Source organism: uncultured Fibrella sp., from assembly GCF_964250085.1.
GTDB lineage: Bacteria > Bacteroidota > Bacteroidia > Cytophagales > Spirosomataceae > Fibrella.
Genome location: NZ_CAXUEC010000007.1, coordinates 1 through 57,263, shown reverse-complemented (window position 1 = coordinate 57,263; position 57,263 = coordinate 1). Strand labels below are relative to the sequence as shown.

The window sequence follows — 57,263 nt, the reverse complement described above, 5'->3', positions numbered from 1 at the left end:
GGCACAGATATAAATGATGCGTCGTAGAAGGAGCTAGCCCCACCCGTGTAGCCAAAGTAGGTTATACCTAATCCAGCGTAAAGGTCAACGTTTTCAGGAGTACTTAGCAGGTCATTGAAGTGATACGAAGCACGAGGTCCAATATCAAACCCGCCGTAGCCATCACCAAAGCTCCTGAATCCAGCAGCGCCGCCTACAGTGATATTTTTGGCAACGCCGAAATCAGCGGCAGCATTAAAAGAAAGAGCTGACCCGTAATAGAATCCTCCACCGCCAACGCCAATGCCTAGGTTTACAAATTTAGTGCCTTTATCGATGTCCATCTGGGCGAAGCTCTTGGTCGCCACTAGCGACAGGCTGAATAAAGCGACAATTGCGAAAAATTTTTTCATTGTGGAATTTCTTTTTTCGTGAAACTTGGGACAAATAAAGGCAGCTTTTCGGGATTGCGAAAAACAAATCAACAAATCAATTATTTACCGGTATGCTTTCGGGCATTTAAGTAACCCCGAATGACGGTGAACGTAGTAACGCCAAGGAAGAACAGGATGATCCAGTGTACGTAGTTAATGATCCACGGAAATTGGACACCAAAGTAGTAACCTCCTCCCACCAATACGCATGTCCACAGGGCACCGCCAACCACGTTGTAGATCATAAACCGGGCAATATTCATGTGGATAATGCCCGCCAGTAATGGCGCAAACGTGCGCACAACTGGTAGAAAACGGGCCACAATCAACGCCTGACTTCCGTAGCGCTCGAAGGTTTTACGGGTATTGGTGATGTATTCCTGCTTGAAAAACAGGGAGTCGGGCCGATTCTGGAGCTTCACCCCGAAAAAGTACCCCGTGCCATAGCCAAGCAAAGCACCGGCCACAGCAGCAGCAAAGATGCAGCCAAGCAGCAAACTCAGCGAGACAAGCAACACTTTGGTACCGGCAAAGACACCCGCCAGAAACAGTAGATAATCGCCCGGCAGAAAAAAGCCGAAGATGACTCCATTCTCAACAAACACAATTAGCGTGACAACCACCAACCCACCCGTGCGGATGATTTCCTCGGAGTTGAGCAGGTAGCGAAAAAAGTCAAGGATAGCGTCCATCTTGGGATGGAGTTAAGCGTTATGGAGTAAGGGGTAAGGGTTGGCTTACGCAAGTATACCACTGCGAAGGCCAACTCTTAACTCTTACTCCGTAACTCTTAACTCCCTTTACATATGTTCTGCCAGCTCGAGCCAGCGGTCGGATTTAGCGGCAACCTGCGCCTCAATTTCCTCGATCTCCTTTGCCCAGGCCGTCAATTGTTCGTGATGACCGCCACCGTTGAGCAAGCTAATGACCGCAGCTTTGCGTTGTTCGAGGGCCTCAATTTCGGACTCCAGCGACTCATATTCACGCTGTTCTTTAAAACTTAACTTTTTTTTCTGTCCAGAGGCCGCCGGTTTTGCCGCCGACAGGTCGACCGGAGCCAATTTGTGGCTTGCTGAGGCCGATTCTTTGGTAGCGATCGTGGCGGCGTTCTTTTTCGGCTGGGCGTCGCGCCACTCGCGGTAATCGGTATAATTGCCCGGATAATCACGCACCTTGCCTTGTCCTTCCAGCACAAATACGTGATCGACCAGGCGATCCATGAAGTACCGGTCGTGCGTTACGATGATCACGCAGCCGGGGAAATTGAGCAGAAAGTCTTCGAGCACGTTCAGCGTCGTGATGTCGAGGTCGTTGGTGGGTTCGTCGAGGATCAGGAAGTTGGGGTTCTGCACCAACACCAGTAGCAGTTGCAGCCGCCGCTTTTCGCCACCACTCAGTTTAGCCACAAAATCATACTGTTTCTGCCGGTCGAAGAGGAAATGGTGCAGCAGTTGGCTGGCCGTAATCGTGGTTCCATCAGCGAGTTTCATCACCTCGGCCACTTCCTGCACCACGTCGATCACGCGCTGGTTGTCGGCAATGTTCAGTTCACTCTGCGTGTAATACCCGAAATTCACCGTTCCTCCGGCCGTGATCTTGCCTGAATCGGGGCGCATTTCACCGATCAGCATATTGAGCAGCGTGGTTTTGCCCATCCCGTTTTTGCCAATCAACCCTACGCGATCCTGCCGTTTGAAGGTGTAGGTGAAATGATCGAGCAGAATTTTGTCGCCGAAGCGTTTGCTCAGGTTTTCTACCTCCAGAATCTTACTGCCCAGGCGTGATACGCGCAGGTTCAGGTCGAGTTCGCCATCGTTGCGGCGATTCTTTACTTTACCTTCCAGATCGTCAAAGGCATCTTCGCGGTATTTGGCTTTGGTGCCCCGCGCTTTCGGCTGGCGGCGCATCCATTCCAATTCGCGGCGGTAGGTATTCTTATTTTTCTCGAACTCAGCGGCATCAATGGCGATTCGCTCGGCTTTCTTTTCCAGAAAATAGGCGTAGTTGCCTTTGTAGCTGTACAGTTGACCCGCATCCATCTCCACAATCTGATTACACACCCGATCCAGGAAATACCGGTCGTGGGATACCATCAGGAGCGTACCGTTATTGGTGTTCAGGAAGCTTTCCAAGTATTCGATGGCTTCCAGATCAAGGTGGTTGGTAGGCTCATCGAGGATCAGCAGGTCGGGGTTTTGAATAAGTACCCGCGCCAGCGCCACCCGCTTGCGCTGACCGCCCGACAACGTACCTACGCGCTGCTCGACGTCCTGAATGCCCAGTTCGCCCAGAATCTGGCGAATCTGCGCTTCATAGTCCCAGGCTTCCAGTTTCTCCATCTGGTTCATAGCCTTTTCGAGCGCGTCATGGTTGTCGTGCAGGAGTGCCTTCTCATAGGCCCGTACAGCATCGAGTTGGGCACTTTCGCCCGCCAGCACCTCTTCCATGATGGTGAGCGCTTCGTTCAGATCGGGTTGCTGGTTGAGGTATCCGACGGTGATATCCTTCCGAACGCTGACCAGCCCGGCATCGGGTGGGGCGGCACCGGCCAGAATTTCCAGCAATGACGTTTTGCCCGAACCGTTGGCCCCAACAATCGCAATTTTATCGCCCCGACTGATGCCAAAATTAATGTTTCGGAACAACGTCCGGTCGCCGTAGGCTTTGGCAAGATTTTCGGCTGATAAGTAATTCATATATTATTTTAACCGCAGCAAGAAGGGGGTTAAACACAGGGGCATAGAGAAAACAGAGTTGGTTTTCTCCAAATCAGGTGCTCTGCGTTCTCTGTGCTTAACCTCCCTCTTTTTCGTAAAGACATAAAACAGAAAAAAGCCGACTCGGTGAAGAATCGGCTTTTTGTAAGTAGCTCGACCAGGATTCGAACCTAGACAGACAGAACCAAAATCTGATGTACTACCCTTATACTATCGAGCTATTTCGCAATTGCGAGTGCAAATATACGAAGTTGAACTATCTAAAATCAAGTCAAATCGCAAAAAAAATCATCACTCCATTACTTTGGGCACCTTGATAAACTGCTCGTCGTGGTCGGGAGCATTGGCCAATGCCTGATCGCGAGGCAGTTGATTAGCTACCGTATCCATGCGTAAAACGTTGTTAATTTCTTCCGACATGTGCATGAGCGGAGCCACACCAGCCGTATCGACCTCGTTGAGCTGCTCCATCCAGTCGAGTACACTATTCAGACTGTTCAGCAAGCCAGCCTCTTCGTCAGGGTTAACTTCCAAACGGGCCAGATGGGCTATTTTTTGTAAGGTTTCGGTATCAACTTTCATTAGAAAGGGCATTAATAGTCATTCGTTGCGCGTCATTCTGCAGTCACCTGGCGTCAATAACTAGGAATGACGCGCAGCAAATGACAACGAATGACTGAGTTCACTATCAATAATTTGGTAGGTACGTTCGCTAAGTTTGTCAGCATCAGCCTGCGTAAGTCCGATAGTAGATATTGGCTCATGGAAAACGACCCGGACCGGTTCCCAGTTCACCCGGAATGGCTTGCCATCGGGCAAAATGCGGTAGTTGTTTACCAGCGTTAGTGGCACAATGGGCACCTGCTGCTGAATCGCCATCGTGAAGGCTCCATCTTTGAACGGGTACACCATTTTGGGCGGATGCTCGGCCTTTATACCCCCTTCAGGAAAAATCACGATGCTTCGGCCCTGCGCCAGCGTACGCATACACTTGCCCAGCGAATAAGCCCGACTCTGCGCACTCGATCGATCCACCATGACGTGTAGTTTGGCATACATGTATCCGAAAAGCGGCAATTTCCGAACGCCGATTTTACCAATGAAAGCATACAGGCCCGGCACAATGACGCCCGTTACGGCAATATCGAAATACGAAAAGTGGTTAGCGCAGTAGACGTAGGCTTTGCCCGGTTCGGGGCGAAACCGCCAGTCGACGCGGATGGGCATGGCCATGAAGATGAAGGCCAGCATGCCCCATAGCCGAACGGCCCCATGTGCCAGTTGAAGCCCAAACTGGTTTTTGCTGCCAGCCAGCCAGCTACCCAGCAGAATAAACGGCAGCATGAGCAGGAAGAAGACCACAAACACCGACACGCACCAAATCGTGTAGAGCAGGCTGAACCAGGATTTTAGCACAAATTGGAGGAGTTAGGAGATGTCGAGACCTAATATTACTAAAATCCGCTTACTCAATTACCAATCGCTGTTCTACGTTGTAGCAAGCGAATGGCTGTTCTGTGGGCAGCCTCTCGCTGATTTGTCTTGCTGACGCTGGTTCCTTCGACAGGCTCAGCAAGACAAATCAGCAAAAGGCAACAACTTCTATTAGTGTTTAAAGTGCCGAACGCCGGTGGTTACCATCGCAATGCCATGCTGATTGCAGTACTCAATGCTGTCTTTGTCGCGGATAGAACCGCCGGGCTGCACCACCGCCGTGATGCCCGCCTGACCGGCAATTTCAACGCAATCGGGGAAAGGGAAGAACGCATCAGACGCCATTACGGCCCCATCGAGGCTGAAACCGAACGCATGCGCTTTCTCGATGGCCTGCTTCAACGCATCGACACGGCTGGTTTGACCAACGCCGCTAGCCAGCAGTACGTCTTCTTTGGCCAGAATAATCGTGTTTGATTTGGTGTGTTTACACACTTTCAGCGCAAACTCCAGGGCACGTACCTCGCTGTCGGTTGGGGCTTTTTCGGTAACCGTCGTGAACTGATCGGCGGTTTCAGTTACGTTGTCTTTGTCCTGCTCCAGTACGCCGTTCAGAATTGTTTTAACAAGCCTGGTGGGCAATTCAACGGGCTTCCGTTTCAGCAGAATGCGGTTTTTCTTCGATTTCAGTAGGTCCAACGCTTCGGGGGCGTAGTCGGGTGCGATCAGGATTTCCATGAACAGTTTGTTCAGTTCCTGCGCCGTGTCCAGATCGACAGGTACGTTGGTAATCACCACACCACCAAACGCCGAAACAGGGTCGCAGGCCAGTGCTTTGGCGTAGGCCTCTGCTGGCGTCGCCGCCGACGCAATACCGCAGGCGTTTGTGTGCTTGATGATCGCGTAAGTTGGGCCGCTGGTAGTAAACTCGTCGATCAGGCCAACGCAGGCATCAACGTCGACCAGGTTATTGAATGACAGTTCTTTACCGTGCAGCTTGTCGAAAATAGCGTCGAGATCACCGTGGAACGTCGCTTTCTGGTGTGGGTTTTCGCCGTAACGAAGTTCACTTTTTTTCTGAACGGCAGTTCCTGCGAAATACTGGTGAATAGCCGTGTCGTAATGCGACGTGGTTGCGAAGGCCTCCATCGCGTAGCGGCGGCGGGTTTCCAGGTCGGGCTGGCCATCTGTTTCGGTCAACACTTTCAGCAGGTCGGCGTACTGGTCGCGCGACGAGACGATCAGCGCATCCTGGAAGTTCTTGGCTCCGGCCCGGATCAGCGAAATACCGCCGATGTCGATTTTCTCGATAATGTCTTCAGCAGAAGCACCCGATGCTACGGTTTCTTCAAACGGATACAGATCAACCACCGTCAGGTCGATGGCGGGAATGTTGTGCTCCTGCGCCTGCGCCACATCGCCTTCATTGTCGCGACGGTAGAGAATACCGCCAAATACAGCCGGGTGCAGGGTTTTTACCCGACCACCGAAGATGGATGGGTAGCCAGTCAGCGACTCAACGGGAATAACGGGAATACCGAGTTGCTCGATAAACGTTTGAGTACCGCCCGTTGAGTAGAGCGTAACGCCCTGTTGGTGCAACAACCGGACAATGGGTTCGAGGCCGTCTTTGTAATAGACCGACAGTAACGCAGCAGAAATTTTCATTGATAATGTACGATGTAAAGGCTGCCAAGCGCAGTTGCCACTCAGCATTAGTGCCCTCAAAAGTACAATTCAAAATGCGAATGCCGGTAGCAGGGTGTAAATCGGACTCCTTTGGCCCATGTCGGGAAGTAACGTTACTTCCCGGTCAGTTGCTTGTTCAGCTTTTCAACAGCAGCAGCTAGATCCGACTCTTTCCCCGCACCTTTGGCAACCGAAGCCATCAGATCAACGACGCCGACTAGACGGGCCATTAGTGAACCCTTCTCTGGTGAATAGATTTCACCGCTGCGAACGTCTGAATCCGGCATCGTTGCTACGAAACGATATGTTACTCCGTCCACTCCCATAGGGAAAGCCATCACTGGTTTTTGCCCCTGAAAGGAGATATACTCGATTGGAGGGTACCGAGCATGGCTGATAGTTACAAACAGAAACTCGTTTAGCCGCTTCCCTAACTCCGGGCTAATTTCTGTCTTCTTTTCGATCAGCGTCAATGGTTCGGGCATACTGCGTATACTCCATATGCTCTTGCTACAAGTACGGAAAAACAGGTAGTATTCCAGATGGTCTTGTTCTAAAGCGACAAGATATTCAGGCGAAAACGAAGGGAAGACAATCACTCTAGCCATCGGCCGGTCTGACAAACCGGTGAGCAGGTTTTCGCGCAACAGTTTATAATACTCCTGTTCAGGGCCGTTTGTCGCGAAGAAGCCAATACTGGGCGTTAAGTGATCCTGTGCCAGTAATAGGTTAGTGGTCAGGCAAATGAGCACTAGTAGCGAGTAAACTTTCATAGTTGTTGGGATTAACGCAACATTCTCCGCAAACAAAGTAACCAAGATCGCTGATACTCCAATGAGACGCGTGTTCTGTACCATCAGTCGGCGTATAGGCAGTATCTTCGCAACGTACCTGACCCGCAAACCCGGTTCAGGTACGTTGTGCAGTAACCCACGTATACATTGAGCACGTTTAAAAAATTAGCCAGCGACACCGCCCTGTATGGCATAAGTACAATTGCAGCGCGGTCGATCAACTTTTTCCTGACGCCCATTCAGACCTACGCCTTTAAAAAAGTCGGTACGCTAGCCTCAAACGTGACGCTCTATGCCTGGATCGGCGTATTGCTCACCATCTATACGCTGGGGCTGGAAACGGCTTTCTTCCGGTTTGCTGCCAGGAATAAAGGCGGAGAGAATGAGGCAGAACGCATATTAGTTTTCAACCGAACGCTGACCATCGTGGCTACGATCAGCGTAGTTGCCACAGCCTTAATTCTGATTTTCGTTACCCCAATTACGCAGGCACTCGGGTACCCCGGTCAGGAGCGGTTCATTCAATGGACGGCGTTGCTGGTGGGTCTGGATTCGCTGATGGCTATTCCATTTGCACGGTTACGGGTCGAGGGAAAAGCCCGGCAGTTTGTGGTGGCTAAACTCATAAACATTGGCCTGAACGTAGCGCTGAACGTGTTTTTCATCGTCGTCTGCAAAGACATTACGGAAGGAGACTATCTGCCCGGTCTGCGCCCAATAGCTCAGTTCTTCTACCGCCCGGAAATCGGCCCCGGCTATATTCTGCTGGCCAATCTGCTGGCAAACGCCCTTTATTTTGTGGTACTCCGCCGGGCATTTCGTGGATTCCGGTTCACGTTTGAGTGGCCCGAGGCGAAGACGCTGGTTATTTACGCCTTCCCGATTATGCTGACAGGGCTGGCGGCTGTACTCAACAACCTTACCGATCGGCTTTTCCTGCGCCAGTTTCTGCCCGATGGCTTCTACCCAGGCCAGCCGTCTGACTGGGCACTGGATGTGTACGGTCAAAGCTTTAAACTGTCGGTGTTTATCAGTTTGGCGATCCAGTCGTTCAAATTTGCGGCAGAACCGTTCTTCTTCGGTCAGGCCGAAAACAAGAATGCCCCTGATCTGCTGGCACGGGTGACCAAGTGGTTCATCATCGTGTGCGTTGCCCTTTGGGTAGCCGTCAGCCTGAATATGGATTTGGCAGGGCTGTTGCTTAACCCCGAGCGACGCGTCGGTCTCACGGTCGTACCGATACTAATGCTGGGCAACTTGTTCCTGGGGATTTACTACAATATCTCGTTCTGGTTCAAGCTGTCGGACAAGACGAAATTCGGTACGCTGATTACGGCGGTTGGCCTGGCCGTTACGTTCGGGCTGAACTACCTGCTTATTCCGCAGATGGGCTACATGGGATGCGCCTGGGCGTTCCTGATTTCCAGCGTCGTGATGACGGTAATGTGCTACGTATTGGGCGAGAAATATTACCCCGTTCCTTACGATCTGCTTTCAGCAGCGGGTTACATTCTGGGTGGTGGACTGCTTATTTACCTGGCCTCGTTTATCCACATCAGCAACTTGTGGTTAGCTATTCCCTATCACCTGGCGTTGTTTGGCCTGTTCCTGGGCTGCATTGTCGTGGTCGAGTGGGGTACGTTCGGGCCGGTGGTGCGGAGAAGGTTGAAATCGGCGTAGAGACACAGCATTACGATATTGCTTCGCCAGGTACGTTGCTGACGCATAGCCCTTCGACAAGCTCAGGGTGACAGGAAACCCAAGAATGTGACTGACGAACTTGAGTAGGAGTGTCACTCTGAGCTTGTCGAAGAGCCACACGTCGGCAACGTACCTGGCGAAGCTATCTCAACCAACCGCCCACAAAAAAGAAACCCGGTCTCGTAAGACCGGGCCGCACGCATCTATATGTAACAGAGCCCTAGTAGCTCCGGACAGGAAGCATTAGAATAAATTCTTAATGTCGATGTTGCGATACTCGTGTTCTTCGTCGTTGAAAGGCAGATTCACAATCACCCGGCCATACTCATGCTCAGCTTCGATGTGTTCAGCATCGATGAAATCAGGAATATCGATCACTTTCAAAAACATAGGCACTGCCAACCGTTGACCAGCCGATTCGCTATCATGAACCAGCAGTGTATATAGCACTAATTTATTTCCTTCTACCAACACGTTGAATGAGTTGGCACTAACGCCGGGGGCCGAGAGGCGAATAACCAGCCGATCATCTTCCCGCTTCACTTTCATTTCCGTCAGGCTCGATCCGCCATACAGCGTATTCAGCAAATCGATTTGTCCGCCCGTTCCTTTAAACACATGATCTACCGTTCTCATAGTACGTGTTGTTTACTGTTCAATGCTTTATAGACAAAAGCTGTGCCTGATGGTTTAAAGGCAGTTATTCATGCCAGACTGACAGGAAAAAACACACAAAATACCCTTTTATCAGACGGTTTGGCACTAAAAAAGTCTCAACCGGTCTGCTTTTTAATTTTGGCAGAGACACCCGGTATGTAGCGAAAATTACGCAGTGAAGGGGAAGTGTGGAAACGGTGTCTACAACCGTGAAACTGACCGTCAGGTTGTACCTTTGCAGTATGCATATTCGAATTGGAACCCGAAGTAGCCGACTGGCCCTCTGGCAAGCCGAATACATTCAGCAACTGCTTCAGGCCAGCGACATTACCTCAGAGCTTGTCCTGATTGAAACAAAGGGTGATCAGATCCTGGATCGGTCGCTGTCGAAAATTGGTAGTAAAGGCATCTTTACCCAGGAACTGGAAGATCAACTCCGGTCCGGGGCAATTGATATTGCCGTTCACTCGGCCAAAGATTTACAGTCAAGTTTACCCGCCGACCTGAGCATCATCGCTTTTACTGAGCGCGAACGCGCCAATGATGTGCTGGTGAGCCGCAATGGATCACTTTCACTAACGTCGGGCCAGGCATTTACCATAGGTACGTCATCAACGCGGCGGGTGGCGATGCTACGGCATTATTGTCCGCACATTAACGTGGTCGATATGCGGGGAAATCTGCAAACGCGGCTCCGCAAGCTCGATGACGGGCAGTGCGATGCGCTGTTACTTGCCTATGCTGGTGTGCACCGGATGGCGTACGATGAGTTGATCGCCGAACATTTACCGATCAGTGAATTCACGCCCGCCGTTGGTCAGGGCAGTGTAGCCATCGAAGCTGCCGACACGCTTTCTCTCGACAAACTGACTCAGGTACGTTCCCTGACCAATCATGAGCCGACAGAAGCCTGCCTGAAAGCCGAACGTGCCTTTCTCCGTCGACTGGAGGGCGGTTGCAGCATTCCGGTGTTTGCCCTGGCAACATGGGTCGGTGACGAAATCAGCCTGACCGGTGGATTAATTAGCCTTGATGGTACCGATATGCTCCGCGAAACCTTCATTGGTCCGCCCGCTCAGGCGGAGCAACTGGGCCATGATTTGGCCGAAGCTCTGCTGACACGTGGCGGCGACGAGATGCTACAAATGATACGAGCAGCATTATAACTGTTTACTGTCTTCTGTTGCGCTGCTCATGCACGAATTAGTTTATCAGCAGCGCAACAGAAGACGGTAAACTCCCTTCCCATGACCATTAAACTTGCCCAGACAGAAGCCGACCTGCGCCGCTGCTTACCCGCTTTGCTGGCGTTGCGTCCTCACTTGACGGAAGAAACCGCGCTGGCTCTGCTGCTGGAACAACTGGCAAACGACCGGTTTAGCGTTGCTTTCGTGGACCTCGGCGATGATCCTGCTGTGGCGGGGCAGACGCTAGCTGCACCGGGCGTAGTCACGTATCGGCAGATGACGATGCTGGTTTCTGGCAAGACAATCTATATCGATGACCTGTCGACGTTGCCCGAAGCCCGAGGAAAAGGCTATGCTGGCGCACTGGTGGATTTTGTGATCGATCAGGCGCGGCAATCGGGTTACCAGACCGTTTCATTAGATTCGGGGCAGAATCCATCTCGGTATGATGCCCATCGACTTTATTTGACCAAACGATTCAACATTACCAGTCATCACTTTTCGCTCAAACTGAGTGACTAGCTTCGCACCCGGCTTAGCCCCGCCCTAAAGGAGCCCTGCTGGCGCATCAAAAACTTCCCATGAACCTCGCCAAAATAAGCTGGAGTAACCTGACAGACAAGCCGTTGAGCAGTTTTCTGAGTGGGCTGCTCATGACGCTTGGTATCGCCATTATTTCGCTCTTGCTGCTGCTCAACAAGCAATTGCAGGACCAGTTTAGCCGTAATATTCGGGGAATCGACATGGTAATTGGCGCGAAAGGGTCGCCGTTGCAGTTGATCTTATCCAGCATTTACCAGATCGACTCGCCGGTGGGCAACATTCCGCTGGCCGAAGCCGAACGCCTGACACGCAATCCGATGATTAAAACGGCGATTCCGCTGGCGATGGGCGATAGCTACAAATCGTTTCGGATTGTGGGAACAAACAAAAAATACCTCGACCATTTTGGGGCTAGCGTGGCACAGGGGCAGTTGTTCACGAACGATCTGGATGTGGTGATTGGCACCCGCGTTGCGGCGGCAACCGGTTTGAAAGTAGGCGACAGTTTCGCCAGTCAGCATGGTCTGGATGCAAACGGCGAGGAACATGGCGACAAGAAGTACAAGGTCGTGGGTACGTTGGCACCCAGCAACAGCGTCTGCGACCAATTGATTTTAACCAACGTGTCGAGCATCTGGGCCGTGCATAATCATGACTCGGCCAATGGCGAAGGCCATCATGACGACGAAGCCACCACGGCTGGCGGCGCAACTGCTGACGACCTTGCCGAGCATCACGTTGGCGAAGACGCTCACGAAGACGAGCATGGGCCCGAGGCTGGTCCAGAAATAACCAGTATGCTGGTGAAGTTTCGGAACCCGATGGGCATGATGCTGAAACGCGGCATCGACAACAACTCTAAACTTCAGGCCGCACTACCCGCCATTGAGGTAAATCGCCTGTTTGATCTGCTCGGTGTGGGCGTGCAGACCCTGCGCGGTCTGGCTCTGGCCATCATTATTGTGGCGGGCATCAGCGTATTCGTGTCACTCTATAACTCCCTGAAAGAACGCCGCTACGAAATGGCCCTGATGCTATCAATGGGGGCTACGCGGGCGCAACTGTTTGGTATGCTCTTGCTCGAAGGACTGGTACTGGCCCTGATCGGTTTTGTGGCGGGCCTGGCTATGAGTCGCCTCGGGCTCTGGTTACTGTCCCAATTTGTGGAAGGCAATTACCATTACAGTTTCAGCGACGCCAGTATCCTGCCCGACGAATGGTGGCTACTTGCCGTTGCCGTGGGTATCGGCCTGGTTGCCGCCGCCCTGCCTGCTATTGGTGTGTACCGTATGAACATTTCACGAACTCTGACGGAGGAGTAAATCCCTCACCCCCAGCCCCTACCACAGGAGCGGACCGCCCACTTTGGGAGAGGGGAGCCACTCTACAGCAGTTTCGCTCACTAGCAGAACTATCCTCACCCCCAGCCCCTCGCCTGAAACCAAGGGAGGGGCTGGGGGTGAGGGTAACCACCCAAACAACCTATGCAACTATCTGATCTTCTTTATAAAGTTTCCCTTTTAGCTACGGCAGGCGATATGAACGCCGAAGTAACGCACCTGACAATGGACTCGCGTCAGGTACGTTCCGGGAGCCTGTTTGTGGCTGTTCGGGGCACTGTTTCAGACGGGCACACCTTCATTCCGAAGGCGATTGATCTGGGCGCTACAGCTATTTTGTGCGAAGAATTACCGGCCGAACGGGCTGATTCCGTTACCTACATTCAGGTGGCTAATGCGCCACAGGCGATGGGGATGGCGGCGGCGAACTTCTACGGTCACCCATCAAAAAAAGTGAAGTTGGTGGGGGTGACGGGCACAAACGGCAAAACGTCGGTGGCTACGCTGCTTTTCCGGTTATTTACGTCGCTCGGGTATCGCTGTGGCTTGCTGTCGACGGTACAGAACCAGATTGGTGATACGGTTATTGCTGCTACACACACCACGCCCGACTCCATTACGACCAACGAACTGCTGACGCAAATGCTGGCGCAGGGCTGTACGCACGTGTTTATGGAGGTCAGTTCACACGCTGTGGTGCAGGAGCGTATTGCAGGGCTGCATTTCGCCGGGGGCATTTTTACCAACATCACCCACGACCACCTCGATTTCCACGGCACATTCGACAATTATATCAAGGCGAAAAAGGGATTCTTCGATCAACTGCCTCGCTCCGCTTTTGCCTTGACCAACGCCGATGACAAACGGGGGCTGGTGATGCTGCAAAACACAGTGGCCCGCAAGGAAAGCTATTCGCTGCAAACGCTGGCAGCATCCACTGTGGGTACGTTCAAAGGCAAGGTGCTGGCCGACGGACTGTTCGGGCTGGAAATGCTGGTCGACGAGCGGCAAGTGTGGTTCAAGCTCATTGGCCGGTTCAACGCCTACAACCTGCTGGCAGTTTATGGCGCGGCGGTTCTGCTGGGAGAAGATGAAGAAGAAGTACTGACCGAGCTTTCAGGTACGTTGCCGCCACAAGGCCGTTTCGAGCAGGTCATTTCCGACAACCGGATCGTGGGCATTGTCGATTACGCTCATACGCCCGATGCGCTGCAAAACGTGCTGGAAACGATCACAAACCTTCGTCAGAACAACGAGCAGGGCATTCTGCCAAAAATTATTACCGTAGTTGGTTGTGGTGGCAACCGCGACGCGGCAAAACGGCCTATCATGGCGCAGATTGCCGGCAAGTTCAGCGACCGGGTCATTCTGACGTCCGATAATCCGCGATTTGAAGACCCGATGGCTATTCTGGAGCAGATGCAGGCGGGTCTGTCGCCCGTAGATTATAAGAAAGCGCAGACCATTGAAGACCGGCGCGAAGCCATCCAAACAGCGGTAAAACTGGCCCATCCCAACGATATTATTCTGGTGGCGGGCAAAGGCCACGAGACCTATCAGGACATTCAGGGCGTAAAACACGATTTTGACGACCGGCAGGTACTACGCGACGCCTTTCAAAGTGCTAACTTTGGCAATTAAAAGAGCGAGAGAATGAAAGACGGTCTGCCGCAGCGGTGAAAGAATGAGCGTTCTCTGGTACCGTTTATCAGCCTGGCTGCGCTCATTTTTTCACCGCTGCGGCAGACCGTCTTTCACTCTTTCACGCTTTCACTCGTTCACTATGCTCTATTTCTTATTCCAATACCTCGACCGTGCATTCGACTTTCCGGGCGCCAGGGTGTTTCAGTACATTTCGTTTCGTTCGCTGGGTGCGGTGATCACCTCACTGCTGATTGCGGCCATTTTTGGACGGCGGATCATCGACCAGCTCCGAAAACTACAGATCGGCGAGTCGATTCGGGATTTGGGGCTGGAAGGGCAGATGCAGAAGCGCGGCACACCAACGATGGGCGGCTTTATCATCATGGCCTCACTGGTGATTCCGGTGCTGCTGTTCGCCAACCTGACCAATGTATACATCATCCTGCTGCTGGTTTCGGCCATATGGACCTGCCTGATCGGGTTTATTGATGATTACATCAAGGTATTCAAAAAGAACAAAGAAGGGCTGGAAGGCAAGTTTAAAGTAGTGGGGCAGATTGGTCTGGGCCTGATCGTCGGCCTGACGCTCTCGTTCAACCAGTACGTACGGATCAGGATTTATGATAAGCCGGTGGCAGGCGCCGTTGTGCGGCAGTTGACCCGTTACCACGATATTCATTCGACGGTCTCTACGATTCCTTTTGTCAAGAACAACAACTTCGACTATAGCTGGCTCCTGTTTGGCTTCGTTACCGACGACTACACCTGGATCATCTATACACTGGTCTGCATTTTCATTATCACGGCGGTTTCGAATGGGGCCAACATCACAGACGGTATCGACGGGCTGGCCGCAGGTACGTCGGTTATTATCGGTCTGACGCTGGGCGTGCTTGCCTACCTGTCGTCGAACGCCCGTTTCGCCGATTACCTGAACATCATGTTCATTCCCAACTCGGCCGAGATCGTAATCTTTTGCGCGGCCTTCGTAGGGGCCTGCGTGGGCTTCCTCTGGTATAATTCGTACCCTGCCCAGGTATTCATGGGCGACACGGGTAGCCTGATGCTCGGCGGCGTGATTGCTGTATTGGCGCTGACGATCCGAAAAGAACTGCTGATTCCGGTGATGTGCGGCATTTTCCTGGCCGAACTTGTCTCGGTCATTACGCAGGTCAGCTACTTCAAATACACGAAGAAAAAGTACGGCGAAGGCAGGCGAATCCTACTGATGTCGCCGCTGCACCACCATTTCCAGAAAAAAGGCTACCACGAAGCCAAAATCGTCACCCGTTTCTGGATCGTCGGCATCATGCTCGCCGTGATGACGCTGGTGACGTTGAAATTACGCTAAACGAATTAGACGTTAAGAATTGCTCTGCTCTTGGAACAAGAAGCGTGATTGGCAGCGCAACATTTAACGTTTACGTCTTAACTCTTCACTAAAAAAATGAACGCATACATCTTCCCTGGCCAGGGTTCTCAGTTTACGGGAATGGGCCACGACCTGTATCAACAGTCAGAACAGGCTAAATCCTTGATGGATCAGGCCGATCAGATCCTGGGTTTCAGTCTGACCAACATCATGTTCACCGGCTCCGATGAGGAACTGAAACAGACCAACGTTACGCAGCCTGCCATTTTCCTGCACTCAGTTGCCAAGGCGTTAACGGCCGAAAACTTCGCCCCGGCGATGGTGGCGGGGCATTCGCTCGGCGAATTTTCAGCGCTCGTAGCCGCCGGTGCGCTGTCGTTTGAAGATGGTCTTCGCCTGGTAGCCCAACGCGCCGACGCCATGCAACGCGCCTGCGAGCTGAACCCATCAACAATGGCCGCTATTCTGGGCCTCCCCGACGCAATCATCGAGCAAGTTTGCGAGGCTGTGAACGGTGAAACGGGTGAGATCGTAGTGCCTGCCAACTACAATTGCCCTGGCCAGGTGGTAATTTCGGGAAGTAATGAAGGTATTCGCATCGCCTGCGAACGGCTGAAGGCCGCCGGTGCCAAACGTGCGTTGCCGCTGCCCGTAGGTGGCGCGTTTCACTCGCCGCTGATGGAACCAGCCCGAACCGATCTGGCTCAGGCCATCGAAAATACGCCATTTATGTCGCCCCGCTGCCCGATTTACCAGAACGTAAACGCGCAACCCTCCACCGACGTACCCACGATCAAAGCCAACCTGATTGCGCAACTCACCGCCCCAGTCCGCTGGACACAATCGGTTGAAGCCATGACCACCGACGGGGCCACCCTCTTCACCGAATGCGGACCCGGCAAAGTATTGCAAGGTCTGGTGAAGAAGATTGTACCGAGCGTTGAGGTAGCGGGAGTCTGATGTAACACGGACTTCAGTCCGTCTTTATGGCAAAAAAAGACGGACTGAAGTCCGTGTTACATTAATCCGCGTCCAGATAGGCCGGGAATTTCCCCCGGAACGCTTGCAGATCGTCGAGTGAAAGCGTTTGCTGATGGATGGCTTCGGCATCGTATTGACGAAAAAGAATGTCGCCTTTGACGTCGATCAGGGCCGAACCGCCGCTGTATGGGTGACCATTTCCGTCGGTGCCCACTCGGTTGACACCGGCTACGTAGCTGAGGTTTTCGATGGCGCGGGCCTGAAGCAGTGTATCCCAGGCGTTCTGGCGTGGCGCGGGCCAGTTGGCTACGTAGAGTAGCAAATCATAGTCGAGTTGGTCGGGGGCAATCTGTTTGTTCCGGCTCCAGACCGGGAAACGCAGGTCGTAGCAGACTAGCGGACAAATGCGCCAGCCGCGCCATTCGCGCACCAGCCGCGACGTACCTGCGGAATAGGTCTTGTCTTCGCCCGCCATTCTGAACAGATGACGTTTGTCGTAGTGGGCGAACTGCCCATCGGGCTCCATCCAGATCAGGCGGTTATAGAACCCGCCGTTCTCCTTCACTACGTAGCTACCCGTCACCACCGCGCTGGTTTGCGCCGCCATTTGCTTCAGCCATTTGAACGTGGTCAGGTTCATCGGCTCAGCCACGGCACGGGCATCCATCGTGAAACCTGTCGTAAACATTTCGGGCAGCACGATCAGATCCGTTGGCTCGGGCAGGGTGAAGATCTTCTCCTCCAGCATCGCCCGGTTCGCCACAGGGTCCTGCCAGTGCAGTTCAGTTTGAAGGAGGGTGATGTTCATGGATAAAAAGGGTTCAATACAGAGGACACAGAGCTTTTTTTAGAGAAAATAAAACTCTGTGTCCTCTGCGTCTCTGTATTGAACCTATTTCTTATTTAGGAAACCGCATTTTATACTCCACATCCACGTTGCCGCGCGTGATGTCGGCGAGGCGTTTTTTGAGGAGTTGGCGTTTCAGCGGCGACATATAGTCGGTGAAGAGTTTGCCTTCGATATGGTCGTATTCATGCTGAATAATCCGGGCGGCGGTGCCTTCGTATTCTTCCTCGTGCTCGTTCCAGTCGACGTCGAAATAGCGGATCACGATGAACTCGGGGCGGAACACATCGTTGCGAATACCAGGAATGCTCAGGCAGCCTTCCTCAAATGCCCACTCGTCGCCATCTTCCTCGATAATTTCGGCATTGATAAACACCTTCTTAAAGCCAACAAGCGTTGGGTCGATGTCCTCTTCCGATTCGCCTTCATTGAACGGTTGCCCATCCACCACGAACATCCGCACGCTTTGCCCGATCTGCGGAGCAGCAAGCCCCACACCCGACGCCGCGTACATGGTTTCGAACATATCTTCGCTTAACTTTTTCACGTCGAGCGTACCTTTTTCAATGTCTTTGGCCTTTTTCCGCAATACCGGATCGCCGTAAGCTACAATTGGGAGAATCATTTTTTAAGGTAGTCTTCTGTCCTCTGTCTTCAGTCTTCTGTTGCGTTGCCAGGTAGCCACAAGGTTTATGAGCAGCGCAACAGAAGACTGAAGACAGAGGACAGAAGACTTATTTTTTGCTTTCCATAAATGACTGGAGGATGATCGTGGCGCTCACCATATCGATGTTGCCTTTCACCCGCCGGTCTTTCTTACTGGTGCCGCCCGCAATCATCGACTGCATGGCCATCCGCGACGTAAACCGTTCATCGTGCTGATAAACAGTCTGATCGGGAAACACCGCTTTCAATTTTTTAATCAGGCCACGAACCGGTGCCGTGGTGTCGGTATCGGTGCCGTCGGTATTCGTTGGCCAACCCACCACGAAGGCTTCAACCGGTTCGGCCGCCACGTAGGCTTTCAGTCGGTCGAGCAGCGTATGGGTAGGCACCGTTTCCAGCGCCGTTGCAATGATCTGCATCGGATCGGTCACGGCCAGGCCGGTCCGTTTGTTTCCGTAATCAATTGCCACAATTCGAGCCATAGTAAATGCAAAGGTACGAAAACGCCGGTTGTGGTTCGCTTGTCGGATGGTACACGGAGTAAAGGGATTTAAACCGACTTGCGCGAAATTTGATTTTACCGTCTGGACCGACTCCGCCCGTTTGCCCACCTATTTGGCGATCAGGTACGTTAGCCGAGACCCAATCCATTTGAACCGACTGGCTCGTTGACCCGTTCTGCCTCGCCATAGCCGTGCCCTCCTTCGCCCAAATTGAGCTGGTCAATCAGGTTTCGATTCTGTTGGATGACCAATTGAAAGGGTAATAACCGAGCCGCTAACAAGTGCCTAAGTCAGTTGTTAGCGAAATATTGTCGTGTTATGATAGTCGAGGTAAATCCGGGACGGCTTATTCGCTTCCAAAGCAGGCAGTATAGATAGCGGTTTACCGTGGTACTGATAGTATTCTTTACCGTTATTAAACTCTTCTCTTATCCGCTGACTTACTTCAATTTTCAATTCTGGGGTAACGGTTATATATCCGTCATCGAAAAGCTTATGCATGTCGGAACGCAGTAGTAGGCCGTTAGAAACGGTATTGGAACCTGCTTCCGAGAAAGGCTTGATGTGAGCAGCTTCTAAAACAGGCAACGTTTTCTCGCCCGTTATTGCACATCGCTTGCTATACGCATCGATTACGGAAAGTCGAAACGCCCCCTGGCCGATACGAACTTTCGTAAGGAAAGAATTGCCATATTGTGCCGCAACTTCTTCTACAGATGAGGCTCGTTCAGCCGATGGTAGCATGGCGTATTTAGCAAGCGTTGCCTGAACCTGTTGCCAGAGAGCTAAGCCTATTGCATCGGTTGTGCCGTACTTTTTGCCTTGCACAATGCTGTTACTCCAATTAACAGGTACTGAAATCCAGTCTTCTTCCTTAAAGAAAATAGGATTGGTCAAAGCAATACAGCCAATACTAGGGTTACGCTCAGCCGTCTTGCGGTATTGTTGAATAGACTTTCGAAAGCTTTCTACCGTATCAAATCCATTTCGGGGCCCAAACGTATCCCAGGCTAGGTTCAGAGGAAGCTGACTATGGGCCCAAAAATAACCCAAGCCACCAATGGCGTTATGTGGGCTTTTCAGCTTGAACAGAAATACGCCACCGGGGCTGAGTGCCCGAAAAGTACCCTGACCGCCTGGTTGCCAGAAGTTTATATCTTCCGGAGAGCGAGCACGAAGATAGTCGTACCAATTCCAGTCAGTCACACCCATGTAATAGTCCATACCGCTAAAGTAGTAACTTATTAGATCTTGACTTATCTGGAATAGCAGGGCTTTCTCTTAAAAGTGTAGAGTTCTTCTTACCGTCAAAAATTGCTTTTGCCAGGCCCTTCGACAGGCTGGTCCGCCGAGCCTGTCGAAGGGCCTGGCAAAAGCACAATGACATTGTGAAGCCGCCTACAGCATAAGACCGCCCTGCCTATCAGCTTACGCCTTCACCGGCGATTTGCGGTATTCAGACGGCGTTTTCTGGGTATGCTGTTTGAAGAATGTCGTGAAGTAAGCGGCTGAACTGAAGCCTGTTTCATCGGCAATTTCAGCCATTGGCTTGCTGGTTTCGCGGAGCAGATGCTTGGCGCGTTTCAGCCGTACTTCGGTCAGGTAATCCATCACGTTCATATCGAGCAAGGCCTGTACTTTTCGGTAAAGCTGCACCCGCGAAAGACCCATCTCACGACTCAGCTTTTCGACCCCAAAGGCGGGATCGCCCAGATGTTGCTCAATAAGGGCGGTTAGTTCATTCAGAAATTTTTTGTCCTGCCGGTTTCCCCCGGCACCCGATTGCGACAGAAAATCGGAGGCGTATCGCCGTTGCCACTTTTCCCGATTAGCCAGGGTAGTGCGCATCGTTTCAAGCAGATACTGGGTGTTGAATGGCTTTGTGATGTAAGCGTCTGCGCCAACGCGTGTGCCTTCGATCCGATGTTGCATCTGGGCTTTGGCTGTCAACAGAATAACCGGAATATGGGAGGTGCGAAGGTCGGTTTTTATGCGCTGGGTTAGTTGCAGTCCATCCATGCCCGGTAGCATAATGTCGCTGATAATCAGGTCGGGAATAGTTTCAAGGGTACGTTCCCAGCCTTTTTCGCCAGAAGCTTCGGCCAGTACATCGAACTCGTAACTCAGGCGTGTGCTTAGAAAAGAGCGGAGATCATCGTTGTCTTCAACAACCAGCAACGTACCCAGTTTTTTGCTCGCTAGGGCGGGTATATCCACCACATACTCATCGTCCAGATCGACGGCCAGTTGTTGCCGGGTTGACGAGCCAGTCATCTCTTCCGCCGTTAAATGCTGAGTACCCAACGGTAGGAGTATGGTAAACGTTGTGCCTTCGCCTGGTGCAGATTGAACGGTGAGTTCGCCCTGATGAAGCTGAATAAATTCCATTGACAAAGCCAAACCGAGCCCTTTCGACAAGTTAAACGGTTTGGTGCCGCTGTAAAACAGATCGAAGGCGTGGGCCTGTTCGTCGGGCGTCATACCTTCACCATTATCCTGCACCCGAATCTGCACCTGCCCCTCAAGCACGTTGAGGATCACGTGAATCAGGCCGCCGCCGGGCGTGTATTTAAAGGCGTTGGAGAGCAGGTTGACAAAGACTTTATCCAGCTTTTCACCATCGAACCAGACAGGTACGTTGGTCTCTGTTGTCATAAGCTGTAGGTCGATGCGCTGTTTTCTGGCCTTGGGAATAAAGTCCTGAACAATATCCTGAATGAAGGCAATCAGGTCCTGCTCGGCGGTGCGAAGGCGTTGCTTGCCTGCATCTGTCTTGCGCAGGTCCAGCATCTGATCGACCAGCCTGAGGAGCCGATACGCATTTTTCTGAACCAGTAGCAAATTGCTTTTCAGGTCGTACGGCGTAACTGTTTTCTTATTGAGCAGGTCTTCCGTCGGCGTTAAAATCAGGCTGAGCGGGGTGTTGAACTCGTGCGATATGTAGGAGTAGAAGCGTAGCTTCTCTTCCGTTGCCAGCCGGGCCTGCGCCGACACCATTTCGATTCGCTCTTTCTGGTCTAAAATCTCCTGATTCTGCCGTTCCAGAGTTTGGTAAGCCGCCTGCTTGGACCGATACAGGTACAGTGCCCAGCCACCCAGCGTCATGGCCACCAGCAGGCTGGCCAGGGTAAAATAAAGCGTGTTTTTCTGAGAGGTATAAATCAGGTTCAGGTCGTTGATGCGCTGCTGCTGCTTCTCAATATCGACCTGCTGCTCCACTATTTTCTCGTTCTGAAGTTTCATGGTACGCACATTCGACGAGTCGATGAGCGTAATTGGTAACCTGTTTTCCCGTTTGAACGGCTGCTTCTTCAGAATAGCCATGGCCGTACGGATCGCCTCTTTACCTCCCGTCGGGTACAACACGGTGGCACTCAGAATATCCCGGTCAACCAGGTCGATGCCTTCGTTTTGGCCGGGTAAGCCATCGACACCGATGATCTTTACCTGCTTGTCTAGCCCTAGTTTTCGACATACGTTGTAGGCTTTGAGGGCGGTGCGGTCATTCTGGGCAAAAATGAGTTGAACCGCCGGTTTGTTGGTGAGTAACGCGGTGAGTTTATCGGCGAAAGAACGTTTATCCCAGTCGCCTTCCAATTTGGCAAGCAGCCGAATACCCGGATGGCTACCAATGGCGTTCATAAACCCACGATGCCGGTCAATATCGGCCGATGAGCCCGGCGATTCGCCAATCTCGACGACATTGCCCGTTCCCTTCAGCAACTGATTGGCGTATAAGCCGGCATTCTGGCCCACCTCTACATTGTCGGCACCAACGTAAGCAGTGTACAGGTCTGAGTCGGTGCGCCGGTCAAGAATAATAACGGGAATGCCCTGCTGGTACGCTTTTTCAACAATGGGCGTGATGGGTCGGGCCGCGTTTGGCGAAACAATCAGCAAATCGACCCGCTGATCGATCAATTCCTGAATCTGTTTCACCTGTTGTTCGCTCTGTCCGCCGGCATCTTTCAGCAGAAACTCAATATCGGGGTTGAACGATAACTCCCGATTCATACCGGCCAGCATTGTTTTACGCCAGGTATCTGCCCCGGTGCGCTGCGAAAAGCCAATGCGATATTTTTTGGGTGATGTAACTGGCTGACAGCTACTTAACCAAAGAAAGAGCACGCTAAGCACAGAATATCCCACTCGTTTTCGGCCAGAAACACAGTCACTCAGGCACGAAAAGCGATGGACAGCTAACCTGGTGAACGGACGATTCATGAATGCAGCGGGTATCTCTTATAGTGCCTAAATATAATTTATTATACGTTAAATTTAACAATAGACAGATAAGCAATGTGCCTAGCTATACCTCGATGAGCATAGCGCCGTAGGAGTAGCCGCCGCCAAACACCGTGACAACGATGCGTTCGCCTTTTTTAAACGAATTCCAATGTTCAGACAGGGCGATGGCACAACCCGCGCAACCCGTATTGCCCAGATACTGGATGTTGGAGAGTAACTTTTCTTCGGGCAAACCCAGGGTCTGCATCACGTTGCGGCTGATACGAAGATTGGCCTGGTGCGGCAGTACATAGTCGACATCGGCGGCCGTCAGGTCGTGGCGCGCCAGAATCTGGAGGCTGGCTTTGGGCATGTAGATGCAGGCATTCTGAAATACGTCGCGGCCATACGGCATGATTACACCTTTCACAAGCGGCTGTAACACCACCGCTTCAACGGCTTTGCCAGCGTGGGCAGCACCGCCGGTTAGCAGGCCTTTGATGGTGAAATCACCGTCAGACTGGCGTTCTTTGGTAATGAGTAGTGCCGCCGCGCCGTCGCCCCAAAGGTGCCCCGACACGGTATCTTCTTCGTTGTAATAAGCCGTATTGTGTTCAGTAACGACTACCAGCGCCCGGCTGGCTTTGTTCAGCGCGAAGTAGCCTTCAACGATCTCGATGGCGTTGAGCAGCGACGAACAGGCCGACGAAACGGAAACAGTCGGAATATCGGCAATATTGAGATGGTGCTGAATAGCATGGGCCAGCGTTACAATGGTATCATGAGGCGTGTATGTTGCGCCCACGATCAGGTCGACGGTTGAGAGATCGGTTTTCGCCTGCAGGCGATCCACAACATCAATCGACATGGTGTTGGTATTTTCATCCGGGCTTGCCTTACGCCGTTCACTAATACCGGTCCGGGTAGTAATCCACTCGTCGGAGAGTCCGTTGAGTTGTGTAAAATGGTCATTGCCTACTATTTGCTCAGGCAAATAGTGACTGACTGCGTGAATAAACATGTGCCGGTTAACTTGGCTTCGAAGAGAACAACTGAAAATATCCCGAAAGTTAAAATCTTCCGGGAAGACGTAGTAGTTATAATTGGTATAATGCAATAATGACTAAAAATAATGCCCATAATCAACTGAATGGCTGGCTGCCATTGCTCTTTTACGCCGTTCTGCTGGTCGGTGCCTGCTGGATATTTCGCGCGCAGACCCATCAGGCAGCGCAGTGGCGCGGGGCTTATTTCTCCATGGCCGCCAACCTGGACACCTCCGGGCGGTTTCTGGTCGATACCACAGAAATTAACCTGTTTGATCGATTACCCGTCGGCCAGCAGGTCGATTACCGGTTTCATCGTAGTCCTGTTTCCCAACGTACGGAGTATGTGTTTATGCAGATTGGCTACGGTTATTTCTGCGCGCTGGCAAGGCGCCTATGGCCGTTTGGTGGTGATGCGCACGCCATCATCATGCTCCAGACTGCCACCCATGTTAGCCTATGCTTGTGGCTGTTATGGCTACTGCCAACCGGCTGGCGGCGCGCTGCCTTTCTACTCGGTTATGCCTGCAATCCGTTTGTCGTCAGGTACGTTACGTATGATTTCTATTATTTCTGGCAGGTTATACCCAGTTTTCTTCTCGTAGGTACGTACCTGGGCTGGCGGGCTACAGGTTGGGCGGGGCTGTGGCTTGGTCCACTGCTCGGGTCGCTTTTTTTGGTTCGGCCTTCTATGATGGGCGCCTTGCTGGGGCTAGGCTGCTTCTGGGTTTATCATCGACAGATTGGGTTGCTGATGGTAACCGCTTCACTGGCCGTTTTTGTGGCTGTTACGCTGTACAGGCCTGTACAATCGGCACCCTGGCGACCCGTGTATGTGGGCATAGCAGCGTATCGGAACCCATATATGAACAACCTGTCAGATGTGGCCATTTATGACCTGTACAAAGCTCGAACGGGTCATACCTATCAATATGGCGGTTCAGATCCGGCGCAGGAAAAACAACTGACAGCCGTGTTGAAGGCAGATGTGCAAACTCTCTGGCATCGGGCACCTTCGCTGTTTATCAGGAATGCCTTGCTGAACACGCTACTGGCTTTCTCTGCCGGTTACGTAGCTGGCGGCGGTGACGGACTCAACTATACGCTTTCTGCGCTGGGGCTGTTGGTGCTTGGCTGGCTCCTGTGGAGACGCCGCTATCTTTTCGTCGTGGCGGTGCTGGTTACGGTGGGTACGTTCACCTTGTATTACCCACCCATTCCGGCCTATATGTATGGGGCCTACCTGTTGCTGATTATGGCGTTTGTAGCACCTGGTCATAAAAGGCCAGCAGTTTGGCGGCTTCGGTAGCCCAATTGTAGTGCTGAACAACGGCGTTGCGGCCTCGACTGCCCATTTGCGCGGCCTCGTCGGGATGATCGATCAGGTACGTTAGCGCGCTGGTAACGGCATCGGCACTGTAGGGGTCAACGCAGAACCCGCACTTATGGCGCTCTACCACGTCTTTATACAGTGGAAAATCAGCGGTGATAACGGGTAATCCCAGTGCCATGTATTCAAACAGTTTGGTCGTGTACGATTCAGGATAGTCGCCGATTGGTTTCAGGAGTGCCAGTCCGGCCACCGCGCCTTCTGCATACTGAAGCGCCGTTTTTTGATCGGTGTAGCCATAAAAATGAAGCTGGGTACGTACCTGCTGATAGTCAACATTGGCGTCGAGCACCGCCTGCGTAAAGGTTTGTCTGCCAAATAGATGGACGAAGAAATCAACGTGTTGACCTTTTAGTTTGGCAAACGCAGCCAACAGCGTATCGACGGCCCGTTCCATACTTAGCCAGCCAATATAGAAGAAGGCGTGCGGCTGTTTGCGGGGGAGATACGGCCTGCGAAACGGCTCCAGCAAAGGCAGCGACGCATAATTATAAATCACCACCGACGGCTTTTGCAGGTTGGTGTAGGTAGTTAAATAGCCGTGTTCGGTGAAAATGCAGTAGCAGTATCGGCGGGCTAATTGGTCTAACGTAGCAAATGCTTTTTCGAGCAGCCAGCCCCGGTTTTTAGCCTTCAGATGCAACTTCTTGAACAGGTTTTCCTGCACCTCGTAGACAAGCCGGGCACCGCGCAGACGAAAGAGGAAAGCAAATGGAATAAACTCAGGTACGTAGAAATGCACTACGTCGGGCCGTAGTTGCCAGCATCGCCACACAATCAGGGGGCAGGTGAGCAGGATGCGCCAGATTACCTGCTCGTAGTAGGGGAGGCTGATGAACTGTACGTTGGGAGCTACGGTCGGGTCGGCGTCGGGAATGGCGCACCACACCTCGTAGTGCGCCGCCAGGGCGGGGCATTGCTTGTAGACAATGCGTGGGTCATGGGGGCGATGGGCGGTGGTAACGTGCAGTACTCTAATGGGCATTACGTAGGCATTAATGGTCATTGATCAATGGCCAATGACGGTCACTTTAAGCCAAAAGTACGCAACTCAGCATCAATCTGGGTGTTCCAGCGGGCTTGTGCTGTCTGGTTAATGCCGTGGTTTGTTTCGTCGTCATACTGCTGTTGCCGCAGGCTCAACGCCCGGTACGTATCGATATATTGGTACTGAATATTACTGTTGTAGTCGTTCAGCGACAGGCTATCCGGGTTGACCCGCTTCCGGAAATCTTCCATTGCCAACCGCGAAATGTCGAAGTGGCGTTGCTCGTGGTTCAGCGCATAGTCGTTATGGCCAACGGGCTTCACCCACGACTGGCTTTTGAGCATAAACACTTTCAACTTCAGCTTCACATGGATGTTGCCTTTTTCGATGTCGCTGTGGCCTTCATACGCCACGCCGGGCATGATCTGGGCGGCATACCGATTGGCGGCCGGGGGCGGTGCCCGAAAATCGTCCCAGGTTAGTGGCCGGTCGGGGTCATAAAAAACGGTATCGCTGCTGGCCGACGTGCGGGTGGTCACGTTATCGAAGGTGACCGAAATTTTACTGGCCAGCACAGGTACGTTGCCTGATTCCTTATTCATGAAATTATTCAGAAACCGGAGGCCTTCGTTTACGCTCTGCCGAATCACTTTTTCGATAACCTGCGTTTGCCCCGGTGGCCGCTGATACCGGGCATTTCCCTGATAGGTAACCAGGGAAAGCTGCTCGTCTTCACGCTTGACATCGAAGGCAAGGGAGAGATTCAGCCGACCGTTGATTGCTCCTTTTGGTCCCGCCGTTTCGGTAAGGTTACCCACCGTAATACGCAACACAATGGGGCGAAGGGAACGGTTCTGTTTCAGGCTTCGGGCGATATAGCGATAAATAGCTGGTGCCGTGCCCCCGTCGAGGTCGACAGGTACAGTTGGTTTGTCAGGGCGGAGGATCAGGCTGGCAAAGGCATCGCGCTGGGTCCGTTTGTCCTGGACACTTTCGATGTAATATTCGGTTGGTGTAAAGGATAGTGTTTCGGGCTGAAGGGTAATAACGGCATAATCGGGCAACGTGGCAGGACCAAACCCCGCTGCCAACAGCAGACATAGAGAAAGCGGCAACAGCCGGAAGAATAGCTTCATTGATTGGTTATACACCGAAACCTCCGCTTCGGAAAGTGGCTCAACTACGTGTTTGTTACCGAAGCGAGGGAAGGCTATTTCCAGGATTCGGCATCACTTAATAAACACGAAAACAGGGCCAAACGTGCTAGGCGGGCCAACTGCGGTGGCGTCGTGCTGGAAGCGCCCATACACGATGTGGATTGGCAGTTGACAAGTTGGTCATTGCGATGCCAAAGAGCCATCGGCTCGGCCCATGTTGTAGCGGTGGGTTTCAACCCGCCGACAACGATCAGATAGGTTTCCAGGAGAGCCATCGGCCCGGTCCATGGTAGTTTACAGCCAACATGAGCCGTCCCGACGGGACTCGTTTTGGGATGGTTTGCCAGTTCAGCGGGTTGAAACCCGCCGCTACAACATGGGCCGAGCCGAGGGCTCTTTGGATTGCGCCTGATAACATCGGCAACGTACCTGCGCTTTCTTAACATTCGCCGATTTGTTGCCGTCACAGGGCACAATACAGGTCGCTACTCGTCAGTAGATACGTCAGCGCCGATCTTGAAAAGTATCTTCTTCCAGCCTCTCTCTGTGGATGCATCCGATATACAAACCCAGCGATACCCTCTTGATCGTATTGTGTACAACCAGCTATAACCTACTGACCTGTAATCTTCTCGTTTGGTCGAGGTGATACGTCCGCCCGTTTGTTGCTTCCAGTCCTGATTGAAGCCCTCTTTTGTTTCAAATCCGAGGAATTCTATGCCAATGAAAAGGCCTTCGAGCGGGAATTTGATATGAAAAGGGGTAAGGTCTATTTTTTGATGTGTAGCGAATCGGGGTATGTCAAAGACGATGTTCTCATTTAGCATATCGCGTCCTGGTCCTTGTCTGGGGTTATCTGCTCCATAGATACGAACCCGCGCTTTTGCCCGGTGAACCTGATTGCTGGCTTTACCTAAGTCGACCAAAAGCGAGTTTAAATAACCGGTTTTTTCTGTATTGTTGAGTATATAATTAGTAGCTATATAACCAATGCCCAACCCCCACGCATCGAAATCTGTATCGTCATCATAAAAACCGATCCGGTATGTTTTTCGCCGTTTTTTAGTTGACTTGACAGCGATAGTATCAAGGGTTACGGCCGCTTCGTTGAGTAAGATCTCGCCAACGCCCACCAGTTTACTAACTGGTATTCGTCTGATTTCGAAAGAAAGAAACGAAACCGTGATGGTATCGCTGGCATCAAGTTTCAGGGCAACGTGGCCATTTTCGTCAGAGTACGTACCTGTGTGCATTTGAGCACTGTATACCGTCGCGTAGGCCAGCGGTTGTTTGGTGTTGGCGTTTCTAACGGTAGCCTGAATCGGCACGGGCTGAGCGGTGGCCAGTGTACTGGCAAGGGAGCCGCTCAGCAGTAATGAAAACCGCAGTAGTCTCATGCTAAAAGGGCCAACCATACGCAGTGCTGATTGGCAGTTGATGATCGGTAGGTACGTTGCCGTAAACGACAGACGGGCTGGCTGTTACCGGAACGGCAACAACCAGCCCGCGTGAGCAAGTTAGTTACAAATAAGTAAGTATAGCAACGTACCTACACCGCCATCATGGCTTTGCGTTCGCCGACCGGCTGAAAACTCTATTCCACAGCTTCAACCTCGGCTCCTATTTTATAAAGAGTTCTTTCCCAAGCTTTATGTTTTGAGCCATCAGTAAGGTTAATCCAGCGGGGTTTGTCGTTTGTATCTGGAAAACGCCAACTCGATCCAACAGACTTGTAATCATCTCTTTTTGTAGATGTTATGTTTGCGCCTGTTTGTAGATTCCAAGCATTTTTTTGACCTTCCTTTGTGTCGAAACCTAAGAATTCGATACCAATGAATAAACCTTCGGAAGAAAATATGATATTATATGGCGTTAAATCAATCTTTTGAGTTCTAGCGAAGCGTGGAATAATAAAAATAATATTCTCATTTAAAATATCTCTACCTGGGCCTTTTGTGGGGTTGGCTGCTGCATATATACGCACCCTTGCTTTAGCTCGGTGTGCCTGCTTACTAGCTTTGCCTAAGTCGACTAACAATGTTTTTAAATGCCCAGACATTTGAGTGTTATTCGATATAAAATTAGCTGCCACGCTTCCGATGGCCACACCCCACCTGTCAAAATTCGTTGGGTCATCATAAAAGCCGATACGATATGTTTTATTTCGCTTCTTTGATGCCTTAACTTCCAATGGCTTAAGACCATAAGTTGCTTCCTTGAGTAATATATCATGAGCGGTTGATATAGCTTGAACAGCTATTTTCTGCGTTTCATAGGATAAAAATGATATCGTGATGGTATCGCTAGCATCTAATGTCCATTCTATTTTTCCAGATTCATCTGAGTAAATACCTGTGTGCATTTTTGCGCTGTACACCGTCGCGTAGGCCAGCGGTTGTTTGGTGGTGACATTTCTGATGGTGAGGTGAAGAGAAACCGGTTGGGCACTTGCTGCCCTCACCTGAAGGATGAGCAGCCACAATAGGAGCAGGGAAGCGCAGTGGTTCATGAATGGCCTTGGATCGATTTAGGCGCAAAGCTACTCTACGGTTTCAACCTCCGCCCCGATTTTGAACAAGATCTTGTTCCAGCCTTTGTGCTCTGGGTTGTCTGTAATATTCATCCAAACGGGCCTGGCCATCGTATCTCGAAAACGCCAGCTAGAACCAACCGATCTGTAGTCATCACGTTTTGTAGATGTCACATTAGCACCAGTTTGAAGTTTCCAATCAGTCACTAACCCTTTTTTTGTGTCAAACCCTAAAAACTCAAATCCAATAAACAAGCCTTCTAATGGAAAAATAATAGTATATGGCGACAAATCGACTTGAACATGGGTTGCGAATCGCGGAATGTCAAAAATTATATTTTGATTTAATAAGTCTCTTCCCGGGCTTTTTCTTATACCGTCTGATGCATAAATACGAACTCTTGCTAATGCGCGATGAGGCTGTTTTTTTGCTTTGCCTGAATCAATAAAAAGGGTTTTTAAATAGCCTATTTTGCCTGTGTTATTAGCGATATTATTGACTGCGATACAACCAATTCCTACGCCCCATGCGTCAAACTCTGTATCGTCATCATAGAATCCGATTCTGTATATGTTCTTGCGCTTTGAGGAGCTTTTGATTACTACTTCATCTAGTGAGAGGGGCGTTTCCTTCAACAATATCTCGTTGGCTTCTCGGAGCACACTAACTACAATCTTTTGAGTCTGATAGGATAGAAATGAGACAGTAACTGTATCACTAGCGTCTAATGTCCATTCAACTAATCCATTCTCGGTTGAGTAAATGCCCGTCTGCATTTTTGCACTGTATACCGTCGCGTAAGCTAATGGCCTTTGTGTCGCTGCGTCTTTAATATTTACATGTAGATGCACCGGTTGGGCAAAAAGATTTGCTATACCTAAAATGAAGTACACAATAACAGATGATAATATACGAAAAAGCATTGCTCTAATAAAAATTTTGCCGTACTCTAAAAGTATAAATAGAGTACGGCAAAAATGAAAAATAGATTATTGTGCACCTCCCACATGGTTTTTGTAGGCATCAATCAGATTACATTCATCGGCCACAGCGACGTTATTAGCATCGTAAACCTGATACGATGTTGAAACCGCAATTCCTAAAAAGTAGGTAGTTGTCTCTTTGACAATGTAGGCCCCTGAGCCACCACAGCTTCCGGCTGCTTCGCCGGTAACTTCACTGCCAAAAAGTTTTTGCGCTTGGGCAGAACGTACAATGCTCACGCAAAGCAGACATGTTAATAAGATGGCTTTCCAGTTAGAAAGCCAAGACGATACTGTAAATGGCTTACTCATGATACGTTTGATTAGTTGTTTCTTCACGGATGTGAATTGACGCTAATTAAATATACATGAGTAGTTTTTTTTTTGACTTGACTTATCCAACGGTCGAATTAAGTCATTTTTACTCAATAAATGAATACAATTAGATATGAAAATTGCCAATCGAAGATGCGCTGTAATCGTTATGTGTCTATGATGCGACGTACCTACACCGTCAAGAGCCATCGGCTCGGCCCATGTTGTAGCGGTGGGTTTCAACCCGCCGACAACGATCAGATAGGTTTCCAGGAGAGCCATCGGCCCGGTCCATGGTAGTTTACAGCCAACATGAGCCGTCCCGACGGGACTCGTTTTGGGATGGTTTGCCAGTTCAGCGGGTTGAAACCCGCCGCTACAACACAGGCCGAGCCGAGGGCTCTTTACGATACATAGGGTAACGTACCTATGCCGTCACCAGCTTCTCTTTGCGCTCGCCGATCTGCTGCCGCCACATAGCATAGTAGAGGCCTTTGTGTTCGAGCAGTTCGTTATGGCCGCCCTGCTCCACGACATGCCCTTTTTCGAGCACGAAGATGCGGTCGGCGTGGAGGATCGTGCTGAGGCGGTGGGCAATCAGGATGGTCATCCGTTGGCGCGACTCAGAGAGCGAACGCACCGTGTTGGTAATTTCTTCCTCCGTCAGTGAGTCGAGGGCTGAGGTGGCTTCGTCGAACACCAGCAGCGCGGGTTGGCGCAACAGGGCGCGGGCAATGCTCAGGCGTTGTTTCTCGCCGCCCGATACTTTCACACCGCCTTCGCCAATCACCGTGTCGAGGCCCTGAGGAGCGCGGGCCAGCAGCGAGTCGGCGGCAGCCTGGTGCAGCGCTTTCAGACAGTCGTCGTCGGTAGCGTTGGGGGCGACAAATTTCAGGTTTTCGCGGATGGTGCCGGCAAAGAGCTGCGTATCCTGCGTGACAAAGCCGATCTGCTCCCGTAATTCGTTCAGATTGATGTCGGAACCCGGAATGCCGTTGTACAAAATCTGGCCGCTCATGGGTTGATACAAACCCACCAGCAATTTCACCAGCGTGGTTTTGCCCGACCCCGACGGCCCCACAAAGGCGATGGTTTCGCCCACTTTCAGATCGAACGAAATTCCCGCCAGCGCAGGTACGTTCGCCGACAGGTGTTTGAATCGTACCTCATCAAAAGCAAGTTGCTCGATGCGGTTAATGGCCTGCGGATGTTCCGGTTTCTTGTCGCGGGGGGTATCGAGAATACGCTGGAAGTTGGCCAGCGATGCTTCTGTTTCGCGGTATACGTTGATGATGTTACCCAGTTCCTGCAACGGCCCGAAAATGGCAAATGAGTAGATGAACAGCGAGAAGAATTCGCCCACCGTGATCTTTTGTTGCACCACCAGAAACAGCATCAATAGCATGATGGCGTTGCGCAGCAGGTTCACGAATGTACCCTGCACAAACGACAGCGACCGGATGTAGCGTACCTTTTTCAGCTCCAGCTTCAGAATCTTCGTTGTCGTGCCGTTCAGCCGTTCGGTTTCCTGTTGGGCCAGTCCGAGGCTTTTTACCAGTTCAATGTTGCGCAGGCTTTCGGTGGTCGATCCGGCGAGGGCGGTGGTTTCAGCTACAATATTTTTCTGCACCACCTTGATCTTCTTGCTCAACAGCGAACTCACAAATCCGAGCAGCGGAATGGTCAGAAAGTAGGCCGGGGCAATGGGCCAGTAAACGGTCGCGGCGTACCACATCACAAACACGATGCCGACGATGGATGTAAACAGCACGTTCACAAACGACTGAATGAGTTTCTCTACATCTGTCCGTACTTTTTGCAGGATACCCAGCGTCTCGCCCGATCGCTGGTCTTCAAATACCTGATACGGCAGCTCAAGCGAGTGGCGCAGGCCATCGGTGTAGAGTTGGGCCCCCAGCCGCTGCGTGATTACGTTGACGTAATAATCCTGAAAATTCTTGGCGATCCGGCTAACCATAGCCACGCCCAGCGCCTGCAAAATGAGCCAGCCCGCTCCGTCGGTCAGGAAGCCCCAAAAGTCGGTGCCTTTCAGAATCGTGCCCGACTTAACTACGTACTGGTCAATGATCTTACGGAAAATGTAGGGGTCGAGCAGGGAAAAAATCTGGTTGATCGAGGCCAGCACAAGGGCCAGCGCCAGCAGACCCCAGTAGCGACTTAGGTAACTGTATAATAACTTCATAGTAGATTGATTGGCGTATTGAAGAGGTGGAACAGAGCTTAAAAAAGCCCGCCTGCCAGTGAAACCATCAAATGCCCAAAATAGTGGCATGATCTCATCATCATACTATTACCGATTGCCTACTTTTTTCTGAATGCCAACGCCACACCGTTTAGGCAGTAACGGAGGCCGGTAGGGGCGGGGCCATCGGCGAAAACGTGGCCGAGGTGGGCATCGCAAACAGCGCACCGAACCTCGGTGCGGTTGCCGTCGGGTTCGGTGTAAACGGCGTTCGGCACAATGGGCGCATAAAAACTGGGCCAGCCTGTATTCGACTCGAACTTGGTGGCTGACGAAAACAGCGGATTATGGCAACCCACGCAGGCGAACGTACCCAGGCGGTGCTCGTGCAGGAGCGGACTACTGCCGGGCCACTCGGTATCGCGTCCCCGCATCACGTTGTATTGAGCCCGCGTCAACTCCGATTGCCACGCATCGTCGGTTTTCTCAACCCGCCGGTTACCCGGTGAGGTAACCCCGGCCGGACGACGATGTGGCAGACGGGGTTTTGCAACGTACCGGCCGTACCCCCAAAGGCCCAGCCCCAGGCAAAGAGCAATCAGCAAGAACAGGCGATTTGAATTCACGGCGAGAAGAACTTGTCGGTATGCTGCCAGCAGGCAAGCAATTGTTGTCGATAAACGTAAAACAATAAATGACGATTCAGCAACTGCGTAGTCTAATAACAGATAGTTTAGCTACGTAGCTGCAGTTAATCGCCCAAAATCCTATATTTGAGTGACTTAAACAATTGGCTGACAGGCCGCAACGATGCAATTTATTCATGCCTTGAAGGCTGCTCCGGCGGGTGGCCATTACTCTCCTGCTGTTGTTCATAACGGCCTGGTTTACGTATCCGGTATTCTGCCTGTAACGCCAACCGGCGAAAACCTTACCGACGCACCACTAGCCCGACAGGTAGAAGCCGTTTTCTACAACCTGCGGGCCGTCTTACTGGCCGCTGGTAGTGCACCCGATCAGGTGCTCCAGGTACGTATCTACGTAACCGATGTAGGCGATTGGGGCGACATCAACCGCCTGTATGCTGCCTTCTTTGGCGACCACAAACCCGCCCGTGCCGTAGTGCCGGTACCCGCGTTGCATTACGGCCTGCGCCTCGAACTGGAAGCCACCGCCGCTATATTGTAACGCGGACTTCAATCGGCAAAAATGCGGACTGGGCGTCCCCGACTGAAGTCCGCGTTACATAACCAACTATGCAACTACCTGACATACGCGCGTTACTAACGGAGTCATCCCGTACATTCAGCGAATACGCGGCGCATTTATCCGAGGAGGAATTTGCCGATCGACCAAATAACCGATGGTCGGTGGGTGACACGGCACAACACCTGTTTTTGTCATCACGCCCTATAGTTCGGCTCCTGGCCGGGCCACGCGATGTGTTTGGTCAGTGGGGGTTTGCTGAAGGTTTGCCGCGGACATACGAAGCGGTTGATGAACTGTACCGGCAGGTATTGGGGAAGGGTGTAAAAGCACCCGTTAATCTATCGCCCCGCCCCGACGACGTACCTGAAGACAAGGCAACGATGCTTGCCCGGCTCAACGACACGTACCTGGCATTGGCAGAGCAGGTAGCAAACTGGTCAGAAAATGAGTTGGATCGCTATCAGATTCCGCACCCGGCCCTGGGCTTGATCTCGGTGCGCGACATGCTGTATTTCGTCACGATTCACACGCAACACCATATTGCGGTGCTACGGGCGTACTAATTCAGAATATTCGACAACTGCTTGATTGCGTCTTCCTGCGCTTCCAGCGATTTGCGGGTCTTTTTGCCGAATGCTTTTACTGCTTCGGTGGTGCCGTCGTCATCCAGGTCATCGGCTACGCTGGCCGATTTCTTCGACACTTTACCCAGCTCATCCAAAAACTTGAGATCAAACTCGGTACCGGCTTTAGTGTTCTTCAAATCAGCCAGCCGATCCTGCCCTTCCGACGAAAGAGACGCCGGTAATTGCAGGTTCAGCGACCGTGCCAGTTGCATCAGTTCGTTGTCGGCCTGGCGATTGCCGTCGAGTACGCGACGGGCGTAGGTCTTCACTTGCGGGTTGGTCGCGCGTTGCAAGGCTACCTCGCTCAGGCTGCGGGCGGTGATGTTCATCCCCGCCAGATCGACCATTTTTTCGGCCATTTTAACCGCATCGTCCTTGGCATCTTTGCTGATCGCCGCCGACTGACTCTCTATTTTCTGCTTGTTGGCTTCGTCTACCTTATCTGTGCTGTCTTTAGTGCAACTCGATAGGAGCGCCAGAATGCTGACAGCCATTAACAGCAGGCCTACTGTTCCGATGCCGATCAGGCCAGAACGGGTTGTTGACTTATTCATGGTTGTTCATAACGTTGTTGTACGTCAGAACACAACAAAAACCTACTTGTTTGGAAGACTATTTACCGGTTACCAGCAACAGGCTCAGCCAGGCTTCCCGAACGTTCTGTTGAGCCAGCAACTGATGCGCCCGGTGGTGCATCACGTCGGGCAAATACTGGCAACCCGTGCGGGCTTCGTCGCCCAACTCGCGCAGGGCCTGGGTTTCCCCATACGAACGTACCTCGTCGGGCGTGGGCAGGGCATCGACACTGGCCAATTTGCCCAGATCATTTCCTGTCAGAATCCGGCTGTCGCGCAGGGCGGCGGGCAGGGCATCGTAGCCAATCCCCGCTTTTGGGCGAGCCACCTCAAACAGCGCTTCACCGTTGGCCCGCACGTACCAATCGGCGCCCATCCGCCCAACCAGATCAATCTTGTGTGGATCGATCAGCCCCTTGTCTGTAAAAATGTCGTCGCGAAAATGACCCACCACTACCTCAACCAATACCAACGTACCTGCACCGGGGTCGCTGCCCGTGGGAATAATCTGGCGCACAACGCATTCAAAGGCAGCCGGCGCTTCGGCCACACGCGGCGGACGTACCTGCACTGACGCTACCTCTGTAAAGCCAGCTTTCTGAAATTCATTGACGTGGCGATCGAATTCTGCACTCGACAGCGACATCTGCTCCACCATGTCATGATTCACGATGTTGATGACGACTTCGCCCGTTTCTTCCAGATTGAGCAAGGTATGTTTCTTATGTCCGTTCCGGTTCAGGTTCGGCGAAAGCATCAGCATAGGCGGATTGGAGCCAATGACATTGAAGAAACTAAACGGACTCAGGTTTACATGTCCTTCCTCACTGATGGTACTGGCAAAAGCAATAGGCCGTGGCCCCACAGCGCCAATCAGGTAACGATAAAACTCAAGTTGAGGCAGGCTGTTAGCAGCAATAGTTTTCATGTTCTCGTAAACGCGGGCCGTAGCAGGAAAGTTACGGTTGGTGGGTTCGAGGTGCTGAAAGGGGAGGGCTACAACCGAAAAATGAGGTTTGCCTGCAAACTTATGCCCATACCGAGCTGCTTTTGAATTTGCCAGTCGATTCCCGATAGATGAGGCGCAAACAGGTCGTAAGCAGATGTAGTGGGGCGGTAAAAAAGGGAGCTACGCAGAACTGAGCGCAGCGAAAGGCGACTGCCGAGTGGAAGCTCCACGCCAATATGCGCTTCGGCAGCCACAGCGAGCCCTTTGAGTGTACCAATCGGTTCCTGGTAATTGCCGAAAGTGGGGCCTTTGAAGTAAAACGATCCCTGCCCCGACCAACCTGTTACCAGGCCACCATAGCCGAGTATTAATTGGCGACGCGTCAATTCAATCCCCGCCCGAATATGAATGCTGCTACCGGTCTGGTAGATGTTTCGCTGCGAGGTGCCCCCATAGGCAACGTACCCAGTATTGATGTATACGGATCGCTCCTGATTGCCGATACGGTTGGTGGGGAGGTAAAGCGTTACCGAAATAGGGTAGGCGTAGGTTGCCGGCGAATCTTTACTGAATGCCGAGCCAATGAACCAGAGCGACTGGTACACATCAAGACCAACTTCAGGCCGAAGCGAACGCTTCTGTTTCGCCAGAACATCCGAATACAGCGGAATGGTATCCTGAGCCTGACCGTGCAGGAATACCAGCATTGCTGCTATTGACAGAAGGCTGATTCTTAAAGCCATAGTAGACTAACTCTTATACCGGTGTTCGAACCTCCGCTGAAGAAAGTGCGCGTAGTAGTAGGCGTGAACTCTACGCGATCGAGCTTTCCCGCTGTCGTTTTCACAACCAACGAATCTGCGGCGGGAGCGCCGTTGTTGGTGAGCGGTGGTAAAATCGTGACAGTATACCCACATTCTGTATCCTCATACGCAAAAACACGACGATAATAAACGGTCACCGTATCACGTTGGCCCGACCGAACAAAAACATACTGCGTTTTGTCTGCATTTAAATTTAGCGGTAAGCCCAATTGCCAATAAGTGCGGTTGGGGGCCGATGTGGATTGTGGTAATGTCACTACTGGCGATCCAGGAGTTGTGTTGAGTCCGTATACCTCCGTAAGCTGGCTTGTTGACAGCATGTTTATGTGCAGATTCAGGAGAGGCTCATCCGACGGACCACAGTTTTTTTTGCAGCCTGCCAGCAATCCGGGCAGGCAGAGTAACAGCAGAAGAGAATGCTTTTTTATAGTCGTTGAGATCATTAGCAGAGCCTGATATCACATACGATTCCAAAGTAACAAAAAGAGTTGTAGTACGTACAAAAAGTTGATTGTCTGGTGATATAGGAGGTTTCGTATATTACCACCTTTGTACTGAAAACGCCTTGCCATGAAAACGTCATTAGTATCTGCTACCCTCATACTTGTAGGCGCGGCCGCTCTCACGGCCTTTTTGCCCAAACCCAAATGGACCAGCCTCTTCGATGGAAAATCTATCAGCGGCTGGCACAGCTACCACAAAACCGGTGTAGTTGGCTGGTCAGTGGAAGACGGAGCACTGACCTCCGACGGGTCTGGCGGCGATCTGGTATCAGATAAGGAATACGAGAATTTCGACCTTGAATTTGAGTTCAAGCTGCCCAAAGGCAGCAATAGCGGCGTAATCTATAAAGTAGAAGACCGGTCTGATATTGTGAGTACCTACATGTCGGGCCCCGAATATCAGGTGATCGATGACCGGGGGTATGAATGGTTCGACAAGGACGGAAAGCGGCTTCAACTGGCGAAAACCCAGCTAACTGGAGCGGCCTACGACATGTATGAACCTACCGACCTGAACCTGATTAAGCCGATTGGTGACTGGAACAAAGGCCGCATCGTGGTCAACAATAATCATATCGAGCATTTTCTGAACGGTAAAAAAGTGGTTGATTACGAGTATGGCAGTGATGACTGGAAAGAAAAGCTGGCCAAGAGTAAATTTGCTAAATGGCCTTACGCCACACCTCATGCTAAAGGCAATATTGCGTTTCAGTGCCATAGCCCCAAAGAAAAAGTGTGGTACCGGAACGTACGCATCAAAGAATTGTAGTTAAATCCAACGTTGGCAGTAGCTGCTTACTGGCCATGCGTAAAAAAGGGTCGTTCTTTCAACCACACTGATGAAAGAACGACCCTTTTTTACGTTGCGGGGACTATCTATACTCGGCCAGCAATTCTCTCAATGGCGTGTCGATATTCTCAATAAAACCCCTGTAGATAACCCGTTGCGATGGATCAAGGATGATTACCGTCGGAAATGCATTAACCTTAAAAAGGGAGATTAATGATTTGTCTTCGGCTAAGAGAACGGGAAACGTATACCCATCTTTCTGAATAATTCTGGCGGCTTGTCCCGGCGTATCACGCGAGAGCGGAACATTGACGGCGAAAAATTTAACTTTTGAATTGTGCTTGTACTGGGTGTGATACTGCTCCAATTGAGGGAATTTTTTGAAGCAAACGAAGCAACCCGTATTCCAGAAATCCAGAACGACATACCGGCCTCTCATCGACGCTGACGAGATCGTCTGGCCGTTGGCCGTTACCATTGAGAAGGGAGTAATCTGTTCGTTAACTGCTCCGGTATAGGTGCCGTAGTAACTTTTATTCGCCCAGAAATCATAGCCTATGAGCGTCATCCAAAGAGAAGCTACCAAAAACGAAGAGACAAAGGCTGCTTTCATGGTCTGGCTCGTACAGGTCAGAACAATACCAGCGCCTATGCCCATAAGGTGAGCCACTGAACTTGGCAGTGAATAAAGCGTTTCGTAGAAATGGAGTATGTGTAATGGGCTGAAAATCAAAATAATAGGAAGTATTATGGCCGCAATTGCCTTTAGCTTGCTTGGGGTATCGGGCGTGTTGCGCAAAAGATAATACGTGAAGCAGCAATACACCAGATTAGCAACGCTAAACTTGACAGGATGCCCACCCCAGTCATCCAAACCCAGCGGTGTAAGACACAGGAGGACGAGCAGGGATGAAGCTGCAATGAGCAGGTATTTTTTCATGAAAAGCCAGGTTAGTCACTCTTATTTAATATCTACTCGTAAGCTGACCGAATGCAGGAAGGGCTTTTTATCTAATTTTATGACTACACTTTTGTACAATACACCCGCTAATTTTCGCTCGAATTTACTGCTATATGTAGCATATATCGTGCCGTTTTTAGTTGGTTCCAGACCGGGGGGGCAAGTATTTATTGTAATGCATTCACAGCTTCCTTTTACTGCGACAATCTTCAGATATTCGTCTGTAGGATTGATTAACGGGATAGAAAAATTTACCGTGTCGCCAATCGTAACACTGCCTAAATCAATATAGTCGTTTACAACTATTTTCGTGTTTTTAGAGGTCGACTGGCAGCTTAAATAACCAATACACATCAGTAAATAGCCGGCGTAGCAACTCGTACTCAACAAATTCATGATGCGTATTGGTTTGATAACAGACTGATTTAAAGTGGATTTAGTAAGTCAGGTCGCAGGAGCCGTTGCAGGTGTAGGCCCAAAACGTACCACAGCCTGTAACCTTACACGAAGGAATGTAATTACAGTCGTATCTATCGCCACAATAGTTTGACGTTGTGGCACAACCACACTTTGTTGTTGATGGTGGTGCGGTCACGTTTATCGCGCTTCCGCCATTTTTTGGTGAAAGCGAACCAACGATGTTGTACAGTGTTCCCCGCTCGAAAATGGCTTTTCCTTTTATCGTCCACTGGTTTAAAAAGTCAATTCCTTTTCGGCCTTTTGCCGATCCCGCAACGTATAAATCGGGGGTTGCATTGGCGAGCAATAAATTGAGGTGATCTTTTTGCTCAACCGTCAACGGTAAATCCTGCATTTTTTCAATAATCCGTTTCTTGAAAAAATAGGTTTTCTCCTCATTGGTCAGCATCTGGGTAAAAGCAATTTTCTGTGCATGATAGTCAGAAATGCCTTCTACCTCCCTTACCAGCTCCTGGTTGATTCCATCGGTCGCCAACATAGACGGCGTCGTCTCCTGAACGTTACATCCCAATAAACCCACTAAAAAGAGGGCCACGGCGGGGACTGTCAACTTAATGCGTAAAAATCTCATAATCTTGGGCTGTTTACAATTAAACTAGGTTTACTTATTCTGTAACAAACGTATACGGTTTACGACATCTAAGTTACTTGGTTCCTAGTTTAGCTAAACAAAAGAATGAGAGTTATTTATCGAACGGTAAAATTTTGCGTGCACTTATAGCTTATTCGCCCTGCTGCGCAGCCACATATCGGCTAAAACAAGGGCCGCCATTGCCTCTACAATAGGCACGGCACGCGGTACAACACAGGGATCATGACGGCCTTTCCCGCTGACAATGACTGGGTTACCGTCGGAGTCTACACTGTCTTGATCTTGCATAATGGTAGCCACAGGTTTGAAGGCAGTACGGAAATAGATAGTCTCTCCGTTTGAAATACCCCCCTGGATACCCCCCGACTGGTTTGTTCGGGTACGTACCTGCCCCGCTTCATCTGTGTAGAACTCGTCATTATGCTGTGATCCATAGAGCTCGGCTCCAGAAAAACCACTACCATACTCAAAGCCTTTCACCGCGTTAATACTCAGCATGGCTTTGCCCAGTTCGGCATGAAGCTTATCGAAAACCGGTTCGCCCCACCCGGCTGGCACACCAGTAATCACGCAGTCGACAACGCCACCAATGCTATCGCCATTTTTACGCGTCTCATCGATCAGGGTAAACATGCGTTCGGCTGTTTCGGGATCGGGGCAACGAACGGCATTTTCTTCAGCCAGGGCCAGATCCAGTTCCAGATAAGTTTTTTCGAGTTTAAGCTTACCTACCTGCGATACGTAGGCCTGAATGGTTACGCCCAGGTGCTGCAACAACAATTTGGCAACGGCCCCGGCCGCTACCCGCGCCGCTGTTTCCCGCGCCGACGAACGACCACCGCCCCGGTAATCGCGGGTGCCGTATTTGGTTTGGTAAGTATAGTCGGCGTGGCTGGGCCGAAACTGTTTGGCAATGTGGCCGTAGTCTTTGCTCCGTTGGTCGGTATTGCGAATAACGAGCGCAATGGGCGTGCCCTGCGTCTGGCCCTCAAACACGCCCGAAAGCACCTCGAACTCGTCTGCCTCGCGGCGTTGCGTGGTAATACGCGACTGCCCCGGTTTGCGGCGGTCCAGTTCAGCCTGAATGAAATCGGTATCGAAGGCCAGCCCCGCCGGACATCCGTCGATGGTAACGCCAATTGCCGCCCCGTGCGACTCACCGAAGGTGGTAATTTTGAAGAGTGTTCCGTATGTACTGCTCATTACTTTGAATGTATCTTCTGTTTACTGTTTACCGTCTTCTGTTGCCCCGCTTATCAACGTATACTGTGATATAGCAGCGCAACAGAAGACGGTAAACAGTAAACAGTTTTTTTTATTTGCGTGAAAAAACAAACAACGTACCCAGAATCATCAGAACGATAAGGACGTTGGCAGTGGCGCGGATCAGTACCGGCCAATTAATGAATTGTTCGGTGCTGTCGGTTTGCTCCAGACCCACATAAATCGATGGTCGACCTGTGCCATCGAGCGTATCGGAAGGAACAATGCCAGCCGCCGAGCCATTCGACGCTTCCCCAACCCGAAGTACCGTTTTGGGGCGTAATGTGTCGTATTGGCCTGATTGGGGGTCGAAGTAAACCCAGAAAAACCGTTTGGCCAACGCCAGATCGCCTTTTTGCTTGGGAATCAGAAAATACCGGAACGATTTAAAGCCGCTCACCTCGCCGTCGGTGCGGCTGATTTGTTCCTGCACCTGCGGCGGAAACACGTCCACGTCCGGGCTCGATGCCTCGATTTGTGGCGGCTGAATACCGGCAATGTTGCCCCGACCTTCGATCCTGATATCGTACCGCACCGACTGCCCAACCGCTACCCGATCATGGTCTACGTCGTCTGCCAGCCGGAACGTACCTACCGAGATTTGACCCGTTCCGGCTGCCGCCGGGCGTGGCAAGGGACGTACCTGGATAGTAACCGGTTCGCTTAGGAAGGTAATGACTTCGGCTTTGCCGGGTGCGTTGGGACGGGTTGGGGGGCTGCTCGATGATCCTGGCAGGGTGGGGGTTGGCCCACTGGTCAGTTGTCTGGTGACTGTCCACGATATGGCGGGCACGTTAATGTCCCTGGCTGCGCCTGTGCGGGTTGCCAGTAGAAAGAAAGTGGCCTGGAAAATTCGGTATTCAATATACTTGCGGCCGTTCAGAACTATGGGCCGGGGAATTAGCTCGGTAATATTATCCGACTCTTCCCACGCATTGACGGGTCTCAATTTTCGAACAATAGCAGCTACCTGTTGTTCTACCTGCTCGAATTTAAGTTCGTACGGGTAGTTTTCGGCCACGAAAAACGACAGCTTGATGCGTAGGCCCTCCCCCGTGTAAAGGCTGGTTTGATTAACGGACGTTTGCAGAAAAGCTGCCTGCTTGTCATTCTTTGCCTTAACCAGCGCCGCCGCTGCTGCTGCCTCTCCCGGTGAAACAATGGCCCTCACTGTTAGCACAACCCCCGGTGACCGCACCGACTGACCATTTGCCGAAAGGGTGAACGGAGGAATACGAATAGTGCCGGGCCGGGTGGCCAGGTACGTTTGTACAACCAGTTGATTGGTCACCTCACGGCCGCCTGCTTCGGTTGGTGTCGTGCTGAACGAAAGGCCCTGCTTAACCAACCCCGGCACATCCGGGAAGGTGACAGATGGTCGTGTATCGCTGTTATGAATTATTAACGAAATGGTAAACGGCCGTTCAATCAAAAAATCTGTCGAGCTGTAATCAATAACTAATGGATTATCAACTGATTGACCAAAAAGGCTATCGCTTTCATAGAAATATAATACAAGGAATACTATAAATACTACAAGTCTCATGTAAATTTGTTGGCAACATTTGAGTGGGGTCCCCGTTACAATGATACTGAGTATCCTCGATTCAACACCATTATTCCTCTACCTTACAGTTTAACCAAAAAACGAAGAATGCAGTATGGCTTCCATGCTTGAGTACGTTAAAATGATTCTTCAAAAGGTCAGTTTTGACCGTCAGTTGTTTGAAAAAGAATTGAAAAAAGCCCTTCATACCCTGGTGGGCGACGAAGTGAAACAGCTTAAATCCTGGTGCTACGCCCAGTTTGGTCGAATGTATCGGGTAGTGCTGAATCGCTGCTTCTCGCGTTATCGCTTTGGCAGAACTGGCCTGGCGTGACCTCTCGTATTCGTAGTTAGCAATGCCTTCTCACTCATGGGAAGGCTTTTTTTTTGACTGACAATCTGTCGTATAGCCTCGATTTGGGCTAGTTTTTGAACGGGCATGGCTTACGCGTCCTCAACCCCTAAATCCCCTGAAGGGGACTTTGCGTTGCTTATCAACGATCCTAGAGTGGAGCAGAGCAAGCCCCCTTCGGGGGATTTAGGGGTTGAGGACGCGTAAGCCCGGCTAAACTATTCCCTTAGAACTACGGGCATTATCCGTTAATTTTGTAAAAAAAGTAAACACGAGTTGGTGCGTTGCCTGTTTCACTGGTAGCGAGTTAACCAGCCTTAATTATACCCAATGAGTAATTTCATCACCAAGAGTATAGCCAAGCTGTTTGGCACCAAGTCGCAGCGTGACTTAAAAGACCTGTTGCCCTATGTGGAGCAGATCAATGCTGAGTTTGCGCGGCTGAAAGACCTTAGTAACGACGAACTGCGTGCGGTGTCGGCCCAGCTAAAGGCGCATATTGTCGACGAACTCCAGGGAATTGATCAGCAGATCGAAGGGCTTCGTCAACAGGTGGCCAGCGACCTTGATATGGACGTTGACCAGAAGCAGACGATCTTCACGCAGGTCGACCAGCTCGAAAAGGAGCGCAACAAAGAATTGGAGCGCGTCTTGCTGGCTATTCTGCCGCAGGCGTTTGCCGTGGTGAAAGAAACCGCCCGCCGGTTTGCCGAAAATCCTGAACTCGAAGTATCGCTCACTGAGTTCGACATCGAGATTGCCCGTTTCCGCAAAAACGTTCGTATCGAAGGCGACAAGGCCTACTGGGCCAACACCTGGGATGCGGCCGGCAACACCATCAAGTGGGACATGGTCCACTACGATGTGCAGTTGATTGGTGGTGTGGTGCTTCATACCGGTAAAATTGCCGAGATGGCCACCGGTGAAGGGAAAACGCTGGTGTCTACTTTGCCCGCTTTCCTGAACGCGCTGAGCGGTCGGGGTGTGCATATTGTAACGGTCAATGATTACCTGGCTAAGCGTGACTCCGAGTGGAACGGTCCGCTGTTCCAGTTCCACGGCCTGCGCGTTGATTGCATCGACCGGCACCAACCCAACTCTGAGCAGCGAAAAGCCGCCTACGCCGCCGACATTACCTACGGAACCAACAACGAATTCGGCTTCGATTACCTCCGCGACAACATGGCCCGCACGCCCGACGAACTCGTGCAGCGGAAACATCACTACGCCATGGTCGATGAGGTCGACTCCGTCCTGATCGATGACGCCCGAACGCCTCTGATCATTTCCGGCCCGGTGCCTCGTGGCGATGAGCAGGATTACGCCGAACTGAAGCCCCGCGTATCGCGCGTGGTGGAGGCGCAGCGCCGGTTGGTGAGCGATCTGCTCATTGAAGCGAAGAAAAAGCTGACCGCCAACCCCGACGACAAAGAAGGTGGACTGGCACTTTTCCGGGCGTTCCGTGGCTTGCCCAAACTGAAACCGCTGATCAAATACCTCAGCGAAAACGGCGTTCGGCAAACCTTACAGAAAACCGAGTCGATCTATCTGGCCGAAAACCAAAAGCTGATGCCCGAAGCTGATTCGCCGCTCTATTTCACCATCGACGAACGAAATAACAGCATCGACCTCACCGAAAAAGGCATCGACTTTATCACCGGTTCGGGCGAAGACCCCAGCTTCTTCATCCTGCCCGACCTCTCAGTTGACCTGAACGCCATTGATAAGCATACTGACTTTACCGAGCAGGAAAAAATTCTGCATAAAGAGGGGTTGATCCGGGATTACTCGGTGAAAACGCAGCGGATCAACACGGTGAATCAGTTGCTGAAAGCGTACTGCCTATTCGAGAAAGACGTTGAATACATCATTCAGGAAGGCAAGGTAAAAATTGTGGATGAGCAAACGGGCCGGATCATGGAAGGTCGCCGTTGGTCAGACGGATTGCATCAGGCTGTGGAAGCGAAAGAGGGTGTGAAAGTAGAAGACGCCACCCAGACCTACGCCACCGTAACGCTTCAGAACTACTTCCGAATGTATCATAAGCTGTGTGGTATGACCGGTACGGCCGAAACGGAAGCGTCGGAATTCTGGCAGATCTATAAACTCGACGTGGTAGCTATTCCTACCAACCGCGCCATCAGCCGGAAAGACGAAGAGGACAAAGTGTACCGATCGGTACGCGAGAAATACAACGCCGTTGTTGACGAGATCGTAGAACTGGTGGCGAAAGGCCGGCCGGTGCTGGTGGGTACAACGTCGGTAGAAAACTCGGAATTACTGAGCCGCCTGCTAACGTTGCGTAAGATTCAACACCAGGTATTGAACGCCAAATACCACCAGCGTGAGGCCGAAATTGTGGCTGTGGCGGGTCAGCCCGGTACGGTAACGATTGCCACCAACATGGCTGGTCGGGGTACGGATATCAAGCTAACTCCCGAGTCGAAAGCAGCGGGTGGCCTGGCCATTATTGGTACAGAACGCCACGAATCGCGGCGCGTGGACCGGCAGTTGCGCGGCCGGGCGGGCCGTCAGGGTGACCCAGGTACGTCGCAATTCTTTGTATCGCTGGAAGATAGCCTGATGCGTTTGTTCGGATCGGAGCGGATTGCCAAACTGATGGACCGGATGGGTCTGGAAGAGGGCGAAGTGATTCAGCACTCGATGATCACCAACTCGATCGAACGGGCGCAGAAGAAAGTCGAAGAAAACAACTTCGGCGTTCGGAAGCGGCTGCTCGAATACGACGACGTGATGAACTACCAGCGTACGGCCATCTACGACCGTCGCCGCAACGCCCTCTTTGGCGAACGGCTGCCGCTCGACATTGCCAACACGATGTACGACGTGGTTGAAGAAATCGTTGGTAACGCCGAAGGCGATTTCGACGTAGTGAAGTTGCAACTGCTGACTGCGTTGAGTTTAGACACGAAAATGACGCAGGCCGACTTTGCGAAGTTGAAGAACGCCGACCGTGTACAAAGTTTCTACGCCGAAGCGGAAGCGAGCTATCAGGCTAAGAACCACGCCATTGCCGACAAGGTAACGCCGGTGCTGACGCAGGTACAGGAGCAGCAGGGCCAGTTTATCCGTAACATTGTGGTGCCGTTCACAGATGGCCTCCACGAAATGCAGGTCGTTGCTGAACTGGCCAAAGCCGTTGAAACAGGTGGCCGTGAAGTAATCACCGAGATGGAAAAATCGGTGGTGTTGTCGCTGATCGATCAGGAGTGGAAAGAACACCTCCGCGAAATGGACGATCTAAAGCAGTCGGTGCAAAATGCCGTGTTTGAGCAGAAAGACCCGTTGCTAGTCTATAAATTCGAGTCTATTGAGTTGTTCAAGCGGTTCCTGAACAAAGTGAACTTCGACACCATCAGCTTCCTGACCAAAGCCGATATTCCGGCGCAGGACGAGCAGGAGGTGCAGCAGGAAATTCAGTCGGCCCCGGCGCAACGCCGCCCTGAGCCGATGCCTGAACTGCACACCAACATGGAAGATTTCGACGATGAACATCTGGCGAGCGGCCCCGAAGAGTATGCCCGTCGTATGGCGCAGAACAACGCCATGGGAGCCGGTGCGCCGCCAATGCCAAAACAGCAGCCGATTCGCAATACGAAGATTGACCGCAACGCCCGTGTGAACGTTCAATACGTCGACGGCACGATTAAGAAAGATGTAAAGTTTAAAAGCGTTGAAAACGATGTGATGTCTGGCAAGGCGATGATTATAGAGTAATTGCCAAGCTTATAAAACCTGGATGTTTTCACTTAATAACTTACAAATTCCGTTTCTTTCTAAGACAAGTTAAGTGTTTAAGAATTTTTTAGCGGATTCAAGGAATATTTATTCCTTGAATCCGCTTTTTTTTACGTATTACAATCTGCCGTCGGAGAGATTCCAACACGAAGCGAGCAATAACACACTTTTATGTTTTTACGCCCCAAGTAACGGTGGAGTATTGGCGTTGTAGCGGCAATCAATGCTAGTCAGCTCATTGCTTGCCAACCTCTATACGGCATCTGTAATTTTGTAGGCAGTATTATTTAGTCTTAATTGTTCGCCCTTCATGTTGACCCCAGGTACACATAGCATTAATTACAGGGATTAAACTCTTGCCAAGTTCTGTCAAACTGTATTCTACTTTTAGTGATTGTTCGTTGTATTCTTCCCGGTTGATAAGTCCATAATCTTTCAACTCTTTGAGTTGTTCGGTCAGTATTTTTCTTGAAATAGTTGGAATGAATAATGCCAATTTCCCAAATCGCAATTTTCCACTCATCAAACAATACAATATAATCGGTTTCCATCGGCCGCCAATGATGCTCATTGTCTGAACTACCGGGCAGTCGGTTGGATTTTCAAAAACTCTTGATTGTTTCATGGCCGTTACGTTTATGTAACCACTTTCTTTCGTTAAAATCAATGGTAGTTTCTAAAGGTAACTATTGATGGCTACTTTCGCAGCGTCGAACTAAAAAACAATAAGATGTCGAAAGCAACAACAATTGTAGGTAAATGGGAAAGTGTTGGTAATGAGGTGCGTCCAAATCAGTGGGGTGGATACTATTTCCTGCACCGTTATTTTCATAATACGGAAACTGAAGCCCACGGAACATTAGTCTTTTATACTGATGATACGTATACCGATAAAAGTATTACAGTAGAAGTTATCGGCCCATACCAGTTTTTGCAAACATCAACTATCGTTGATGGGGCAACAGAAACTGATTTTGAATTTACTAAAATTGCCGTTACACCTCATTCGCAGGCAATGGTGGATATGCTGAACGGTATGCCAGCAGATTATTTGACAACATGGAAAGCAAATAGTCGGCAAGAAGTAAGCATACTGGGTCAGGGAATTATGGGCATGGTGATTGGTGAATATAAAGAATATGATTTAACAAAAGTTGAGGGTGATTTATTGTATTATGGCGAACGCCCTGCCGATGGTTCAGCGCCTGATACGGCTGATAAAAGAGCGACATCGCTGCAAGTACCGCTAAAAAAAGTGGCAGAGTTTAGTGTAAAAATCTAATGCTGTGCTACAAGATAATCGGCCAGTTATCACGATTTTGAGTGTTAGTTACAGAGAAGAATTTAAGGAAGAATGTTTGCAATGGATGCAGGAAACGGCATCCATTGCAAGTGTTTTTGAGGGCTTTCTCGGAAATCGCATTTATAGTTCGGTGGGCACTGAAAGGGAATTAATAAACATTTTTACTTTCAGGAATAATGATTGTCTTATGCTCTGGGAGACATCGGAAGAAAGGAGGAACCAAACAGAAAAAAACAACCTTTTTGTTGAATCAATAAATCAAAAGAAACGATTATCGGGATTAGAATTTATGTTCCAGTCTCCCAAACTACCCAAAAGGAGGAAGATGGTTTTACTAACAGTTTGTGTGATATTTATTTTGCTCAATAGCTTGGTGCCAGCTCTTCAGCAACTGTTTACGATGTTTCATCTACCAGTTCTTTTAAAAAGCTTCCTCGGTGTGGTCGTTATGGTTAGTCTGATGACATTTTTGATTTTGCCATTTTTGTCAAAGGTGTTAGGCCGCTGGCTAGTTAGTTGAAGTGACGGTTTCTCCATACGTCAGCTTACCCTTTCTGGTAGTAGGTACGTCCACTCCACTGTTCCTAGATTAGTTTGGGGCATGTATGTTCCCCCACTACTTAATTCATCGCATTATTGCGATTGATGCAAATGGTCTTATCTTTGTCATATGGGTGCTACGAAAACAGAAGTATTTACAGAACAGCAAAACCGGATAGCCGATCTGGCGAAGGCGTTTGCGCATCCGGCGCGGGTAGCGATTCTGCAACATCTGGCCAAAACGCAGTCGTGCATCTGCGGTGATTTGGTCGACATGTTACCGCTGTCGCAGGCTACTGTGTCGCAACATTTAAAGGAGTTGAGCCGGATCGGGATCGTTAAGGGAAATGTTGATCCGCCACGGGTTTGTTATTGCATCAATGACGTCGTTTGGGCTGAAGCGAAAGCTACGTTCGGCGATCTGCTGACTCAGTTTGAAAGAAATCTCTGCTGTTGATTTTTTTTGCACACGTTCATCGTAATAATACATTCAATACCACTATGCAAACAGAAACGCAATTGAAAGAACTGGTGCGGGAAGCCTACACCACCGTAGCTGATCAGCCGCGCGGAGTAAACGGAGCATCGTGTTGCGGCGTGGGCGGCTGTTCACCCCTCGACGAGGCGGCGATCATGGCAGACGACTACACCCACCTGGCTGGGTACGTACCCGACGCCGATCTGGGCCTGGGTTGCGGCTTACCCACGCAATTCGCGCAAATCAAACCCGGCGATACGGTCATTGACCTGGGCTCTGGTGCGGGTAACGACTGCTTTGTGGCCCGGCACGAAACCGGCCCAACGGGTAAGGTGATCGGCATAGACTTCACGCCCACCATGATTGACCGCGCCCGCCGCAATGCCGATACGCTGGGCTACAACAACGTGGAATTTCGGGTGGGCGACATTGAGCAGATGCCCGTAGCGAATAACATCGCCGATGTGGTGGTGAGCAATTGCGTGCTGAATTTAGTGCCCAACAAGGCCAACGTATTAGCCGAAATCGCCCGCGTGTTGAAACCGGGAGGCCACTTTAGCATTTCCGACATTGTATTACAGGGCGACCTGCCCGTTGGTCTTCGCCAGGCCGCCGACCTGTATGCAGGTTGCGTATCCGGCGCTATTCAGCACGACGAATATCTGCGCCTGATTCAGGAAGCGGGATTTACGCAGATTACGATCCAGAAAAGCAAAGCCATCAACCTGCCCGATTCAATCCTGGCAAACTACCTGTCGGCCAATGAAATTGCCAGCTACCGGCAGGGCGGCGTGGGTATCGTCAGCGTAACGGTTTATGCCGAAAAGCCAGGTACGTTGTCTGTAGCCAAACCGAAAATCAAGCTAACCGATCTGAGCAATTCATCAACACAAGCCTGTACACCGGGTGGCGGCTGTTGCTAACGCATTCACCAATGATCTTTCGTTCTGCCACCCCCGCTGACCGCCCTGCGTTGATCGATCTATTGACGGAGGTTGATTTGCTGACTGACGACTTACCCAAAGAGCTGGGTACGTTCACGCTCGCCTTCGACAACGATAAGCTAGTGGGCACTGCGGGCGTAGAAGCCTTTGGTCCAACCGGGTTACTCCGCTCTGTAGCTGTATTGCCCGCCTATCAGTACCAAAAAATTGGTCGCCAATTGATCGATGCATCTGTGGAGCAGGCGACTAATCGTGGCGTTGAGACACTTTACCTGATCACGACAACCGCCGACGGATATTTCGATCGGCTGGGTTATAGCCGCGTTGACCGGACGAACGTACCTGAACCCATTGCCCAAACCCGCCAGTTCAGCGACCTCTGCCCGGCGTCGTCGGTGGTGATGAAAAAGGACGTAGCACCGGAGCACCAGCTCCGGTAGTGATAAGTAAACTAACTTCTCCGAAGCTGGTGCTTCGGACTACTTGACCTGATGAAACGAATCTTGGTACTCTGCACGGGCAACTCGACCCGCAGCCAGATGGCGCACGGTTATCTGCAACATTTTGCCGGTGATAAGGCCGAAGTCCTCAGCGCCGGCGTGGAAACCCACGGACTGAATCCGCGTGCTGTAGTTGCGATGGCGGAGGATGGTATCGACATCCGTCACCACACATCGAACCATGTGGACGAATACGCGCAGTTACCCGTCGACAACGTGATTACGGTCTGCGACAGCGCCGCCGAACGGTGTCCCGCCTGGATCGGTAAGACTAATCGGCTGCATCAAAACTTCGAAGATCCATCGAAAGTGACAGCCCCAGATGAGGCCAGCCTCAGGGCGAGTTACGCTCGAATCCGGGATCAGATCAAAGCGTTTTCAGAGACGTTTGTAAGGGCGTATATTGCTACGGTATGAAAACACTATCCGACCTGTTACTGTTAGGTGATCCACGCCTATACGATGTGTGCGAACCTATCCGGGCCGATGAGCAGCCATTGGTGGCGGGTTGGGTAGCCGATCTGCACAATGTGATGCAGCAGGTACGTACCCGGTATGGCTTCGGACGGGCTATTGCCGCCCCGCAAATCGGCATCATGAAACGGCTCATCTACATGAACATCGACAAGCCCGCCGGACGCGGCCCGGTTGTCTTTGTGAATCCCACATTGACGAACCTGAGCGATGAACAATTCGAGCTGTGGGACGACTGCATGAGTTTCCCCAGTCTGCTGGTACGCGTGAGCCGACACAAGTCGTTGACAATAAATTACCTCGACGAACACTTCATACCCCGGCAATGGCACATGACGGATGACCTTTCCGAACTGATTCAACACGAATACGATCACCTCGACGGCATCCTCTGCACTATGCGGGCCGTCGACGACAAAGCGTTTCAGTATAGGGTGCTGTAAGGGGGCTGGGGGTTACGCCGAAGCACCTGAAACCTGGAACCTGAAACTTGAAACTAGTCTATAACGTTAACCCAAAAACGTTAAAACGTACCTGATATGCAAGCTGCCCTGCGTCCGCCGGTGTCTATTTATACGGAGCAAAGCCCGAATCCCAACTCGATGAAGTTCGTGCTCAACCGCGAACTCGTTCCCGATGGCCTTTCGTTCGACTACGCCGAGCCGTCGGAGGCTCTTAAAGAAGGCAAAAATTCACCCCTTGCCGTTGCCCTGTTTGGCGTTGATGGCGTACGTCGCGTGTTTATCGCGGGGAATTTTGTAACCCTCACCAAAGACGAAGATATTGATTGGGGCGAGATCCTGTTTGACGTGAAAGTCTTTCTGAAAGACTACTTTGAAGCCGATAAACCCGTTTTCGTAAAGCGTACGATCGATCTGAACAGCACACGTGTTGACGCCGACAGCGAAACCGTTCAGCAGATCAAAGCCGCTCTGGACCAATACGTTCGTCCAGCAGTAGAGTCAGACGGAGGAGCCATCAACTTCCACGCATTTGATGAAGAAACGGGTACGGTGAAAGTGCTGTTGCAAGGCTCGTGCAGCGGTTGCCCATCGTCGACGTTGACCCTGAAAGCAGGCATTGAAAACCTGCTGACTCGCCTTGTGCCCGGTGTGAAAACCGTTGAAGCAGAAGGCGTTTAAGGAATATACAATAGGTTTTAGGCTTCAGGCCACCTGCCGCTGCATCAGAAAATAGATGGTCGCCAACGCTTTTTTGGAGCGTTGGCGTTTTTATTTGTACCTGCTTATTGGTACTCGCATGCTAATTGCACCCGGGTATTTGACTTAACAACAAACACCACCATTGACTCATAACGCTACATTGCCTCGGTTGTGGCTGGGCATCCTTAGCCTGCTTCCATGCACATTATCCGCTCAGAATTTGCTGGGCCTGACAACCAGCCCAAACGGCGGAATTCACCGCGCTTATCAGAATCCTGCCTGGCTGGCCGATTCACCACACCGGTTTTACATGAGTCTTGGGGCCATGAATATTCATGCTAACAACAATTTCGTTCGCTACAAAGCGCCCTTCTCGCTATTACGGCTGGTAACCGGGCAGGTACCAAACCAATATCGACAGGCCAATGGCGGTGTTCAATTTGAAACCAGCTATACAGAGGAAATTATAGACGGTAAGCCTAAAAATGGCACCGTCTGGGGTGAGTTCAGAGGACCGGCTCTACAGGTAGCCATAGGCGAGCGCACGGTTATCGGGTTATCATCGCGGCTGCGGGCAAGCGGACAGGTATGGGGAGCGTCGGAGCAACTGCTATCCGCGCTACGAGCCAGCCTGAACAGCGATGTATTGTACAGCATTCCCAGCAGAAACAATGCGTTTAGTACCAATACCAACACCTATGCTGAAGTAGCCGCCAGCCTTGGTCACACAATTTTCGATGAGGACGAGAGCAGTTTGATGGTCGGTATAACGGCAAAATATCTGGTCGGTTTTACAGCAGGTTACTTTGTTAATCAAGGACTTACCTATGAAATACTGCCAGATCCGGTTATACAGAGCCGGGGGTACATGAACGTCAAAGAGATCGCTGGCGAATTTGGCTATACAACGTACCTGCAAAACCAAAACCTGTCGCTGCGGTCGCTGGTGAATGGAAATCCACCGGGCCGGGGTGTCGGATTCGACCTCGGGGTTGCCTACCGCATGCAACCTGACCCGTATGGCTCTACACTAAAAGCGGGTTTGGCTGTAACCGACATTGGATCAATCAGTTATACAGGCGATGCCTACAAAATTAACCAACAAAATCTCCGGTTTGTGAGCGCCGATTTCGATGAGGTACGTAACAGTGAGCAGATAATCAATGTGATTCGTCAGAAACTGAAAGTGAATCCGTCAGATAATCAGGGATTGTTCAACAGTGGATTACCCACATCGCTGAACCTGAACGTCGATTATGAACGGCCGGGTGGTTTGGGACTACAGCTTGCTTACTGGCAGGATTTGCGGGGAACCAGTGCCATTGCCATGCACCAGCCGTCGATTATAGCGCTGGTGCCGCGCTTCGATAGCCGCTGGATTGGCGCGTCTCTTCCCCTTTCCTACGTCAACGGGGCTGCGCAAGTGGGCCTGTCGCTACGGGCCGGGCCTGTTTGGGCCGGTTCCGATAATGTTTTGGGCCTGCTGGGTACTAGTAAGAATGGCATCTCGCCTCGTGGGGTCGATGTCTATTTCGGCCTGGCGATGGGCTTCGGATCCCGCGGCAGTAACGTTAATGACAACGACTATTGAGTTGGAGAACCCTGTCAATCTGCCTATTTTTGAGCTAAAATGAGTTCAAGGTTCAATGTCCAATGTCTAAAGTAGCGCTACATTGGCAAAATAAGGTCTGTAGCAACGGCGCTTTGGACGTTAGACATTGAAGATTGAACAGTTACTTTTCATGTTAAGAACACATACCTGTGGCGAACTGCGTTCGTCGGATATTGATAAAACAGTTAGCCTGAGTGGCTGGGTACAAACCATTCGTGATAAAGGCGGCGTACTCTGGATCGATCTGCGCGATCGCTATGGCATCACGCAGGTGATTCTGGAAGAAGGCGTTACGCAGGCCGATCTGTTCAAAATAGCCCGTACGCTGGGCCGCGAATTTGTGGTTCAGGCCACAGGAACCGTGACTGAGCGCCAATCGAAGAATGCCAATATCACGACGGGCGATATTGAGGTACGTCCCACAGCGTTGGTCGTGCTGAACCCGGCCAAGCTGCCCCCGTTCCTCATTGAAGATGACACCGATGGTGGCGACGATTTGCGTTTGCGTTATCGATACCTGGATCTGCGCCGTAATCCGGTGCGCCGCAACCTGGAACTGCGCCATCAGGTGGCCCGACGTACCCGCGAATATATGGACGCACAGGACTTTATTGAGGTAGAAACGCCGGTTCTGATCAAATCAACGCCCGAAGGAGCGCGTGATTTTGTGGTGCCAAGCCGCATGAATCCAGGTGAGTTCTACGCCCTGCCACAGTCGCCGCAGACGTTTAAGCAACTGCTGATGGTATCGGGCTTCGACCGGTACTACCAGATCGTGAAGTGTTTCCGCGACGAAGACCTGCGCGCCGACCGGCAGCCTGAGTTCACCCAGATAGACTGCGAAATGTCGTTTGTAGAGCAGGAAGATATTCTGAACATGTTCGAGGGCCTGACGCGGCATCTCTTCAAAACGGTGAAGAACATCGACCTGCCCGAGGTGCCCCGAATGACCTATGCCGACGCCATGCGCCTGTATGGTTCCGACAAGCCCGATATCCGGTTTGGTATGCAGTTTGTGGAGCTGACCGATCAGGTACAGGGCAAAGGCTTCCCCGTTTTCGACAGTGCCGAACTGGTTGTCGGTATTTGCGCAACGGGTGCGGCTACATTTACGCGCAAGCAGATGGACGAGTTGACCGACTGGGTGAAACGTCCGCAGATTGGCGCGAAGGGCCTGATTTACGCCCGCGTTGGCGACGACGGCAATGTGAAATCATCGGTCGATAAATTCTATTCGGACGACGAGCGGAAGGCCTGGGGGACCAGCATGAATGCACAGCCGGGTGATCTGCTATTACTGATGGCAGGCGAAGCTAACAAAACCCGCAAGCAGTTGAACGAACTACGGTTAGAGATGGGCACGCGCCTGGGCCTGCGCAACGCCGACGATTATAAAGTGCTGTGGGTACTCGATTTCCCACTGCTCGAATACGGTGAAGAAGAAGCCCGCTGGTTTGCCATGCACCATCCGTTTACCTCGCCTAAACCCGAAGATATTCCGCTGCTCGACACTGATCCGGGTGCGGTTCGGGCCAACGCCTATGACCTCGTCATCAACGGGACCGAAGTGGGCGGCGGCTCGATCCGAATCTTCAACCGGGAGCTACAGGCGCGGATGTTCAGCCTGCTTGGTTTCTCGGATGAAGAAGCGAAAAACCAGTTCGGCTTCCTGATGGATGCGTTTGAGTTTGGTGCGCCGCCCCACGGCGGTATCGCCTTCGGTTTCGACCGCCTCTGTTCGCTGTTCGGCGGCGTCGACAGCATCCGGGACTTCATTGCCTTTCCCAAAAACAATGCTGGCCGCGACGTCATGATCGATTCTCCATCGGTCATTTCTGATAAGCAACTCGATGAGTTAAAGATTAAGACAACAGTAGTGTAGGAGGTATTCTATTGCTGATGAACCGGTTGTATATTACTATGCTTTTGACCCACTAAAGCTATGCAGGAGAAATATATAAACCCGTTCACTGATTTTGGTTTCAAGAAAATCTTCGGGGAGGAGGCCAATAAAGACCTCCTCATGGATTTCCTGAACGAATTACTACCCGATCGGGGCCGGATCACCGACCTGACATTTCTGAAAAATGAGCAGCTAGGCGTTTCACCGGTCGATCGCAAGGCTGTTTTTGACTTGTATTGCCAGACAGATACTGGCGAGCGGTTTATCGTGGAAATTCAGAAAGCCCGACAGAAGTATTTCAAAGACAGAAGCATCTATTACGCTACGTTTCCCATTCAGGAGCAGGCACAAACGGGCGACTGGGATTTCAGGCAGACGGGCGTATATACTGTCGCAGTGATGGACTTTATTTTTGACGAGGACCCGGCCGAAAAGGACAAGTTGCGTCATGATATTCAGTTGATGGATATTGAAACCCACCGGATCTTTTTTCCAAAGCTTCGATTCATTTACCTCGAAATGCCCAAGTTTAACTGAGATGGTCCAGGTTTGGCGGACAGTCTAAGTGCTTAACTTAGTCGATCATGTC

The 57,263-nt window shown here is 51.2% G+C and carries 57 protein-coding genes and 1 tRNA gene (1 of these 58 running past the window's edge); 25 read left to right on the top strand and 33 right to left on the bottom strand.

All coding sequences use genetic code 11. From position 1 onward, the window contains the following. From ACFE8Q_RS20390 to ACFE8Q_RS20355, 8 genes are all read right to left on the bottom strand, one after another. Positions 1-392, bottom strand: the 5' portion of a protein-coding gene (locus ACFE8Q_RS20390; protein ID WP_375447283.1) for a hypothetical protein. Its footprint begins 112 nt before the window's first position; 392 of the gene's 504 nt are visible here — the first part of the coding sequence; it begins with the start codon at positions 390-392; its stop codon lies off the left edge, out of view. A gap of 80 nt (positions 393-472) precedes the next feature. Further along, positions 473-1,105, bottom strand: a complete 633-nt coding sequence (locus ACFE8Q_RS20385) for a DedA family protein (protein ID WP_375447282.1) — start codon at positions 1,103-1,105, stop codon at positions 473-475. Positions 1,106-1,213: 108 nt separating this feature from the next. Beyond that, positions 1,214-3,109, bottom strand: coding sequence for an ABC-F family ATP-binding cassette domain-containing protein (locus tag ACFE8Q_RS20380; RefSeq protein WP_375447281.1), 1,896 nt, complete (start codon positions 3,107-3,109; stop codon positions 1,214-1,216). Between the two features lie 170 nt (positions 3,110-3,279). After that, positions 3,280-3,350, bottom strand: a tRNA-Gln gene (locus tag ACFE8Q_RS20375). 71 nt (positions 3,351-3,421) lie between these two features. Beyond that, positions 3,422-3,712, bottom strand: coding sequence for an Asp-tRNA(Asn)/Glu-tRNA(Gln) amidotransferase subunit GatC (gene gatC / locus ACFE8Q_RS20370; RefSeq protein ID WP_375447280.1), 291 nt, complete (start codon positions 3,710-3,712; stop codon positions 3,422-3,424). Between the two features lie 60 nt (positions 3,713-3,772). After that, positions 3,773-4,546: a lysophospholipid acyltransferase family protein gene (locus ACFE8Q_RS20365; protein ID WP_375447279.1), complete on the bottom strand. Its 774-nt coding sequence runs from the start codon at positions 4,544-4,546 to the stop codon at positions 3,773-3,775. Between the two features lie 189 nt (positions 4,547-4,735). Continuing rightward, complete coding sequence (purH, locus tag ACFE8Q_RS20360) at positions 4,736-6,232, bottom strand: bifunctional phosphoribosylaminoimidazolecarboxamide formyltransferase/IMP cyclohydrolase (RefSeq protein ID WP_375447278.1); 1,497 nt, start codon at positions 6,230-6,232, stop codon at positions 4,736-4,738. Between the two features lie 134 nt (positions 6,233-6,366). Further along, positions 6,367-7,026, bottom strand: a complete 660-nt coding sequence (locus ACFE8Q_RS20355; RefSeq protein ID WP_375447277.1) for a hypothetical protein — start codon at positions 7,024-7,026, stop codon at positions 6,367-6,369. Positions 7,027-7,194: 168 nt separating this feature from the next. Here ACFE8Q_RS20355 and ACFE8Q_RS20350 point away from each other — a divergent pair, with 168 nt between their 5' ends. Continuing rightward, the gene (locus tag ACFE8Q_RS20350; protein WP_375447276.1) at positions 7,195-8,727 is read left to right on the top strand and encodes a polysaccharide biosynthesis C-terminal domain-containing protein; all 1,533 of its coding nucleotides are present in this window, start codon (positions 7,195-7,197) and stop codon (positions 8,725-8,727) included. A 264-nt stretch (positions 8,728-8,991) separates the two neighbouring features. Here the strand turns inward: ACFE8Q_RS20350 and ACFE8Q_RS20345 are convergent, their stop codons facing one another. Beyond that, the gene (locus ACFE8Q_RS20345) at positions 8,992-9,384 is read right to left on the bottom strand and encodes an Hsp20/alpha crystallin family protein (protein WP_375447275.1); all 393 of its coding nucleotides are present in this window, start codon (positions 9,382-9,384) and stop codon (positions 8,992-8,994) included. 263 nt (positions 9,385-9,647) lie between these two features. Here ACFE8Q_RS20345 and hemC point away from each other — a divergent pair, with 263 nt between their 5' ends. The 6 genes from hemC to fabD all read left to right on the top strand — a co-directional run bounded on the left by hemC (position 9,648) and on the right by fabD (position 16,451). Then, the gene (hemC, locus tag ACFE8Q_RS20340; protein ID WP_375447274.1) at positions 9,648-10,571 is read left to right on the top strand and encodes a hydroxymethylbilane synthase; all 924 of its coding nucleotides are present in this window, start codon (positions 9,648-9,650) and stop codon (positions 10,569-10,571) included. Positions 10,572-10,652: 81 nt separating this feature from the next. Next, positions 10,653-11,114 carry a GNAT family N-acetyltransferase gene (locus ACFE8Q_RS20335; RefSeq protein ID WP_375447273.1) on the top strand — a complete coding sequence of 154 codons (462 nt, stop codon included), beginning with the start codon at positions 10,653-10,655 and terminating at the stop codon, positions 11,112-11,114. Positions 11,115-11,173: 59 nt separating this feature from the next. Further along, positions 11,174-12,457, top strand: coding sequence for an ABC transporter permease (locus tag ACFE8Q_RS20330; protein ID WP_375447272.1), 1,284 nt, complete (start codon positions 11,174-11,176; stop codon positions 12,455-12,457). Positions 12,458-12,619: 162 nt separating this feature from the next. Next, positions 12,620-14,116 (top strand): UDP-N-acetylmuramoyl-L-alanyl-D-glutamate--2,6-diaminopimelate ligase, encoded by a 1,497-nt coding sequence (locus ACFE8Q_RS20325; RefSeq protein ID WP_375447271.1) that lies wholly within the window; start codon positions 12,620-12,622, stop codon positions 14,114-14,116. Between the two features lie 142 nt (positions 14,117-14,258). Beyond that, complete coding sequence (mraY, locus tag ACFE8Q_RS20320) at positions 14,259-15,470, top strand: phospho-N-acetylmuramoyl-pentapeptide-transferase (protein ID WP_375447270.1); 1,212 nt, start codon at positions 14,259-14,261, stop codon at positions 15,468-15,470. A 96-nt stretch (positions 15,471-15,566) separates the two neighbouring features. Then, on the top strand, positions 15,567-16,451 hold the full coding sequence (fabD, locus tag ACFE8Q_RS20315; protein WP_375447269.1) for an ACP S-malonyltransferase: 885 nt from the start codon (positions 15,567-15,569) through the stop codon (positions 16,449-16,451). Between the two features lie 61 nt (positions 16,452-16,512). Here fabD and ACFE8Q_RS20310 read toward each other — a convergent pair whose 3' ends face one another. From ACFE8Q_RS20310 to ACFE8Q_RS20285, 6 genes are all read right to left on the bottom strand, one after another. After that, positions 16,513-17,280, bottom strand: a complete 768-nt coding sequence (locus tag ACFE8Q_RS20310) for an amidohydrolase (RefSeq protein ID WP_375447268.1) — start codon at positions 17,278-17,280, stop codon at positions 16,513-16,515. 91 nt (positions 17,281-17,371) lie between these two features. Beyond that, on the bottom strand, positions 17,372-17,944 hold the full coding sequence (gene def / locus ACFE8Q_RS20305; RefSeq protein WP_375447267.1) for a peptide deformylase: 573 nt from the start codon (positions 17,942-17,944) through the stop codon (positions 17,372-17,374). 109 nt (positions 17,945-18,053) lie between these two features. Next, positions 18,054-18,467, bottom strand: a complete 414-nt coding sequence (gene ruvX / locus ACFE8Q_RS20300; RefSeq protein WP_375447266.1) for a Holliday junction resolvase RuvX — start codon at positions 18,465-18,467, stop codon at positions 18,054-18,056. A 318-nt stretch (positions 18,468-18,785) separates the two neighbouring features. After that, complete coding sequence (locus tag ACFE8Q_RS20295) at positions 18,786-19,712, bottom strand: HNH endonuclease (protein ID WP_375447265.1); 927 nt, start codon at positions 19,710-19,712, stop codon at positions 18,786-18,788. 204 nt (positions 19,713-19,916) lie between these two features. Then, on the bottom strand, positions 19,917-22,502 hold the full coding sequence (locus ACFE8Q_RS20290; protein ID WP_375447264.1) for a substrate-binding domain-containing protein: 2,586 nt from the start codon (positions 22,500-22,502) through the stop codon (positions 19,917-19,919). A 295-nt stretch (positions 22,503-22,797) separates the two neighbouring features. Further along, complete coding sequence (locus tag ACFE8Q_RS20285) at positions 22,798-23,736, bottom strand: 3-oxoacyl-ACP synthase III family protein (protein WP_375447263.1); 939 nt, start codon at positions 23,734-23,736, stop codon at positions 22,798-22,800. 98 nt (positions 23,737-23,834) lie between these two features. Here ACFE8Q_RS20285 and ACFE8Q_RS20280 point away from each other — a divergent pair, with 98 nt between their 5' ends. After that, positions 23,835-25,070 carry a hypothetical protein gene (locus ACFE8Q_RS20280; protein ID WP_375447262.1) on the top strand — a complete coding sequence of 412 codons (1,236 nt, stop codon included), beginning with the start codon at positions 23,835-23,837 and terminating at the stop codon, positions 25,068-25,070. On the opposite strand, the gene ACFE8Q_RS20275 is transcribed toward ACFE8Q_RS20280, so the two are convergent. Continuing rightward, positions 25,015-26,136 carry a glycosyltransferase gene (locus ACFE8Q_RS20275; protein WP_375447261.1) on the bottom strand — a complete coding sequence of 374 codons (1,122 nt, stop codon included), beginning with the start codon at positions 26,134-26,136 and terminating at the stop codon, positions 25,015-25,017. The genes ACFE8Q_RS20280 and ACFE8Q_RS20275 overlap by 56 nt on opposite strands. Positions 26,137-26,177: 41 nt before the next feature. After that, on the bottom strand, positions 26,178-27,275 hold the full coding sequence (locus tag ACFE8Q_RS20270) for a hypothetical protein (protein ID WP_375447260.1): 1,098 nt from the start codon (positions 27,273-27,275) through the stop codon (positions 26,178-26,180). 326 nt (positions 27,276-27,601) lie between these two features. On the opposite strand from ACFE8Q_RS20270, the gene ACFE8Q_RS20265 reads away from it, so the two are divergent. Further along, positions 27,602-27,739, top strand: coding sequence for a hypothetical protein (locus ACFE8Q_RS20265; protein WP_375447259.1), 138 nt, complete (start codon positions 27,602-27,604; stop codon positions 27,737-27,739). A 42-nt stretch (positions 27,740-27,781) separates the two neighbouring features. Here ACFE8Q_RS20265 and ACFE8Q_RS20260 read toward each other — a convergent pair whose 3' ends face one another. The 6 genes from ACFE8Q_RS20260 to msrB form a co-directional block, all read right to left on the bottom strand. Beyond that, positions 27,782-28,693 carry a carboxypeptidase-like regulatory domain-containing protein gene (locus ACFE8Q_RS20260; protein ID WP_375447258.1) on the bottom strand — a complete coding sequence of 304 codons (912 nt, stop codon included), beginning with the start codon at positions 28,691-28,693 and terminating at the stop codon, positions 27,782-27,784. Between the two features lie 197 nt (positions 28,694-28,890). Further along, positions 28,891-29,805 (bottom strand): carboxypeptidase-like regulatory domain-containing protein, encoded by a 915-nt coding sequence (locus ACFE8Q_RS20255; RefSeq protein ID WP_375447257.1) that lies wholly within the window; start codon positions 29,803-29,805, stop codon positions 28,891-28,893. A gap of 30 nt (positions 29,806-29,835) precedes the next feature. Then, complete coding sequence (locus tag ACFE8Q_RS20250) at positions 29,836-30,720, bottom strand: carboxypeptidase-like regulatory domain-containing protein (RefSeq protein ID WP_375447256.1); 885 nt, start codon at positions 30,718-30,720, stop codon at positions 29,836-29,838. Positions 30,721-30,816: 96 nt separating this feature from the next. Next, positions 30,817-31,149 carry a hypothetical protein gene (locus ACFE8Q_RS20245; RefSeq protein WP_375447255.1) on the bottom strand — a complete coding sequence of 111 codons (333 nt, stop codon included), beginning with the start codon at positions 31,147-31,149 and terminating at the stop codon, positions 30,817-30,819. A 403-nt stretch (positions 31,150-31,552) separates the two neighbouring features. Then, positions 31,553-33,328, bottom strand: coding sequence for an ABC transporter ATP-binding protein (locus tag ACFE8Q_RS20240; RefSeq protein WP_375447254.1), 1,776 nt, complete (start codon positions 33,326-33,328; stop codon positions 31,553-31,555). 119 nt (positions 33,329-33,447) lie between these two features. Then, on the bottom strand, positions 33,448-33,954 hold the full coding sequence (gene msrB / locus ACFE8Q_RS20235; RefSeq protein ID WP_375447253.1) for a peptide-methionine (R)-S-oxide reductase MsrB: 507 nt from the start codon (positions 33,952-33,954) through the stop codon (positions 33,448-33,450). A 184-nt stretch (positions 33,955-34,138) separates the two neighbouring features. Between msrB and ACFE8Q_RS20230 the strand changes: the two genes are divergently transcribed. Continuing rightward, positions 34,139-34,516, top strand: a complete 378-nt coding sequence (locus tag ACFE8Q_RS20230) for a RidA family protein (protein ID WP_375447252.1) — start codon at positions 34,139-34,141, stop codon at positions 34,514-34,516. A 68-nt stretch (positions 34,517-34,584) separates the two neighbouring features. Next, positions 34,585-35,100, top strand: a complete 516-nt coding sequence (locus tag ACFE8Q_RS20225; protein ID WP_375447251.1) for a DinB family protein — start codon at positions 34,585-34,587, stop codon at positions 35,098-35,100. Here ACFE8Q_RS20225 and ACFE8Q_RS20220 read toward each other — a convergent pair. From ACFE8Q_RS20220 to ACFE8Q_RS20205, 4 genes are all read right to left on the bottom strand, one after another. Next, positions 35,097-35,717: a DUF4142 domain-containing protein gene (locus ACFE8Q_RS20220; protein WP_375447250.1), complete on the bottom strand. Its 621-nt coding sequence runs from the start codon at positions 35,715-35,717 to the stop codon at positions 35,097-35,099. The genes ACFE8Q_RS20225 and ACFE8Q_RS20220 overlap by 4 nt on opposite strands. Positions 35,718-35,775: 58 nt before the next feature. Further along, positions 35,776-36,666 carry a flavin reductase family protein gene (locus ACFE8Q_RS20215; protein WP_375447249.1) on the bottom strand — a complete coding sequence of 297 codons (891 nt, stop codon included), beginning with the start codon at positions 36,664-36,666 and terminating at the stop codon, positions 35,776-35,778. A gap of 68 nt (positions 36,667-36,734) precedes the next feature. Then, entirely contained in the window at positions 36,735-37,430 is a 696-nt protein-coding gene (locus ACFE8Q_RS20210) for a hypothetical protein (protein WP_375447248.1), read from the bottom strand. Next, positions 37,421-37,831: a DUF6452 family protein gene (locus tag ACFE8Q_RS20205; protein WP_375447522.1), complete on the bottom strand. Its 411-nt coding sequence runs from the start codon at positions 37,829-37,831 to the stop codon at positions 37,421-37,423. Before ACFE8Q_RS20205 ends, ACFE8Q_RS20210 begins: the two co-directional genes overlap by 10 nt. Before the next feature lie 250 nt (positions 37,832-38,081). Here ACFE8Q_RS20205 and ACFE8Q_RS20200 point away from each other — a divergent pair, with 250 nt between their 5' ends. Next, a complete protein-coding gene (locus tag ACFE8Q_RS20200; RefSeq protein WP_375447247.1) occupies positions 38,082-38,783 on the top strand; it encodes a DUF1080 domain-containing protein in 702 nt (233 codons plus the stop codon). A gap of 103 nt (positions 38,784-38,886) precedes the next feature. Here the strand turns inward: ACFE8Q_RS20200 and ACFE8Q_RS20195 are convergent, their stop codons facing one another. The 5 genes from ACFE8Q_RS20195 to ACFE8Q_RS20175 form a co-directional block, all read right to left on the bottom strand. Next, complete coding sequence (locus ACFE8Q_RS20195; protein ID WP_375447246.1) at positions 38,887-39,744, bottom strand: peroxiredoxin family protein; 858 nt, start codon at positions 39,742-39,744, stop codon at positions 38,887-38,889. A 21-nt stretch (positions 39,745-39,765) separates the two neighbouring features. Further along, complete coding sequence (locus tag ACFE8Q_RS20190; protein WP_375447521.1) at positions 39,766-40,119, bottom strand: DUF1573 domain-containing protein; 354 nt, start codon at positions 40,117-40,119, stop codon at positions 39,766-39,768. A gap of 82 nt (positions 40,120-40,201) precedes the next feature. Beyond that, positions 40,202-40,816: a bacteriocin fulvocin C-related protein gene (locus ACFE8Q_RS20185; protein WP_375447245.1), complete on the bottom strand. Its 615-nt coding sequence runs from the start codon at positions 40,814-40,816 to the stop codon at positions 40,202-40,204. A gap of 144 nt (positions 40,817-40,960) precedes the next feature. Continuing rightward, entirely contained in the window at positions 40,961-42,040 is a 1,080-nt protein-coding gene (gene aroC / locus ACFE8Q_RS20180; protein WP_375447244.1) for a chorismate synthase, read from the bottom strand. Between the two features lie 112 nt (positions 42,041-42,152). After that, positions 42,153-43,532: a BatD family protein gene (locus ACFE8Q_RS20175; protein ID WP_375447243.1), complete on the bottom strand. Its 1,380-nt coding sequence runs from the start codon at positions 43,530-43,532 to the stop codon at positions 42,153-42,155. A gap of 229 nt (positions 43,533-43,761) precedes the next feature. Between ACFE8Q_RS20175 and ACFE8Q_RS20170 the strand changes: the two genes are divergently transcribed. Both ACFE8Q_RS20170 and secA read left to right on the top strand, forming a co-directional pair. Then, complete coding sequence (locus ACFE8Q_RS20170) at positions 43,762-43,980, top strand: hypothetical protein (protein ID WP_375447242.1); 219 nt, start codon at positions 43,762-43,764, stop codon at positions 43,978-43,980. Positions 43,981-44,328: 348 nt separating this feature from the next. Beyond that, on the top strand, positions 44,329-47,736 hold the full coding sequence (gene secA / locus ACFE8Q_RS20165) for a preprotein translocase subunit SecA (protein ID WP_375447241.1): 3,408 nt from the start codon (positions 44,329-44,331) through the stop codon (positions 47,734-47,736). Between the two features lie 304 nt (positions 47,737-48,040). On the opposite strand, the gene ACFE8Q_RS20160 is transcribed toward secA, so the two are convergent. After that, positions 48,041-48,382: a winged helix-turn-helix transcriptional regulator gene (locus ACFE8Q_RS20160; protein ID WP_375447240.1), complete on the bottom strand. Its 342-nt coding sequence runs from the start codon at positions 48,380-48,382 to the stop codon at positions 48,041-48,043. Between the two features lie 105 nt (positions 48,383-48,487). Here ACFE8Q_RS20160 and ACFE8Q_RS20155 point away from each other — a divergent pair, with 105 nt between their 5' ends. From ACFE8Q_RS20155 to ACFE8Q_RS20105, 11 genes are all read left to right on the top strand, one after another. Next, the gene (locus tag ACFE8Q_RS20155) at positions 48,488-49,039 is read left to right on the top strand and encodes a hypothetical protein (protein ID WP_375447239.1); all 552 of its coding nucleotides are present in this window, start codon (positions 48,488-48,490) and stop codon (positions 49,037-49,039) included. 4 nt (positions 49,040-49,043) lie between these two features. After that, positions 49,044-49,580: a hypothetical protein gene (locus ACFE8Q_RS20150; RefSeq protein ID WP_375447238.1), complete on the top strand. Its 537-nt coding sequence runs from the start codon at positions 49,044-49,046 to the stop codon at positions 49,578-49,580. A gap of 150 nt (positions 49,581-49,730) precedes the next feature. Then, the gene (locus tag ACFE8Q_RS20145; protein ID WP_375447237.1) at positions 49,731-50,057 is read left to right on the top strand and encodes an ArsR/SmtB family transcription factor; all 327 of its coding nucleotides are present in this window, start codon (positions 49,731-49,733) and stop codon (positions 50,055-50,057) included. Between the two features lie 44 nt (positions 50,058-50,101). After that, positions 50,102-51,001: an arsenite methyltransferase gene (locus ACFE8Q_RS20140; protein WP_375447236.1), complete on the top strand. Its 900-nt coding sequence runs from the start codon at positions 50,102-50,104 to the stop codon at positions 50,999-51,001. Positions 51,002-51,012: 11 nt separating this feature from the next. Beyond that, a complete protein-coding gene (arsN2, locus tag ACFE8Q_RS20135) occupies positions 51,013-51,462 on the top strand; it encodes an arsenic resistance N-acetyltransferase ArsN2 (RefSeq protein WP_375447235.1) in 450 nt (149 codons plus the stop codon). 51 nt (positions 51,463-51,513) lie between these two features. Then, positions 51,514-51,939 carry an arsenate reductase ArsC gene (locus ACFE8Q_RS20130; protein ID WP_375447234.1) on the top strand — a complete coding sequence of 142 codons (426 nt, stop codon included), beginning with the start codon at positions 51,514-51,516 and terminating at the stop codon, positions 51,937-51,939. Continuing rightward, complete coding sequence (locus ACFE8Q_RS20125; protein WP_375447233.1) at positions 51,936-52,439, top strand: peptide deformylase; 504 nt, start codon at positions 51,936-51,938, stop codon at positions 52,437-52,439. The genes ACFE8Q_RS20130 and ACFE8Q_RS20125 overlap by 4 nt, the downstream gene beginning before the upstream one ends. Before the next feature lie 96 nt (positions 52,440-52,535). Continuing rightward, positions 52,536-53,138, top strand: coding sequence for a NifU family protein (locus ACFE8Q_RS20120; RefSeq protein WP_375447232.1), 603 nt, complete (start codon positions 52,536-52,538; stop codon positions 53,136-53,138). 163 nt (positions 53,139-53,301) lie between these two features. Then, the gene (locus ACFE8Q_RS20115) at positions 53,302-54,750 is read left to right on the top strand and encodes a DUF5723 family protein (protein WP_375447231.1); all 1,449 of its coding nucleotides are present in this window, start codon (positions 53,302-53,304) and stop codon (positions 54,748-54,750) included. 151 nt (positions 54,751-54,901) lie between these two features. Next, on the top strand, positions 54,902-56,653 hold the full coding sequence (gene aspS / locus ACFE8Q_RS20110) for an aspartate--tRNA ligase (protein WP_375447230.1): 1,752 nt from the start codon (positions 54,902-54,904) through the stop codon (positions 56,651-56,653). A gap of 60 nt (positions 56,654-56,713) precedes the next feature. Continuing rightward, positions 56,714-57,211 (top strand): Rpn family recombination-promoting nuclease/putative transposase, encoded by a 498-nt coding sequence (locus ACFE8Q_RS20105; protein WP_375447229.1) that lies wholly within the window; start codon positions 56,714-56,716, stop codon positions 57,209-57,211. The last annotated feature ends 52 nt before the right edge of the window (positions 57,212-57,263 follow it).

Excerpts from the sequence above, each read along its gene's own strand:
- ACFE8Q_RS20385 (WP_375447282.1), bottom strand. The coding sequence starts at position 1,105 with ATGGACGCTATCCTTGACTTTTTTCGCTACCTGCTCAACTCCGAGGAA.
- ACFE8Q_RS20380 (WP_375447281.1), bottom strand. The coding sequence starts at position 3,109 with ATGAATTACTTATCAGCCGAAAATCTTGCCAAAGCCTACGGCGACCGG.
- gatC (WP_375447280.1), bottom strand. The coding sequence starts at position 3,712 with ATGAAAGTTGATACCGAAACCTTACAAAAAATAGCCCATCTGGCCCGT.
- purH (WP_375447278.1), bottom strand. The coding sequence starts at position 6,232 with ATGAAAATTTCTGCTGCGTTACTGTCGGTCTATTACAAAGACGGCCTC.
- ACFE8Q_RS20355 (WP_375447277.1), bottom strand. The coding sequence starts at position 7,026 with ATGAAAGTTTACTCGCTACTAGTGCTCATTTGCCTGACCACTAACCTA.
- ACFE8Q_RS20345 (WP_375447275.1), bottom strand. The coding sequence starts at position 9,384 with ATGAGAACGGTAGATCATGTGTTTAAAGGAACGGGCGGACAAATCGAT.
- hemC (WP_375447274.1), top strand. The coding sequence starts at position 9,648 with ATGCATATTCGAATTGGAACCCGAAGTAGCCGACTGGCCCTCTGGCAA.
- ACFE8Q_RS20335 (WP_375447273.1), top strand. The coding sequence starts at position 10,653 with ATGACCATTAAACTTGCCCAGACAGAAGCCGACCTGCGCCGCTGCTTA.
- ACFE8Q_RS20330 (WP_375447272.1), top strand. The coding sequence starts at position 11,174 with ATGAACCTCGCCAAAATAAGCTGGAGTAACCTGACAGACAAGCCGTTG.
- ACFE8Q_RS20325 (WP_375447271.1), top strand. The coding sequence starts at position 12,620 with ATGCAACTATCTGATCTTCTTTATAAAGTTTCCCTTTTAGCTACGGCA.
- mraY (WP_375447270.1), top strand. The coding sequence starts at position 14,259 with ATGCTCTATTTCTTATTCCAATACCTCGACCGTGCATTCGACTTTCCG.
- fabD (WP_375447269.1), top strand. The coding sequence starts at position 15,567 with ATGAACGCATACATCTTCCCTGGCCAGGGTTCTCAGTTTACGGGAATG.
- ACFE8Q_RS20310 (WP_375447268.1), bottom strand. The coding sequence starts at position 17,280 with ATGAACATCACCCTCCTTCAAACTGAACTGCACTGGCAGGACCCTGTG.
- def (WP_375447267.1), bottom strand. The coding sequence starts at position 17,944 with ATGATTCTCCCAATTGTAGCTTACGGCGATCCGGTATTGCGGAAAAAG.
- ruvX (WP_375447266.1), bottom strand. The coding sequence starts at position 18,467 with ATGGCTCGAATTGTGGCAATTGATTACGGAAACAAACGGACCGGCCTG.
- ACFE8Q_RS20295 (WP_375447265.1), bottom strand. The coding sequence starts at position 19,712 with ATGGACTATTACATGGGTGTGACTGACTGGAATTGGTACGACTATCTT.
- ACFE8Q_RS20290 (WP_375447264.1), bottom strand. The coding sequence starts at position 22,502 with ATGAATCGGGAGTTATCGTTCAACCCCGATATTGAGTTTCTGCTGAAA.
- ACFE8Q_RS20285 (WP_375447263.1), bottom strand. The coding sequence starts at position 23,736 with ATGTTTATTCACGCAGTCAGTCACTATTTGCCTGAGCAAATAGTAGGC.
- ACFE8Q_RS20280 (WP_375447262.1), top strand. The coding sequence starts at position 23,835 with ATGACTAAAAATAATGCCCATAATCAACTGAATGGCTGGCTGCCATTG.
- ACFE8Q_RS20275 (WP_375447261.1), bottom strand. The coding sequence starts at position 26,136 with ATGCCCATTAGAGTACTGCACGTTACCACCGCCCATCGCCCCCATGAC.
- ACFE8Q_RS20270 (WP_375447260.1), bottom strand. The coding sequence starts at position 27,275 with ATGAAGCTATTCTTCCGGCTGTTGCCGCTTTCTCTATGTCTGCTGTTG.
- ACFE8Q_RS20265 (WP_375447259.1), top strand. The coding sequence starts at position 27,602 with ATGAGCCGTCCCGACGGGACTCGTTTTGGGATGGTTTGCCAGTTCAGC.
- ACFE8Q_RS20260 (WP_375447258.1), bottom strand. The coding sequence starts at position 28,693 with ATGAGACTACTGCGGTTTTCATTACTGCTGAGCGGCTCCCTTGCCAGT.
- ACFE8Q_RS20255 (WP_375447257.1), bottom strand. The coding sequence starts at position 29,805 with ATGAACCACTGCGCTTCCCTGCTCCTATTGTGGCTGCTCATCCTTCAG.
- ACFE8Q_RS20240 (WP_375447254.1), bottom strand. The coding sequence starts at position 33,328 with ATGAAGTTATTATACAGTTACCTAAGTCGCTACTGGGGTCTGCTGGCG.
- ACFE8Q_RS20230 (WP_375447252.1), top strand. The coding sequence starts at position 34,139 with ATGCAATTTATTCATGCCTTGAAGGCTGCTCCGGCGGGTGGCCATTAC.
- ACFE8Q_RS20225 (WP_375447251.1), top strand. The coding sequence starts at position 34,585 with ATGCAACTACCTGACATACGCGCGTTACTAACGGAGTCATCCCGTACA.
- ACFE8Q_RS20220 (WP_375447250.1), bottom strand. The coding sequence starts at position 35,717 with ATGAATAAGTCAACAACCCGTTCTGGCCTGATCGGCATCGGAACAGTA.
- ACFE8Q_RS20215 (WP_375447249.1), bottom strand. The coding sequence starts at position 36,666 with ATGAAAACTATTGCTGCTAACAGCCTGCCTCAACTTGAGTTTTATCGT.
- ACFE8Q_RS20210 (WP_375447248.1), bottom strand. The coding sequence starts at position 37,430 with ATGGCTTTAAGAATCAGCCTTCTGTCAATAGCAGCAATGCTGGTATTC.
- ACFE8Q_RS20205 (WP_375447522.1), bottom strand. The coding sequence starts at position 37,831 with ATGCTGTCAACAAGCCAGCTTACGGAGGTATACGGACTCAACACAACT.
- ACFE8Q_RS20200 (WP_375447247.1), top strand. The coding sequence starts at position 38,082 with ATGAAAACGTCATTAGTATCTGCTACCCTCATACTTGTAGGCGCGGCC.
- ACFE8Q_RS20195 (WP_375447246.1), bottom strand. The coding sequence starts at position 39,744 with ATGAAAAAATACCTGCTCATTGCAGCTTCATCCCTGCTCGTCCTCCTG.
- ACFE8Q_RS20190 (WP_375447521.1), bottom strand. The coding sequence starts at position 40,119 with ATGTGTATTGGTTATTTAAGCTGCCAGTCGACCTCTAAAAACACGAAA.
- ACFE8Q_RS20185 (WP_375447245.1), bottom strand. The coding sequence starts at position 40,816 with ATGAGATTTTTACGCATTAAGTTGACAGTCCCCGCCGTGGCCCTCTTT.
- aroC (WP_375447244.1), bottom strand. The coding sequence starts at position 42,040 with ATGAGCAGTACATACGGAACACTCTTCAAAATTACCACCTTCGGTGAG.
- ACFE8Q_RS20170 (WP_375447242.1), top strand. The coding sequence starts at position 43,762 with ATGGCTTCCATGCTTGAGTACGTTAAAATGATTCTTCAAAAGGTCAGT.
- secA (WP_375447241.1), top strand. The coding sequence starts at position 44,329 with ATGAGTAATTTCATCACCAAGAGTATAGCCAAGCTGTTTGGCACCAAG.
- ACFE8Q_RS20160 (WP_375447240.1), bottom strand. The coding sequence starts at position 48,382 with ATGAAACAATCAAGAGTTTTTGAAAATCCAACCGACTGCCCGGTAGTT.
- ACFE8Q_RS20155 (WP_375447239.1), top strand. The coding sequence starts at position 48,488 with ATGTCGAAAGCAACAACAATTGTAGGTAAATGGGAAAGTGTTGGTAAT.
- ACFE8Q_RS20145 (WP_375447237.1), top strand. The coding sequence starts at position 49,731 with ATGGGTGCTACGAAAACAGAAGTATTTACAGAACAGCAAAACCGGATA.
- ACFE8Q_RS20140 (WP_375447236.1), top strand. The coding sequence starts at position 50,102 with ATGCAAACAGAAACGCAATTGAAAGAACTGGTGCGGGAAGCCTACACC.
- arsN2 (WP_375447235.1), top strand. The coding sequence starts at position 51,013 with ATGATCTTTCGTTCTGCCACCCCCGCTGACCGCCCTGCGTTGATCGAT.
- ACFE8Q_RS20130 (WP_375447234.1), top strand. The coding sequence starts at position 51,514 with ATGAAACGAATCTTGGTACTCTGCACGGGCAACTCGACCCGCAGCCAG.
- ACFE8Q_RS20125 (WP_375447233.1), top strand. The coding sequence starts at position 51,936 with ATGAAAACACTATCCGACCTGTTACTGTTAGGTGATCCACGCCTATAC.
- ACFE8Q_RS20120 (WP_375447232.1), top strand. The coding sequence starts at position 52,536 with ATGCAAGCTGCCCTGCGTCCGCCGGTGTCTATTTATACGGAGCAAAGC.
- aspS (WP_375447230.1), top strand. The coding sequence starts at position 54,902 with ATGTTAAGAACACATACCTGTGGCGAACTGCGTTCGTCGGATATTGAT.
- ACFE8Q_RS20105 (WP_375447229.1), top strand. The coding sequence starts at position 56,714 with ATGCAGGAGAAATATATAAACCCGTTCACTGATTTTGGTTTCAAGAAA.